General features: G+C 40.7%; 36 protein-coding genes and 5 pseudogenes (1 of these 41 running past the window's edge). 19 read left to right on the top strand and 22 right to left on the bottom strand.

Annotation, left to right across the window (positions count from 1 at the left end; translation table 11 throughout):
- The 6 genes from HMPREF9144_RS09770 to HMPREF9144_RS09740 all read left to right on the top strand — a co-directional run.
- Positions 1–1,831 carry the 3' portion of a TonB-dependent receptor gene (locus HMPREF9144_RS09770; protein WP_006045850.1) on the top strand. It extends 392 nt beyond the left edge of the window, so the window shows 1,831 of its 2,223 coding nt (coding positions 393–2,223); its start codon lies beyond the left edge, outside the window; the stop codon is at positions 1,829–1,831.
- 290 nt (positions 1,832–2,121) lie between these two features.
- Complete coding sequence (locus tag HMPREF9144_RS09765) at positions 2,122–6,531, top strand: cobaltochelatase subunit CobN (RefSeq protein ID WP_006045849.1); 4,410 nt, start codon at positions 2,122–2,124, stop codon at positions 6,529–6,531.
- 7 nt (positions 6,532–6,538) lie between these two features.
- Positions 6,539–7,237, top strand: a complete 699-nt coding sequence (locus HMPREF9144_RS09760) for a hypothetical protein (protein WP_006045848.1) — start codon at positions 6,539–6,541, stop codon at positions 7,235–7,237.
- A 71-nt stretch (positions 7,238–7,308) separates the two neighbouring features.
- On the top strand, positions 7,309–7,911 hold the full coding sequence (locus tag HMPREF9144_RS09755) for a MotA/TolQ/ExbB proton channel family protein (protein WP_006045847.1): 603 nt from the start codon (positions 7,309–7,311) through the stop codon (positions 7,909–7,911).
- A complete protein-coding gene (locus HMPREF9144_RS09750; RefSeq protein WP_006045846.1) occupies positions 7,908–8,243 on the top strand; it encodes a DUF2149 domain-containing protein in 336 nt (111 codons plus the stop codon). The genes HMPREF9144_RS09755 and HMPREF9144_RS09750 overlap by 4 nt, the downstream gene beginning before the upstream one ends.
- A 670-nt stretch (positions 8,244–8,913) precedes the next feature.
- Positions 8,914–10,164 carry a hypothetical protein gene (locus tag HMPREF9144_RS09740; protein ID WP_040595752.1) on the top strand — a complete coding sequence of 417 codons (1,251 nt, stop codon included), beginning with the start codon at positions 8,914–8,916 and terminating at the stop codon, positions 10,162–10,164.
- Between the two features lie 825 nt (positions 10,165–10,989).
- Here HMPREF9144_RS09740 and proS read toward each other — a convergent pair.
- Entirely contained in the window at positions 10,990–12,471 is a 1,482-nt protein-coding gene (proS, locus tag HMPREF9144_RS09730; RefSeq protein WP_006045840.1) for a proline--tRNA ligase, read from the bottom strand.
- A 336-nt stretch (positions 12,472–12,807) separates the two neighbouring features.
- Here proS and HMPREF9144_RS09725 point away from each other — a divergent pair, with 336 nt between their 5' ends.
- A complete protein-coding gene (locus HMPREF9144_RS09725; protein WP_006045838.1) occupies positions 12,808–13,488 on the top strand; it encodes a YiaD family glycine zipper/OmpA-like lipoprotein in 681 nt (226 codons plus the stop codon).
- 891 nt (positions 13,489–14,379) lie between these two features.
- The gene (locus HMPREF9144_RS09720) at positions 14,380–17,478 is read left to right on the top strand and encodes a leucine-rich repeat domain-containing protein (protein WP_006045836.1); all 3,099 of its coding nucleotides are present in this window, start codon (positions 14,380–14,382) and stop codon (positions 17,476–17,478) included.
- Between the two features lie 481 nt (positions 17,479–17,959).
- On the opposite strand, the gene HMPREF9144_RS09715 is transcribed toward HMPREF9144_RS09720, so the two are convergent.
- The 7 genes from HMPREF9144_RS09715 to HMPREF9144_RS09685 all read right to left on the bottom strand — a co-directional run bounded on the left by HMPREF9144_RS09715 (position 17,960) and on the right by HMPREF9144_RS09685 (position 29,325).
- Positions 17,960–20,782, bottom strand: coding sequence for a M16 family metallopeptidase (locus HMPREF9144_RS09715; RefSeq protein WP_040595853.1), 2,823 nt, complete (start codon positions 20,780–20,782; stop codon positions 17,960–17,962).
- A gap of 75 nt (positions 20,783–20,857) precedes the next feature.
- Complete coding sequence (locus HMPREF9144_RS09710; RefSeq protein WP_006045832.1) at positions 20,858–22,114, bottom strand: DUF4876 domain-containing protein; 1,257 nt, start codon at positions 22,112–22,114, stop codon at positions 20,858–20,860.
- A 32-nt stretch (positions 22,115–22,146) separates the two neighbouring features.
- Entirely contained in the window at positions 22,147–23,679 is a 1,533-nt protein-coding gene (locus HMPREF9144_RS09705) for a DUF6850 family outer membrane beta-barrel protein (RefSeq protein WP_040595748.1), read from the bottom strand.
- Positions 23,680–23,840: 161 nt separating this feature from the next.
- Positions 23,841–24,218: a hypothetical protein gene (locus HMPREF9144_RS09700; protein WP_040595746.1), complete on the bottom strand. Its 378-nt coding sequence runs from the start codon at positions 24,216–24,218 to the stop codon at positions 23,841–23,843.
- Positions 24,219–24,275: 57 nt separating this feature from the next.
- The gene (locus HMPREF9144_RS09695) at positions 24,276–26,939 is read right to left on the bottom strand and encodes a TonB-dependent receptor (RefSeq protein ID WP_112316966.1); all 2,664 of its coding nucleotides are present in this window, start codon (positions 26,937–26,939) and stop codon (positions 24,276–24,278) included.
- Positions 26,940–27,225: 286 nt separating this feature from the next.
- Positions 27,226–28,356, bottom strand: coding sequence for a leucine-rich repeat domain-containing protein (locus HMPREF9144_RS09690; protein WP_006045825.1), 1,131 nt, complete (start codon positions 28,354–28,356; stop codon positions 27,226–27,228).
- Positions 28,357–28,788: 432 nt separating this feature from the next.
- Positions 28,789–29,325 (bottom strand): cob(I)yrinic acid a,c-diamide adenosyltransferase, encoded by a 537-nt coding sequence (locus tag HMPREF9144_RS09685; protein ID WP_006045823.1) that lies wholly within the window; start codon positions 29,323–29,325, stop codon positions 28,789–28,791.
- 436 nt (positions 29,326–29,761) lie between these two features.
- Between HMPREF9144_RS09685 and htpG the strand changes: the two genes are divergently transcribed.
- From htpG to HMPREF9144_RS12995, 7 genes are all read left to right on the top strand, one after another.
- Entirely contained in the window at positions 29,762–31,819 is a 2,058-nt protein-coding gene (gene htpG / locus HMPREF9144_RS09680) for a molecular chaperone HtpG (protein ID WP_006045822.1), read from the top strand.
- 180 nt (positions 31,820–31,999) lie between these two features.
- The gene (locus tag HMPREF9144_RS09675) at positions 32,000–32,191 is read left to right on the top strand and encodes a DUF6722 family protein (protein ID WP_006045821.1); all 192 of its coding nucleotides are present in this window, start codon (positions 32,000–32,002) and stop codon (positions 32,189–32,191) included.
- A gap of 817 nt (positions 32,192–33,008) precedes the next feature.
- Entirely contained in the window at positions 33,009–34,352 is a 1,344-nt protein-coding gene (locus HMPREF9144_RS09670; protein ID WP_006045820.1) for a YihY/virulence factor BrkB family protein, read from the top strand.
- Between the two features lie 1,578 nt (positions 34,353–35,930).
- Positions 35,931–36,791 carry a type I methionyl aminopeptidase gene (gene map, locus HMPREF9144_RS09660; RefSeq protein ID WP_006045817.1) on the top strand — a complete coding sequence of 287 codons (861 nt, stop codon included), beginning with the start codon at positions 35,931–35,933 and terminating at the stop codon, positions 36,789–36,791.
- 72 nt (positions 36,792–36,863) lie between these two features.
- On the top strand, positions 36,864–37,898 hold the full coding sequence (gene tsaD, locus HMPREF9144_RS09655) for a tRNA (adenosine(37)-N6)-threonylcarbamoyltransferase complex transferase subunit TsaD (protein WP_040595847.1): 1,035 nt from the start codon (positions 36,864–36,866) through the stop codon (positions 37,896–37,898).
- A 12-nt stretch (positions 37,899–37,910) separates the two neighbouring features.
- Positions 37,911–38,459, top strand: coding sequence for a CinA family protein (locus HMPREF9144_RS09650; RefSeq protein WP_006045815.1), 549 nt, complete (start codon positions 37,911–37,913; stop codon positions 38,457–38,459).
- Positions 38,460–39,314: 855 nt separating this feature from the next.
- Positions 39,315–39,494, top strand: a complete 180-nt coding sequence (locus HMPREF9144_RS12995) for a hypothetical protein (RefSeq protein ID WP_083818166.1) — start codon at positions 39,315–39,317, stop codon at positions 39,492–39,494.
- 135 nt (positions 39,495–39,629) lie between these two features.
- Here the strand turns inward: HMPREF9144_RS12995 and rd are convergent, their stop codons facing one another.
- Together rd and HMPREF9144_RS09635 are read right to left on the bottom strand one after the other, a co-directional pair.
- Positions 39,630–39,794: a rubredoxin gene (gene rd / locus HMPREF9144_RS09640; RefSeq protein WP_006045814.1), complete on the bottom strand. Its 165-nt coding sequence runs from the start codon at positions 39,792–39,794 to the stop codon at positions 39,630–39,632.
- Between the two features lie 108 nt (positions 39,795–39,902).
- Entirely contained in the window at positions 39,903–42,290 is a 2,388-nt protein-coding gene (locus HMPREF9144_RS09635; RefSeq protein WP_040595845.1) for a TonB-dependent receptor, read from the bottom strand.
- 1,475 nt (positions 42,291–43,765) lie between these two features.
- Here HMPREF9144_RS09635 and HMPREF9144_RS09625 point away from each other — a divergent pair.
- From HMPREF9144_RS09625 to HMPREF9144_RS09610, 4 genes and pseudogenes are all read left to right on the top strand, one after another.
- Entirely contained in the window at positions 43,766–46,792 is a 3,027-nt protein-coding gene (locus HMPREF9144_RS09625; protein ID WP_006045811.1) for a C10 family peptidase, read from the top strand.
- Positions 46,793–46,925: 133 nt separating this feature from the next.
- Positions 46,926–47,235: pseudogene (locus HMPREF9144_RS09620) on the top strand (helix-turn-helix domain-containing protein).
- Between the two features lie 96 nt (positions 47,236–47,331).
- Positions 47,332–48,042, top strand: coding sequence for a DUF6577 family protein (locus HMPREF9144_RS09615; RefSeq protein ID WP_006045808.1), 711 nt, complete (start codon positions 47,332–47,334; stop codon positions 48,040–48,042).
- Positions 48,039–49,106, top strand: a complete 1,068-nt coding sequence (locus tag HMPREF9144_RS09610) for a nucleotidyl transferase AbiEii/AbiGii toxin family protein (protein ID WP_006045807.1) — start codon at positions 48,039–48,041, stop codon at positions 49,104–49,106. Before HMPREF9144_RS09615 ends, HMPREF9144_RS09610 begins: the two co-directional genes overlap by 4 nt.
- A 78-nt stretch (positions 49,107–49,184) precedes the next feature.
- Here HMPREF9144_RS09610 and HMPREF9144_RS14015 read toward each other — a convergent pair.
- The 12 genes and pseudogenes from HMPREF9144_RS14015 to HMPREF9144_RS13350 form a co-directional block, all read right to left on the bottom strand.
- A pseudogene (locus HMPREF9144_RS14015) lies at positions 49,185–49,481 on the bottom strand (hypothetical protein); the annotation flags it as partial.
- 792 nt (positions 49,482–50,273) lie between these two features.
- Complete coding sequence (locus tag HMPREF9144_RS09600) at positions 50,274–50,918, bottom strand: hypothetical protein (protein ID WP_006045804.1); 645 nt, start codon at positions 50,916–50,918, stop codon at positions 50,274–50,276.
- A 134-nt stretch (positions 50,919–51,052) separates the two neighbouring features.
- A pseudogene (locus HMPREF9144_RS09595) lies at positions 51,053–51,916 on the bottom strand (RHS repeat domain-containing protein).
- Between the two features lie 213 nt (positions 51,917–52,129).
- A complete protein-coding gene (locus tag HMPREF9144_RS09590; RefSeq protein WP_006045801.1) occupies positions 52,130–52,492 on the bottom strand; it encodes a hypothetical protein in 363 nt (120 codons plus the stop codon).
- A 272-nt stretch (positions 52,493–52,764) separates the two neighbouring features.
- Positions 52,765–52,977: pseudogene (locus tag HMPREF9144_RS13840) on the bottom strand (RHS repeat-associated core domain-containing protein); the annotation flags it as partial.
- 452 nt (positions 52,978–53,429) lie between these two features.
- The gene (locus tag HMPREF9144_RS09575; protein ID WP_006045798.1) at positions 53,430–53,897 is read right to left on the bottom strand and encodes a hypothetical protein; all 468 of its coding nucleotides are present in this window, start codon (positions 53,895–53,897) and stop codon (positions 53,430–53,432) included.
- Positions 53,887–54,117: a hypothetical protein gene (locus HMPREF9144_RS13355; RefSeq protein WP_146739263.1), complete on the bottom strand. Its 231-nt coding sequence runs from the start codon at positions 54,115–54,117 to the stop codon at positions 53,887–53,889. Before HMPREF9144_RS13355 ends, HMPREF9144_RS09575 begins: the two co-directional genes overlap by 11 nt.
- Entirely contained in the window at positions 54,114–54,512 is a 399-nt protein-coding gene (locus tag HMPREF9144_RS09570; RefSeq protein ID WP_006045796.1) for a hypothetical protein, read from the bottom strand. The genes HMPREF9144_RS13355 and HMPREF9144_RS09570 overlap by 4 nt, the downstream gene beginning before the upstream one ends.
- A gap of 87 nt (positions 54,513–54,599) precedes the next feature.
- The gene (locus tag HMPREF9144_RS09565) at positions 54,600–55,091 is read right to left on the bottom strand and encodes a hypothetical protein (protein ID WP_006045795.1); all 492 of its coding nucleotides are present in this window, start codon (positions 55,089–55,091) and stop codon (positions 54,600–54,602) included.
- A 194-nt stretch (positions 55,092–55,285) separates the two neighbouring features.
- Positions 55,286–55,912: pseudogene (locus HMPREF9144_RS09560) on the bottom strand (RHS repeat domain-containing protein); the annotation flags it as partial.
- Positions 55,913–55,943: 31 nt separating this feature from the next.
- A complete protein-coding gene (locus HMPREF9144_RS09555; RefSeq protein WP_249031147.1) occupies positions 55,944–56,429 on the bottom strand; it encodes a hypothetical protein in 486 nt (161 codons plus the stop codon).
- On the bottom strand, positions 56,416–57,671 hold a 1,256-nt coding region (locus HMPREF9144_RS13350), incomplete at its 5' end, for an RHS repeat-associated core domain-containing protein (protein WP_006045792.1). The genes HMPREF9144_RS09555 and HMPREF9144_RS13350, both read right to left, overlap by 14 nt.

Below are 57,671 nucleotides of genomic sequence, written 5' to 3'. Positions count from 1 at the left end.
TACACGTGTCATTTCGCAAGACGAAATAAAAACAGTAAACCCAGTAGACCTAAACACTCTCTTGGAATATACATTGCCGGGTATACAGTTTTACTACAACAGTATGAGCCAAACCACAAGCATTAACTACCAGGGCATGGACAGCAAATCGGTGCTTTTCTTGGTAGATGGGGAACGAATAAGTGGCGAAGGCTCCGATCATAACATCGATTTCAGCCGTATCAACGTCGATAACATAGAGCGAATAGAAGTGGTAAGGGGGGCAGCATCTACCCTTTACGATAGTCGTGCCATCGGCGGAGTAATAAATATCATCACAAAAAAGAGTTCTCGCCCACTAAATGTACAGCTAAGCTCGCGCTATGCAGGCGTTAACGGACAGAACTATGGTGTTCAGGTGGGTATAAACCGTAGCCGACTAAATTCGCAAACATCGTTCGGGTTCCGCAATCGTAGCACTTATTGGGTGAAAGATAAGGAAGGAAAAACCGTAGAACGTATTGCACCAGATGGTAAAGCCATTGAAGAAAGAAGCGAACCACGCGATTTGCCCGTGTACGGATATAAAATTTGGGACGTAGGACAACGCTTTAGCTATAGATTTACCGACCAGTTTACAGCCGAACTCTTTGGTTCTTTCTATGCAAACATACGTCCAACCTATCAAGGACGCCGCTATCATCAACGCTACGAAGACCTTGTTCTGGGTGCAAAAGGCAACTGGCAAATGAATAAAAACAACGGTTTCGCATTCTCGTACACCTTCGATAACTACGCAAAAAAAGACGATTACAACCTTGTTAAGCTGGTAGAAAAAGTGTACAACAACATTAACCACAGCGCACGCCTATACTATACGGGCACATTCGGACAGCATACATTCAACGCCGGAGTGGAAGCCGTACACGAAAGTCTACGCCATTATATGATGAAAGATACTGGTATGGTGAGCAGAACACAGTTCTCGCTCTGCGTTCAGGAGGATTGGAAAATCAATAATGCACTAAACATAGTGGTAGGACTACGTGGCGACAAAAGTCCAAACTATTCTTTCCACATCACACCTAAGGTTTCGGCTCTCTACAGACCACTTTCGTTCTTAACATTTCGTGCTGGCTATTCGCAAGGATACCGCATTCCCACCCTCAAAGAGCTGTATCAGGAGTTCAATATGGCAGGTATGATTACTATATATGGTAATAAAGACCTGAAACCAGAGTATGGAAGCCAACTCTCTGCATCGGTAGAATACGACCGTAACGGACTTAACCTGTCGCTATCGGCATACCACAACCGTTTCAAAAACAAAATAACATACGAGTATTTGGCACCCGGTGTAAACTACGATATGCATTATATCAACTCCGATAACGTTAAAACAACAGGCATAGAGGCTACAGTTAATTACAGAATGCTATGCGGCTTGAGCTTTATGGGGGCTTATACGTATATAAACGACTACAATGTAAAAGACGGATACAACCGTTCGTGGATACGTCCACACTCTGCTAAGTTCAACGTAACCTATAAACGGAAGTTCGGAAAAACCACCGAATCTATTGCACTCAATAGCCAATGGATGTCGCGAATAACACGTTACGCTTACGATTCGGACGCAAAGGCATACGTTCGCTACGTTTACGACCCACGAACAATATGTTCGCTCAACCTGCGGTCTGAACTTCCACGTGGTATAAACCTTGGTTTTATGATAGACAACCTATTTAATTATCACGATAAAGCGTCCGACTCTGATGTGCAACTACCACTCAACGGCATTAGCTACGTGCTTACAGTAGGCATAAACCTGTCCGACTTGTTCGGGAAATAATATCTTTCACATTATTATATATACTGTGCTACACAACTATAATGTATTGCTTACACAGCAACAACACCCTCTCACTATGGCGACAACCTTTTATCGCATAGTGATAATGCGTTATATCCATAGATGTAATGTGTTGTATCCATAGATGTAATGCGTTATATCCATAGATATAACATACTTACACCATAGTGTTAGAACTGTAAAGCCATAACAACAAAGATAGTTTTGCACACAGCAAACAAACAATATTAAACAGCTAAACCATTCATAAAGAAATAAAAACGAACAGAATGAAGAAACAAAAAATAATAATCGGCGCCGTTATAGCACTGCTACTGCTTATTGGTTTCGGCGTTTGGAACAAGTGGATGTCCACTACTCGGATAGCATTCATAAACTATCAAACCATAACACTGGGGCAAATTGGTCGTGCAAACGATAATCCGCTCATCAAAATAGAGAGTCTTGATGCCGACGACATAGCCAAAGCCGATGGCTACGATATGGTTTTTGTGCAGGCAATGGGCTTACGGCTAACCGAAGAACAACGTGCTGAGCTTGAAAAAGCTATGAAAAACGGAACGCCAGTGGTGAGTACGCTCATCACAAATCCCGATAACGATTTCTGTTCGGTAGACACTGCCAATGCCAATCGTATGAAAGCGTATATCGACAACGGCGGTCGCGAAAACTATCACAACCTTCTTAGCTATGTAAGAAAGTACATAGACAAAAAAATTATCTATGCTTCTGAACCCGGAAAGGTGGTAGAACGTGTTTACGGACTACTCTATCACGCCGACCCAAACCGTCCCGACGACGAGGATAAACAGTTTAATTCGTTGGCAGAATATAACAAATTCCTAAAAGAAAAAGGACTTTGGAAAGCCAATGCACCCGCTATCATCATAACAGGAAGTATGGGCGAGCCTAAAGAACTAATAGCAGAGTTAGAGAAAACTGGCAATATGGTGTATCCAGTGAACTCTATTCAGCAGTTTGTAGAGGCACATCACGCCGACAGCATTAAGGTTTCAGCCATCATTAATATGGCGCACGGACGCTTAGGCGATGCTTTCGTAGACTATTTGAAGCGTGTTGATGTTCCATTATTCGCTCCGCTGAACGTAAATCAGCAGGAAAAGAAGTGGGAAAACGACAAGATGGGTATGAGCGGAGGCTTCCTTTCGCAGAGCATAGTTACTCCAGAGATTGACGGAGCCATACGTCCGTATGCCCTTTTCGCACATTATGTAGGCAAAGACGACCTTGAATACGTTGCTGCAATGCCCGAACGGCTCGGCTCTTTCGTGCAAACTGTAAACAACTACATAGCTTTAAAGCACAAGCCAAATAGCCAAAAGCGAGTTGCCATATACTATTATAAAGGTCCAGGACAGAACGCTTTAACCGCAGGAGGTATGGAAGTGGGACCTTCGCTCTACAATTTGCTGGTGCGTTTAAAGCACGAAGGCTACAACGTAGCGGGCTTACCAGATTCGCCAGAGGGCTTAATGCAAGCCATACAAAGGCAAGGTGCAGTGTTCAACCTATATGCTAAAGGAGCGTTCGACGACTTTATGAAGAACGGAAAACCAGCTCTTGTAACCAAAAACCAATACGAAAGTTGGGTGAAAAAGACACTCCGACCAGAGAAATACCAAGAAGTGGTGAAGGCAAACGGCGAGTTTCCAGGCGAATATATGTCTACTCCCGATGGAAAACTAGCTGTTGCACGTGTTCAGTTCGGCAATATTGTGTTGCTTCCACAGAACGCTGCAGGCTCAGGAACCAATGCTTTCCAAATTGTTCACGGCACTAACGCAGCTCCACCACATACATATATTGCTTCGTATTTGTGGACACAATATGCCTTTAAAGCCGATGTGCTGATACATTTTGGCACACACGGCAGTCTCGAATTTACTCCAAAGAAGCAAGTTGCCCTAAGTAATCTCGACTGGCCAGACCGTTTAGTGGGCACACTACCACACTTCTACCTTTACACTATCGGCAATGTTGGCGAAGGACTAATAGCCAAACGCCGTTCGTATGCCGGACTACAGTCGTATCTTACACCACCTTTTATGGAGAGCGGAATGCACGGAGCATACGCAGAACTATCGTCTAAAATAAAGCTTTACAACCAAAACATTGGCAAAAACAAGGCTTTATTGCAACAAACATCGCTTGCAATAAAAGCCATTGTGGTGCGTTTGGGCTTCCATCGCGACCTTGGTTTAGACAGTATACTTACCCGTCCGTACACAGAAGAGGAGATAACGCGCATCGATAACTTTGCAGAGGAACTCTCAAACGAGAAAATTACAGGACAACTTTATACTTTAGGCGTACCTTACGAGACCGCACGCATCAACAGTAGTGTACTTGAAATGTGCACAGATCCCGTAGCTTACTCGCTGTTTACACTCGATAAGGTACGCAAAAAAGCCACCGAAGCCTTGCTAAAACACCGTTCAGAGTTCAACAGTCGCTACCTTTACCCTGCCAAAGCATTGGTTCAGTCGCTCATAAATAGTTCGGCTGAAGTGTCAGATGCCTTTGTTTGCAAAGTAGGACATCTATCTCCAGACGACATTAAGCGTGCCCACAAGATATACGATGACCTTAATGCACCATCGGATATGATGAGTATGATGATGCGAATGGGCTCTATGAGCAAGAAAAACAAAGGCGGAAAGGGTATGCCAATGGGTATGGGAATGGCTAAAGGTATGGGCAAAATGCCACCAGAAATGGCAAAAGCTATGTCGAAAGGCAAACCAATGCACGCCAAACAAGGAGGTATGCCACCAATGGGACACCCCGGAAAGATGCCAAAAGGTATGGGAAAGAAACCTGAAAATATGGGCGGACACCCCACAACAAAGGGCAAACAAATGCCACAAATGGGCAAACCAATGGGTGGAAAGGCTATGCAAGGAATGCCTAAGAAGGGTATGGCTGGCATGGCAGCTATGATGAAAGACAAGAAAAAATCGTATTCTAAAGAAGAAAAAGACTTTGCTTTTGCGGTAAGAGAACTGGAACGAACGCTCAAAAACATAGCAAAGTATAAGCAATACCTTCTTATTAGTCCGCAAAACGAGCTCGAAAGCATCATCAATGCTATGAATGGAGGCTACACTGCCCCCTCTCCTGGCGGCGACCCTATAGTTAATCCGAACACATTGCCTACCGGACGCAACCTGTTTGGCATAAATGCAGAGTCTACACCAAGCGAAGCTGCATGGGAAAAAGGTAAACAATTGGCACAAAACACCATCGATTTGTATAAGCAACGCCACAATGGCGCAATGCCACACAAGGTTAGTTACACACTATGGAGTGGCGAATTTATAGAAACAGAAGGGGCTACCATCGCTCAAGTGCTATATATGCTGGGCGTAGAACCCGTGCGCGACTCGTTCGGAAGGGTAAGCGACCTACGCCTAATCCCATCTAAAGAGTTGGGACGAAAGCGTATTGACGTTGTAGTACAGACCTCTGGACAGCTCAGAGACCTTGCTGCATCGCGTCTTTTCCTAATTAATAAGGCGGTGGAGATGGCTGCTAACGCCAAAGACGATGTGTTTGAGAACGAAGTTTCTATTGGTGTGAAAACTGCAGAACGCCATCTTACAGAGAAAGGAGTATCGCCTAAGGAGGCACGAAAGCTAGCTTCGCAACGCATTTTCGGTGGAATGAACGGCAATTATGGCACTGGCATACAAGCAATGGTTATGAGTGGCGACCGCTGGGAGAAGCAAGAGGACATTGCAAACACCTATATTAACAACATGGGAACCTTCTATGGCAGCGAGAAAGACTGGGAACAGTATAACAAATATGCCTTCGAGGCAGCCCTAACGCGTACCGATGTGGTGGTGCAACCCCGCCAAAGCAACACGTGGGGGGCATTAAGCTTAGACCATGTATATGAGTTTATGGGTGGATTGAACCTCGCTGTACGACAAGTAACGGGCAAAGACCCCGATGCTTACCTAAGCGATTATCGCAATACACATAACGTTCGCATGCAAGAAGTGAAGGAAGCCATAGGCGTAGAGAGCCGTACCACCATTCTAAACCCTGTATATATAAAGGAAAAAATGAAGGGTGGAGCAAGCGCAGCCGGTGGTTTTGCAGAGATTGTAGAGAATACTTACGGCTGGAATGTTATGAAACCGAAGGCGATAGACAAAGAATTGTGGGACGATATATACCGTGTGTACGTGCAAGACAAGTACAAACTGGGCACAAAAACATTCTTTGAACAGAAAAATCCAGCAGCTTTGCAACAGATTACAGCCGTTATGCTCGAAACTGTACGTAAAGGAATGTGGAAAGCAACGCCTCAGCAGGTGGCTGATATTGCAAAATTGCATGTAGAATTGGTTAAGAAATACAAGCCGTCGGGCTCTTCTTTCGTTACCGATAATGCCAAACTACGCAAGTTTATAGCATCTAAGGTTTCGCCAGAACAGGGCAAAGACTATCAACAACAGATAGAACAGGTGCGCAATTCGGCTGCAAATGCCAACAAGGGTACTGTTATGAAACGCGAAGATATGTCGCAAAAGGTTGAAAAACATTCTCCGCTGCTTAGCAAAGGTCTTGTTATTGGTGGTGCTGTGTTACTATTTGTCATACTAATAGCATTCGTTGTGCGCCGCCGTCGTAATACAAATGCAGAATAAATGAATAATGGAAACCATAGTATATATACTATTTATGCTTGTTTGTTTCAGCTTTTTGCTGAAACAAACTTTCGTAAATACTTTGCAACTTAGTATTACTGCGGTGGCAGCAATGGTGTTTACAGGCTTCGCTTGGCACGTTGCCATCTTGCAATCGTCCACAGAAATAGCTGCATGGTTGGCAAATACAAACTTGGTTCGCGATATTTCTGTGGTGCTAAACATAGACGTTCTCTTGTCTATGGCATTCTGCTTGCTGGCTGCAAACATCAAAATTGGAGAACACGTAGGGCGCAAAGCTCGCTGGCTATATGCCTTTTTACGGTTCTTTCCTGGCATTATGATTGTGCCAACTCTATTTGCTTTGCTTGTTGAAACCATATTTATGTTTCCGGGCGAAGACTTCTCGCTCATTGCTTGGACGCTTGGCGGTGTGTTCTGTGGGGCTATTTTGTTGCTCACATACACCATAAAGCGGTTGCTTCCCGAAACTTTCTTACGCTTAGAACTGCTTTTTCTCTGCAATTTGCTCATTGCTTTGGTGGGCATAGTGGCTACAGTGAATGGCAAAACTGCCGTTGTGGGAACCGACAGCACAAACTTTGGTGCCCTCGCAGGTACACTTGCTTTGGTTGTTGTGGTTGGCATTGTGGGAATGTTGTGGCAACGTTGGCACACCAAACGACAAATGAAACAGTTAGAATAACACACACACGTTATACAAAAAACATTTAGGCGCAACACATAATAAATAAGAATATAAAACAATAATACATTATGAACTACATTACAGACATACTCTACTGGATTTCTTCAGGACTTCTTGTACCCGTAGTCCTACTTCTCATTTTCTTCTTTTTGCGGTCGTTGTTGCTCTTGGGCGGCTTCTTCAGTCAGTATCTCACTATGCGCAAGAGTGGCATAATGCTACAAAAAGAGGTGAAACAGCTCACTGCCAACAACCTTTCTACACTTGCAGAACGACTACCAAAAGGCAAATTGCCCGTTGTAACCTGCATTTCTAAAATGTTAGAAAACCGTAACAGTCCTGCAAAAGTTACCTTTTTGCTCGACGAATACGAGTGTATGGTGGAGCGAGAGCTTGAAACGCCAAAGATGTTTACTAAAATGGGACCAATGTTAGGACTTATGGGCACACTCATTCCTATGGGTCCGGCTCTCGTTGGCTTATCTTCTGGCGACATTGCATCTATGGCTTACAACATGCAAGTGGCATTTGCAACCACCGTAATAGGCTTGTTTGCTGGCGGAATAGGCTTTGTAGTAAAGGCAGTTAAGCAGCGTTGGTATCGCAGAGATATGGGAATGCTTAACTATATTGCCGATATGTTAGACGAAAACCGCGACAAACAACTATGAGAAGACGACAAATTAAATTTGAACACGACGAGGACGACGACCCAATGAGTGTTGTTAGCAACCTCTTCGATGCTGCAATGGTGTTTGCGGTGGCACTTATGGTGGCGCTTGTTACCCACTATAAGATGACAGAAATGTTTAGTACGGAAAACTTTACCGTGGTAAAGAATCCGGGAAAGCAGAATATGGAGATTATTTCGAAGAAAGGAAAGCAGATAGAACGCTACACTCCATCGAAAAATCAGGACGCTAAATCGAGCAATAAAGGTAAGCGTGTGGGCACAGCCTACCAGCTTGAGAATGGCGAAATTATATATATTCCAGACGAATAACCACACTGGCAACACACACAACAATATTGTTGTTTTTTAAAAACCCCCTTTTTGCAATGCAAAAGTATGGTTTTTGGCGTTCAAAAACCACCTTTTTGTAATGCAAAAAGGGGGTTTTTACGTATAGTAAAATATCCAGCATACACCGCACAAACCATTTATCGTGTGCAAAATGTATATCAGCGAACACACCGCAATATCCATTTTTTGCGCAAATATATGGCAGCGTGCACTCCGCAAGGCGTAGGGGTGGATTCATCGCGCCCGTTTTACAATCCAAACCAAATGGTTTTGATGTGCCGAAATGATGCGAAACGCAACGCCATTTCGTGATTATTCGAGCACACAGCCACCATAAATAGGCAAAAACATCTACGAAACAAAGCTATCAAAAAGAGGAAACGAATATAGCTAAGTTATTGTTTTTTAACTAATCGGATTTGCAATTACAAGAAAAAAATAGTTTCTTTGCCATTCAATAAAGTATTTTTTTAACAATACAGAAACAGCACTCGACACACTAAGTGCACGTTGGTTGAAAACAAACACCAAACGAAGGTATATTGAAAAGACATTCCAAGCAAAGCCAATAAGCCGAGCAAAAACTGCAAAAGCAGTAATAAAACAAAGGAATATAACAGCTGAAGAATTTTAAAAGAACTATAACTTTATGAGAAAATTTCTACTTTTGATGATTGCAACATGCTGTTTAACAACAACAATGTATGCACAAGACAATTGGAAAATGAGGGTAACAATGAAGTCGGGAGAGGTTAAAGACTTCCCTTGCAACGATGTTAAAGACGTAACCTTCAGCAATACGAATAGCAATAGCTACCATGCCGATGTGGCTGTAACTAACACTTACAACATATATTACGGCTCTGTGTCCGACGAATTGGCAGCTTACACCCTACACCTTTGCGATGGAAAGCTGTCGAAAGGTGGCTTACCAACCGAGATTAATAAGCACGATATAAGGGTAACTATACTTGCTAAGCCTTCGTTAAACCCAAATAGCGCAGCCTTAACAAGCGGAAACTATACGCTTGTAGATAATACTGACGAGGCTGGAGTGTACCACAAACAAAGCGTTTACATAGAAACTAATAAGATGAATGCCAACGGACAGGTGGACGGTTTCCTAGATTCGCTTACGGTTTGCAACCTTAAGGTGGAACAACGACCTAACGGAACATACAACTTGCTACTGGAAGGCGAACTAAAAGAACACGGAAAAATACGCTTTACATACGATGGCAAGCTCGATTTTGTAAACAAAGACCCTGACACAGGCTACCAAAGCATTACAGAAAATGTAGACTTTAAACCAAAAAGTATGTCGGGACGATATGTAAGAGCTACCGATTCGTATTGCGATTACTCCATTACTTTCTTGAATTGTGAGACCGATGCAGAGGGATTTATAGTAGGAGCAGGCGAGTATTTGAACCTTGTGTTGCTCACAGAATATAAAGTTCCAATGGACATAAACACCATTGTGGGCACCTACAGCGTAGTTATGCCAGTTACAGGAGCTGTTTACGAACAAGGAAAATTCATTGGAGGCACTATGTTTAAGCGTGGAAACACCACCTATCCAGTGGGTTCGTACTACAAAGAGTTTGACGGACAGGGCGGCGAAGCATTCGGATTGTTCAACGGAGGCACTATAACCGTTACACAAAACAATGGCGATATCACTTTCAAAGGCAACTGGACTACACCCGAAGGCAAGAATGTGAAGATGGACTACACGGCAAATGTTAGCAACATTATAGACCAATCACAACAGCAAACAAGTGCTAACGCCAACCAGAAAACAAACATTGGTAAAGCCAACAATACCAAAACAACACTGCGCACCAACATTAACGATGTGCAAAATGCTGGCAACAGTATATTGATGATTAAGAATTAAACCTAACTTCGAGCTTCTGCTATCTCACACAACCATAAGGAAGGCGAGGTAGCAAGCTCTCTTTTCGCTATCGCCTTAGGCATTAAGACTTTAGAGAACAAACCAAACACCAATATAAAAAGCGCATTTTTGCATTGTAAAAATACAATTTTTAGTTCGCAAAAATTGCGCTATTGATGAAAAGAAAGTACACATACGCTTAGAAAAATATACGTTTTTGATTAAAGAAGAATGTACGAGTGTTCATAAAAAGAGTACATTATTCCAAAAAGAAATGCTAAAGCCGTTTGGTCTTAGCATTTTCTTTTATAGAACAAAAGCCATTTTAAGCACAAAATATATTAGAATATATACCCATGAATATGCAACAAGCATATCGCAAAACACCCATATTTGTTTCGCCAAATATTCACATTCAAACACGAAATATATTGCTACCAATTTGCAACAACATAACATTCAAAAAACAAAAACCATACTTTTGCAATGCAAAAACCTACTTTTTGCACGCCAAAAAGGGGGTTTTTACACGCCAAAAAACCCCTTTTTGTTTTTCGTTAGTATAACAAACACGTTGTTAATGTGTTACGAATATTCCGTGAAATGGTTGCGAACATTCCACAAAATGCCCACGAAACATTCCACAACAACGCAACGCACACACTGCTATTTTGGGGTAAATATAAAAAAGGGACCCCATAAATGGAATCCCTTTAACTGCAAACCGTCTGCCATAACCATTGCAAACAGATTGCAACAATGCCACAAACGCCCTCGTTCTATTGTTTTTTTACAAAGCACAAGAGCCTCAGGCGCACTGTGGTTTTAGTAAGAACGTGCTATAATAACACGGTGTTTAGCTGGCTTTCCACTCACCATGTCCACGCCTTCGGTCTGTTCGAACATAAAAGGAACACACCGAATGGTAGCCTGAGTGTCTTCTTTTATCTTTGCTTCCGTCTCTTCTGTGCCGTCCCAATGGCATAAGAAGAAGCCACCATCCTTAATTCGCTCTTTAAATTCATCGTAGTTATCACACTCGTATATATGTTCGTTGCGGAAGTTGAGTGCCTTTTGATAGATGTTAGTCTGAATATCGTCAAGCAATTTCTCTATTCTTTCAACAATTCCATCGAACGAAACGTTTTCTTTTTCTAAGGTATCGCGGCGCATTATCTCTACCGTGTTGTTCTCTAAGTCGCGTCCTCCCATTGCCAAACGCACAGGAACGCCCTTAAGTTCGTAGTCGGCAAACTTAAATCCTGGTCGTTTGTTGTCGGCATCGTCATACTTTACGCTAATGCCAAGCTGTCTAAGCTGTTCAACAACAGGCTTTAGCTTTGCCGAAATGGCAGCTAATTGTTCGTCGCCCTTAAATATTGGCACAATAACAACCTGTATTGGAGCAATCTTTGGAGGGAGAACCAACCCGTTATCGTCGGAGTGTGCCATAATAAGAGCCCCTATAAGGCGTGTGCTTACCCCCCACGATGTAGCCCAAACATATTCTGGTTTGTTATCTTTATTTAGGAAAGTAACATCGAACGACTTAGCAAAGTTCTGTCCAAGGAAGTGCGATGTACCACTCTGCAGTGCCTTTCCGTCTTGCATCATAGCCTCTATGGTGTATGTATCTAATGCTCCTGCAAACCTTTCGGTAGCACTTTTCACTCCCTGCACCACAGGAACGGCGAGCCAATGTTCGGCAAAGTCGGCATAAACTTTAAGCATTCGTCTTGCTTCTTCCTCTGCTTCCTCTCGTGTTGCGTGGGCTGTGTGTCCTTCTTGCCATAGAAATTCGGAGGTACGAAGGAATGGTCGGGTGCGCATTTCCCACCTCATTACGTTGCACCACTGGTTGCACATTAATGGAAGATCCCTATATGAGTGTATCCAATTGCGGTAGGTGTTCCATATAATGGTCTCGCTTGTTGGTCGAATAATAAGTTCTTCGTCTAGTTTTGCTGCAGGGTCTACCTCTACTCCACCCTCTTTTTCGTTAGCACGGAGCCGATAGTGGGTAACCACAGCACATTCTTTGGCAAATCCTTCTACGTGTTCGGCTTCGCGAGAAAGGAAACTTTTTGGAATAAGAAGTGGGAAATAGGCATTTTGTGCGCCTGTTTCTTTAAACATTTTGTCTAACTGTGCCTGCATCTTTTCCCATATAGCGTAGCCGTAAGGCTTTATTACCATACAGCCTCTAACGGGCGATTGCTCTGCTAAATCGGCCTTTACAACAAGGTCGTTGTACCATTGCGAATAGTTTTCTGCCCGTTTGGTAAGGTGTTTTAATTCTTTTGCCATAATATATACTATCTTTTTCTATGTCGTCTTTATAGGCAAATTCCCTAACTAAATAGGCAATTCCCCATTGTTTGAATAACTTTATCAGCGTAATTTTGTGCAAAATTACAAAAAAAATGTTGGCAAACGGCACTTCAAAATAAAAATAGTTGTATCTTTGTTGCGGTGCCAGTGCATTAAGAAGGCATTGGTTTTGCAGGATAACAATTATGTGTTGTTTCGCTTAAAAAGAATGTAATGTGCTATTAAACCGTATGTATGATGTGCGCATACATATTGTGCAATATGCTAGAACATATATATTAGAATTTTAAAACATATAAAATTATACGCATTATGAAGAGTTTAAAAACAATAACAGCCGCACTTTGTGTAGCTACACTCGTGTCTAGTTGTGCAACAAATCAAGGAACTTATAGTGCCGGAGGTGCCGGAGCAGGTGCCGTTCTCGGGGGTATCGTGGGCAACATTATAGGTAAAAACACCAAAGGAACTGCTATTGGTGCTGCCATTGGTGCCGCTGTAGGTGCTGGAACTGGTGCTTTAATTGGTAGACACATGGACAAAGTAAAGCAACAAACCCAAGCACAGGTAGACAATGCTAAGGTTGAAACTGTGAAAGATGCCAATGGTTTAAGTTGCGTAAAGGTTACTTTCGACTCTGGTATCTTGTTTGCTACCAACAGTTCAGACCTTAATGTATCGGCAAAACACGACCTTACGAAGTTTGCTGGTGTACTTAGACAGAACAGCGACTGCGATGTTGCCATTCAAGGATATACCGATGCATCGGGCAACGACAATATTAACATTCCGCTTTCAGAGCGTCGTGCCAAAGCCGTTTCAAGCTATTTGCGTTCGCAAGGTGTGTCTTCTGGACAAATTCGCACAGTAGAAGGTCTTGGAAGTTCTAACCCTATAGAGAACAAACGCGTTAGTCAGGCTAACCGAAGAGTAGAGGTTTACTTGTATGCATCTAAAGAAATGATTAATAAAGCCAATAATGGCACCTTATAAAAAGATGCCTTATTTTTGATTAAACTTAACTACCGCTAAGACGTGTTCCGTAAATGGAGCACGTCTTTTTGTGTATATAACATTCTAATAGCCACACATTTACAACCTGAATATACCACAAACACACACGAAATGCGTGGCGAACATTCCGTCAGGTGTAGGAAACCGATTCATCGTGCCCGTATTTTCACATTATCAAATATGCGTTTTCGTTCCCCATTTTGTGGGTGTACACGTATATGCAAACACCATAAAATTGTACACCAACGTACACTTGCAACTCGCTATAACACAACAACATACACAGAATGCCTACTTTCGCAATGCAAAAACCATACTTTTGCAATGTAAAAACCCCCTTTTTGCACGCTAAAAACCATACTTTTGCAACGCAAAAACCCCCTTTTTGATTGATGTCTATATTGCTCTTATAAAACACTAAACATTCGGCTATAAAACATTCCTACCAAAACCACAAAACACTGCTCACAATATGGCTACACACACTACACATTACGGCATATACACAACCACCGTTTGGCACAACTTTATTATACCCTCCCATTGCACACAACCACAAAACGCATAATGAATTGCACCACTATTATGCACACTTTTTGTAGCATTTATTATATTTCTATCCTATTTTCTTTGACATTAAAATTATTTATAGTATCTTTGCCGAACCTAAATACCGATTCATATAAGTCGAATTTAAACAATGTAGCCCTACATATAATAAGGTGTAAATTCTATTACGGAACAACAAAAAGAGAGAACGCAAACGGTGCAAAAGGCACCACAGCAAAACATATCCGTAGGAAAAACGGTTTATAAAGGCTACCAGAACGCTCATAAAGTATATACATTAATTTCAAACAATAAGCAAAAATGAGAAAAATCTACTTACTGATGTTTGCCCTAATGCTGTGTTTTAGCATGGCAAATGCGCAAGTTATCGAGGGCACGGTACTAAAATCGTGGGACGGAGCCAGTGGTTCTATCGAGATTCCTGCCAATGTTACCGAGATAGCAGATAACTGTTTCTACTCGCCAGCCGAGGAAGATCCAGACACTTGGGAGGTTATTGGCGAAGAAAAGAGTAACACCAACATTACAAACATTAAGCTAAACAATGTAAAAAAAATAGGCAAGAATGCCTTTAAAGGGTGTTCTAACATTGAAAGTATAGATGCACCCAATGTAGAAATAGTGGGCGACGAAGCCTTTGCACGGTGCGAAAAACTTGCAACATTGGCTCTTCCAAACATTAAAAATGTGGGAGTAGATGCCTTTCAAGGCTGCGAACAACTAAAAGAAATAGCGTTAGGAAAAAGCCTTACTACCATTTCGGGTAACTCGTTTAAGAACTGTAAGTCGCTAACAACCATATCTATAGACAATGGCGGAGGCTATAAAGCTTTGCAAAATGCCATTATCAGTCCAAACAAAACATTGGTTTATATTGCCGGACAAGCCAAAGAAATAAAGCTAACTGCCGACGAATGTACTGCCATTGGCGACTATGCAATGTACAACAACACAAATATTGCAAAAATAAACCTACCCGGCGTTAAAACCATAGGTAAGGCTTGCTTTACGGGTTGCAGTGCTTTGGCAGAACTGTTAGTACCCAATTTGGTAAGCGTAGACACCAATAGCTACATTACATGGAGTGGTGTGGCATCGCTAAACGTGGTAGACATTCACCTAAGCAACAACTTTGTGTCGTTCGGAACTACCGAATTTGCCGATAAAAGCTCCACAACCATTTACGTAGCTAACGAAAACGTAAAGGAAAAACTACAGCAAAAGTTTAAGAAATGCCAAATAGTAATAGGCGAACCACAGTCTACCGAGAAGTTTAAAGTAAACTATAGCATCACAAATATAGAGATTGATGGTAAGAAAATAGGCGAAATTGAAGCGTGGACAAACGGTGCACGCAACTTCGAAACTGGTACAGACATACCCAAAGGCAATAGCGTTTCGGTAATGGTAACACCATACGGCGGCTACAAAATAGACAAATGGGAAGTGAATGGCAAGTTGGCTGCACCCGAAAATCTACGTCCCTCATCGTCAATAAATGGCGAAATATGGTCGGTTTATCACATTTCAGAAGCATTAAACATAGTAGTTACACTTACAAAAGAGGCAGAAGGAGACATTATTTTCTTTAAAAGTAAAGAGCCAAACTTTGGAAGTGTTACCTGCACAGTGGTAGAAACAGAACAGAAAATAAATAGTGCCGAAAAGGTAAAGAAGGGTACTAAGCTCCGTTTCGAGGCATTTCCAAACGAAGGATACCACGTTACACAGTGGTATAAGCTTGGCAAAGAAACCGTAACAGATGCTGAAGGACATACAAAAACCATCGATCAGTATCTGCCTATCGCAGGTTTCGACAACGCTACAATATACGAATGCAACGCAGAAGATGCCTTAGACATACTCGTAGACTTCGATCGCGAACAAGGAAAGCATATTGTTAGCTTCAAATCGCTTAACAATGAAACTGGCGAACTCACAGCTTCGGTAGACGGAACTGCTATTTCTACAGGCGCAGTAGTGGCACATGGCGCAACAGTAGTGTTCACAGCGCACCCAAAAGAGGGCTATGTTGTAGACAGTTGGCTACTTAACGAAAGCGAAATAAAGGGCGAAAAGGGACTTACTTACACCATTCCCGACCTGAAAGAAGACGTTACTGTGTGGCTGGTTTGTAGCAAACAAACAGAAGAAACCGAACATAAAGCCGAAATAAAAGACGGTCATCTCATCTCGTGGAAGCCAAAAGGCAAGGCTATAACCCCAGAAGGAGTAGAGTATATAGATAACAACGCATTGCAAGCTGCCACAGAACTCGAATCGTTTCATATAACAAAAGACGTTAAAAGCATAGGCGAACTGGTGTTTTTGTTCTGTACTCAGCTCACCGAAATCACGGTAGACCCTGCCAACAACTACTTTACATCGGTAGACGGAGTATTGTATAGCAAAGACAAAACACGCTTAATGGCTTATCCTCCGGGCCGTTCGGGTGCGTCATACGAGATTATTCAGAGCGCAACAAGCATAAAACCGGGCGCATTTGCATTGGTTCCATCGCTTCTTGGCGTTACTGTGGCTAAGGGAAACACGGCTCTACGTGCCAACAAAGGCGCACTCTACACGCGCAATATGCTCACTTTACTCTATCAACCTACCATTCCACAAACTGCACCGGGTACAGATAAGCTCGCATTAAACGAGGGATTGGAAACCATTGCCCGCTATGCTTTGGCATACAACCATACTGTTACAGAGATAACACTACCTGGTTCGCTTAAAACTATCGAGGCTAATGCACTCTCAAACAATCCTAACTTGAATGGAATAAAGTGGGAAGAGGGTGTTGAACCTGAACTTGAAACCATTGGAGATTCGGCTTTTTACCACAACGGACAGTTGGCAATGCTACAGCATATCCCATCTTTAAAAACACTGGGAGCAGGTGCTTTCATTAAAAATGCTAACCTTGTGGAGGTTCATATACCTGCAAACTGCACCATAGGAGATAGAGCTTTCTTTGAATGTTTGGCACTTCAGAACGTCTATTCGTATAGTATGACACCGCCAGCTGTAGCCGACGATGCTTTCAAATCTATATATTATCTTGACGATGCTGTGCTACACGTAGACCAAAATGCGGTAGAAGCCTACAAAAAAGCCGATGGCTGGCGACACTTTAAGCACTTTGCCACCGATATTGTTACTGCAATTAGCTCTACAAAGGTTGCTACAAACAGTGCCGTTCGGGTTATAGCACAAAGCAATGGCTACACCATCGAGGGGCTGAATGCCGGACAACGCTACACGCTTTGCACTGTTTCGGGTGTGCAAATAGCTACTGGCGTAGCCAACGAAGGTAGTTTGTTTATACCTGTTAAGCGCAATCAGGTGTACATTCTGCACATTTCGGGCGATAAAACCTACAAACTGTTCTAACAAAAGTATTCAGTTTAGCACATAAAACACAAGAGAGAAGCAAACATCATGGGTTTACTTCTCTCTTTTTTCTATCTGTCTTGATGTACGAAATATTACGAATTGCAACGCCATTTTGTGCAATTACGTGGGTACGGTATGATGTATTGCAATGCCAACGGTGGGAATATGCAACGCCATTTGGTGGGTGTTCGTGGGTACGGGCACGATAAATCGGACCCCTACAGCTGCTGACGGTCTGCCATTTTGTGGGTGTTTACGGATATGCAAATACCAAAAAATTGTGCACCAACGTACACTTGCAACTCGCTATAACACAACAATATACACAGAATGCCTACTTTCGCAATGCAAAAACCATACTTTTGCAATGTAAAAACCCCCTTTTTGCACGCCAAAAACCATACTTTTGCACGGCAAAAAGGGGGTTTTTGTTTTTCGCTATAATGGTAGACGTTTTTGCAGATGCTAGAAAATGGTTTTACTTTGCAGGGGTTGTGGGTTGCGTCATTGTAACTTCTATGCAATTGTTCTGGTTTAGCAGATTGCGAAGAGTGGTACGAATGTCGTCGCAAGTCATATTTTCTACAATGTAACGGAAGTCTGTATCTACGTCTATTCCATTGTATAGGTCGGTGTAGAGCACATATTCCCAATAGTTATTCATACGCAACACTTGGTTATACACCTTTAGTTCGTATGCTTTTACCTTATCGAGGTCTTGCTGCGATGGTCCTTCGGTAGCCATTTTTTCCAATTCTTTGTATACAATAGGTATTAGGTCGTTATATTTTTGTGGGTCTGTTTGGAATGCAATTCGTAGCAAAGCCTCATCGTTGGGGTGGTGTTGCAAGTTGCCCGATACCTGTACGCTATACGTTCCTCCCTTATCTTCGCGCACCTTTTCGGTGTAAACAATGCGCAACAGTTGTCCTATGGCGTCCATTAGTAATTCGTTTCGGTTGTTGTATTCCATTTTTCCTTTTATCACAATGGTAGTAATGGCAGTAGGAGTAGTTTGTTTTTTATGGAAAACGTATGTTTTTTTGCCATCAACAAGCTTTGGTTCATACGTACCAATGGTTTCTTTTGTGTTGTTAGATGGCAGTGTTGCAATGTATTGACATAGCAATGGTTTCAGTTTGTTTATGTTTATGTTTCCCGTAAGAATAAGTTTGAAGTTGGCAGCATTAGCAAACAGTTCTTTATAAATGTGCATAATGCGGTTGTAGTTCACCCTTTTCAGTTGTTCTTTGTCCATCGATGCCATTCTGTTGGTAGCGTATGCCACTTTGTGTAGTGTGTCGTTGTATGCCAACATTGGGTTTACGTGTGCGTTAGTAAGGAACTCTTGTTGTTGTTCCATTAGGTTTTTAAACGCTTGTGGGTCTTTTCTGGGCTGTGTAAAGTATAGGTACACCAGTTCGAGAAGCGTTTTTGTGTCTTTCACATTCGATGTTCCTGCCATGCCTCGAGTATCGTTATCAATGAAAGGAGTTACGGTTGCGGTTTTCCCAGCCAGCATTTTTTCTAAGGTAAGGTCGTTGTATTGTGCCACCCCTCCTATGGTAGCTCCAGCCATAAGATAGGTTAAGTTTGGCATTTCGCTATCTGGATATATGTTTTTTCCTCCTAAACTAAATAGCTTTAGGTTCACTTCGTCGGGTTCAAAGTTGGTTGGTCGCACATAAACTTTCAGTCCGTTAGATAGTGTAAATTCGGTATATCCATATTTGTAGGTACGTTCCGATATTATGCTACCAGGTTTTGGCAGTTTTGTTATAAGCCTTTCTGTTAGTGTGTTTTGTGTTTTATATGGTGTGTAGTGTTGTTTTTGAGCTTTTAAAATAGCATTTTCTATGCTACTGTTAGTAGGCATTTTAAAGGTATTTTTGTCTGGTCCGAACATTGTTACCACCTGATTTTGGTTTGTAATAATAGTTTTTGCCAGTGCGTTTACATCGTCTATGGTAACCGTTTTGTCGAGTTTTCGCACTATTTCGAGTTCTTTTTCAGGTTCTATAATGGGTGTTTCTTCGAGGAAGTTCTGCACACATTGTTCCACAAATTCGCCATTTCGCCTGTTAGAACGGTCGTTATAGTCGTTCTCTGCATACGATAGCATTTCGGCTTTTCCCCTTTTCAGTTCATCTATAGTTATGCCGTTGGCACGTGCACGTTCCACTTCTCCCACCAGAAGTTGTATTGCTTCGATGGCTTTTCCCTCTTTTAGTACGCCCGAAAGCTCGAAAGCATCTTTTGTAGATGCCAGAAAGAAGTTGCCACTTCGTACCGATGCCGATATAAAAGGAGCGTTTTTTGTTCTGCTCAACTCTTCTAATCGGTCGTTAATAGCCATTCTCAGAATGTTAGTTTTGTAGTCGTCGGCATAGTTTTGTATGGTGTTTCGTTCTTGTTTTGGTGTTACATCGCGTTTCATGTATAGTGTAAAATTCACGGTAGGCTGTTCTTTGTCGGTAGCCGTGTATAGTATCATCTTCTCGTTGTTACCTATTGGGTAGTAAATGCGGTGTGCGGGATTTTGTGGAAGTGGTATTTTAGCAAACAGTTTTTTTATTTTTTCTTCTATTTTATCCTCGTTTATGTCTCCCACAACTATAATAGCTTGCAAGTCTGGACGGTACCATTTGCTGTAATAGTCGCGTAAATCGTTGTAAGGAAATGTTCTAACAATGTCTATATTGCCTATTGGCATGCAGTCAGAATACTTTGTTCCGGCATAAATAACGGGCATAGCTTGTTCTGAAAGTCGTTGCATAGCCATACCAGAGCGGCGTGTTCGCCATTCTTCTTCTATCACTCCCCGTTCTTTGTCTATCTCTTTGTCGGTTAAAAGTAGTTCGTGGCTCCAGTCGTTTAGTATTAATAGGCACGAATCAATTACGCCTTCGCGTGTTACAGGTGCCGCCGATATGTTGTAAACAGTTTGGTCTACGCTGGTATAAGCATTAAGATTGGCACCAAACTTAATGCCTACGCTTTCGCACCAAGCTACTATTCCGGGTTGCAAAGTGTTGCCTGGGAAGTGTTTTGTGCCGTTAAATGCCATGTGTTCTAGGAAGTGTGCCAGTCCGCGTTGGCGTTTTTCCTCGAGAATAGAGCCAACTTTCTGTGCAATATAGAAGTCTGCTACGCCTTTAGTTTGTGCATTATGGCGTATATAATAGGTCATTCCGTTCGGCAAAATGCCCTTTCTTATGGTGTTATCGTTATCTATTTTTCCTTGTTGTGCATATATATTGCATGCAAAGAAAAGTGCTACAATGGTTAGAAAGTGTTTCATTTTGTTTTGCATATTTTGCTTTTTATGTTTTGTTTATATTGTTATTGTGGTTTGTTTTGCCAGCTTTTATGTTGTTTAAGGCATCTTTGAGCACGATGGAACAGCGTTTGGCGTGAAGTCGTTGGTAGAGTTATTGGTATCAATCCACCCATTTTCGTTTCTTTTTCTTACCACAGCTTTGTTGTAACGAGCCTCATCAAAGTCTACATTTCCACAGTAAGTGAAGCCCTTATCTAGCCTTGCCGATATTATATTCCACTCGTATACGGTGGGAACGGCAAGGTTTACGGCATCTATTATCCACGCATTTGGCATAAAATATTCGTTTTCGTTCATTGGCACCACTATGTCTCCTTGTTTAAAAATGTAGCCAAATTTGTATCTATATTGCTTTGTATATGTGCTTTGGTCTACCATTGGGCGAGCCAATGCGTAGCTTTTTACTCCACGAGTGTGCATTACAAACGTTCCATTAAAGTTAGCATACCAGTTTAAAAGGTTGGGTACTTTGGGGTTATCTTGGTCTCCTTCGGGGTGCGAAGACTTGTCGTAGATTTCAAAATCTGCCTTTCTCAGGTCGAAAGAGTTAGGGTTTATGGGACGATGGTCTATGGCGGTGAGAGCTATAAGTAGTTCTTTTCCGGGCAGAACTGGTACATCGTGTCCGGTGCCGGGTATGACATAGATGGCAGAAATGGTCATTGCTTCGTTCCTAATATCGGGTTGATAGTCGTGTTTATCGTCGCTTGTGAAGAACGATTCTATGAAAGCTATGCCGTCAGCATACATTGTTGTGTCGCTATTATTGCCTATTTTGATGTACTGATCGTCGGTATACATAAACCCATCGGGGGTTGTTGTGCCGGTAAAGAATATTTCTGATATTACAAATCCCTCTTGTGCAGAATACACATTTAGGGCTATTTGGGTTGTTTTTTGGGGTTCGGCTGCGCTAATGGCTATGTTTTGGCATTCGGCTTTTACCTTTGCGGCTATGTTTTGGTTGTTTAATTTATAGTTTATAGTGCCTTTTACGGCTATGTTATAGTTGCCTTCGGGTATAGAAACTGTGGTTTCGAACCTCTTTCCAGCGGGTTTAAAGTTGGTAGCGGTATATTGTTTGCCGGTTTCTACATTGGTTAGCACGGCTGTTGCTTGGGTTAGTGTTGCGCCATTTATATTGAGTGGTATGGTGAGCGCAAGGCTATGGTTTGCTATTTGGGGTTCTATGCCGTTGTCGTTATAGTTTGTGCACGATGCGAAAGCTATGCAAAGCATTGCAAATAGTGCTAATATTGGGTTTTGCTTTTGGCTGTTTTTGTTTATATTCATTGTTATATTGTGTTGTTATAATGGGTTTTTTGTTAGAAGGTTACGCCCATTGCAACGTTTGTTTCTACCTGATGTAGCAAGGCAGAATGGCTATAAGCGAAGGCTGTTTTTAGGAAAACGCCTACCCCTTTCCACTGTTTGGGCTGATGATAGACGGTGCATTGTGTTGCTAAAGTCCAGAGATGCGCTGTTTTGGTGGCATATATGTTGTTTACAAGTTGTGTTATTTGCTTATCCATAATGGCGTATGGCATAACAATTCGTTTAGAGTTGTTGTGGAAATAGGCAGCATTTGTGTTCCATTCTATTTGCCATTGTGCTGTGTTTTGGTGTTTTTGTTGTGTTTTGTTGCACCATAACCACTGCCAACCGAGCCGTCCGTAGGTTTTTGCAAATGCCATTTCGCGTCGCAAATCTATGTATTCCGAATAGTCGTTTAGCCACCCTAACTGTGCGTTAAGCATTATTTTCGATTGGTTGCCTGTGCTTAATGCTCCGCCCAAATGGTAGTCGGCTTTGTTGTTTTGGTACATTGAGAGTGTTATAAGCGACTTATATTCGGTGCTCGACGAGCTTCCTGCTATGTGTTCTTTACCTCGCCGGTGTTCCGTACGGTATCCTGCGAAGAGTGCCCACCGCCATTTTCCTTCGTGTTTCCAGCCTGCTTGTGCTGCCATAGTGGTAACTTCGAGTTTGCTAATGGGTAGTGCGTTAAGTTCGGTAAGTATGTTGTTGTAAGGCATATATGTTCCTTCGACTGACAAATATGCGCCACTGGTGTTTAATGGAGTTAGCTGTAGGTCGGCAATGGTGCCTGTTCCTTTATAGTACGACGAGCGTATTGCACCTGCAAAGCGCACATAGTTGGTTCCAAGTCCCGTCATGTGGTATTCTGGAACTACGCCCAAAGGGTTGTAAAAGTCTACATTGTTGGTTTGTTTATAGGTGTGCATACCCACTCCTGCCCCTATATTGTAGTTTCCATAAGCACGAGCCAGTCCCACACGTAGGGTCAAATCGGTTGCTATTCCTCGTGGTCTGGGGTCGATGGTTCGGTATTCGTGTTCGGCTCTAAAGTTTATTTTTGCTCCAAAGGTCCATTGTTTCAGCTTCACGGCATAGCCTCCGTAAAAGGCATATTGCTCGTTTTGCAGGTCTCCTCCAATGGTATCTGCCATTACGTATGGGTATAGTTGTTCGTAGTCGGAGGTGGAATTGAAACGTATATTGCGTATTTTTCCTGTTTTGTAAGATGCTCCTCCCCATACGGTAGTGGTAGCATTGAGATGCAAATAAGAGCTTACGGTTGCATTGCCCAGTGTGTGTGCATTGCCCAATTGTGGTTGTTGTGGAATGTTGGCATGTTTATAGTTCAGGTTCAGATACATTTCCGATAGCGATGTGGTGTACACGTTGTGCATAAAAGCTGGGTTGTGCAGGGCGTTGTCTAACACTTTTGTCCACTGGTTTTGGTGTTCGGCAATTGCTATAGTGTCTTTTTCGTGTGCTCTTATGGGCGAAAACAGCAAACAACAACAAAGGGTTATAAATAGGTATCTTCTCATTTCGTATTTACATAAGTAGGTGGTTGAATTTCAAAAGTATGGTTTTTGCATTGCAAAAAGGTAGTTTTTGGCGTGCAAAAAGGTAGTTTTTGTTTTGCAAAAAGGGGGTTTTTGTTTTTGCAGGAATTATATAGTTTATACATACCAATAGTTTATTGTTTTTACATAAATAGTATATTGGTGCGTATTTGTGTGGGGTGAGCAACAATTTCTATATAGTTTTCCGATGCTCTATAGTATTTTACGCCTTCTGTTCCGTCTGCCATTCGGTATCGTATGGTACCTTCGGCGTCCATCATATATGCTCCTCGCAACACGTTAATGGTGGCAGTGTTTTCTTGAAATGTGGAAACGGTGTAGCTTCTGCCATTCGATAGGTTTTTAAGCACCACAGTTCCTTGCATTTCTATGGGTGTTATAGTGTCGGGAACTTGCAGTGTTACCATTGCTTGCGTATAGTAGTCGTCGTCTTTTTGTGTACACCTTATTGCCAGTAAGGGTAGCATAAGCACAACCATAATATAGAATAAGCATTTCATTGTAGGGTTTGTTTTTATGTGTTTGGATAGGCACACGGTGTGCGTTTCCGTATTTTTCTATAGTTTTACGTTCATTTCCAGTCCGAAATATGGTGTTACATATCGTCTTATAACAAAGTTGTTGCGTTTGTAATCGGGGTGTATGTCCCACAGTTTGTTTACAAATAGTGCCACCATAAGCTTGTTGTTGAAGAGTTTTTTGGTAGCCTTCAGGTTCAAATCCATACTAAATGGAACGGTTTGTCGGGTAAACATTCCATCGGTATAGGTTCTAACGAGATATTGTAAGTAGGTATCGTGTGTGTCGGTTTCGGTGTATGGGTGTATGTTTCCGTTGGTATCCATATATTTCAACGGCATATTTTCTTTCCGCATAGACTGTTCTGCGGTGAGCCAAACACATTGTGCCGATAGCGAGAAGCCCAATTTGAGTTTTGGAATGGTGGTATCGAAGGTGAAATTGGTATTTACCATTTCTCTTATAAAGCCATCGTCGTCTTTGTATATGCCCACTATTTCGAGTGGTTCGCCACCCACCATCTTAGCAGGTTTGTACATTATGGGTTGCGAATTGTGGTATTCGGTGCGAAACCAAGCCCCTGTTATGGTGAGCCTAGTATTGATAACAGGAAAGCGAACTGTGGATAGCACCCACTCTAAACCTTGTTTATAGGTTCTACTACCATTAGAAGCGTGGTCGTAAGCCCGCATTACGCGCTTTGTTTGGTAGGGCAATGTGCTAATATCGGGACGGTTTGTAAGTGCATCGGGGTCTATTCCAGAGGCATCAAACTCCTTATAAGCGTATGGAGCATATACTTCCATAGTGCGAAAACCCGATTTCATGTCTTCCACAAAATAGGTTAGTGTGAGCCTGTTTCCACCCCATTCCACATCTGTTTTGGCTTCCCACTTTAGGTTTCGTGCCGCTTTCAGTGCCGTGTTAGTAGGGTCTACCACGTAGGTTTGTAGGTACATACGCCTGTATTGTGGGTTTTCGTGATAGTAGTTCAGCTCTACTATGTCCATATAGGTGGGTTCTGGATAGAGCAAATCTATGGTTGGAAACATACTTTGCCAGCCTATTCCGCTCGAAAGGCTCACTGTTATGGGGCGTTGGCACAGGTTAAACGATGGAAAAGTCCACCCTGCATTCAGTCGTGGGTCTATATTCACCTTATTATATATGGCAAAACGTTTACTTATACCCAGCATTGTTTCGGCTCGCACGCCCATTTCTATGTCTAATTTGTGGTTTCCTATGCCTTTACTAAGGGTTTCTTCTATGTAAGCAGCCAATGTTTGCGAGGCTGGAATGTCGGCATATCGGCGCGGACGATACGATGCTCCGGTGTAAACGGGGTGCAAACGGTCGAACATTTGACCCTCTCCAAGGTTGCGATCCATCTGGTAATCGGTTCCCACAAGCATAGTGTTAGAGAGTCCTTTTATGGGTAGTGTAAAGTTGGCATTGGCTTTTAGATACACGCTAATGGGTTTTCCGTCTACCGTATGTGTGGCGGTATATTTGTAAGGAGATATTAACACGGCATCGCTTTCGCCGTTTGTCATGGTTGTTGCTGCGGGTGTGTCGCCGTCTAACTGTACAAGTTTGGTGCGTTCTAAGCGGTTTCGTTCGTACGAAAACGATGCCGACAGCTCGCCATTGGTAAAGAAAGTTTTATTGTTTTTGCTATTTATGGCAAACAAAAAACTGGTTGCATAGCGGTTGTAGGTAGACTTATACTTGTCTATTCCCCCATGGTTGAACTCTGGATCTACCTTATCGTTGTCGAACGAACCACCATAATCTACATTCAACGAGGCGTTATAGCGCATTGTTTCTGTGTTCCATTGTTTGTTAAGACGTGCCGAAAGGGTGATGCGTTGGTAGGTTTCGAGCAGGTTTCGTGGCTCTGCTTTGTTGTCAAGATAGTCGGCACTGAGGTTGAGCGATAGTTTTTTAGATTGCCACTCAAAGGCTTTTGCCAAATAAAACAGCTTCGAATCCATATCGGCTTTGAACCTTGCGGAGAGGAAATTGCCACCTTTTGTTCGCTTAACCTTTACTAAACCGCTGGTAAGATCGCCATATTGCACCGACGGAATGCCTCGCACAATGGTTACTTCTTGTATATCGTCGGTAGAAATAGTACGCATATCTACTCCTGCATTTGTGTAGTTTCGTTTGCCAGATGTGCGGTCTACTGCTCCCGAAAGGTATTGCATGTTTCCATTTACGCTAACTGGTGCACCGTCAATAATAAAGCGTGTGCCCAGAGAAGAGGTGTTATACTGGTTGCTTGCTATGGGCACTTCGCGCAGATTTATGGTGTTTGGCACATTAAGATGTGGGTCGTGTGCTCGTCCTCCCGGTAAAAGTTCCAGCAAATCGGTAAAGCTTGAGGGCTGCAAATGCTCCATTGCTTGCTTGCTAATGGTGGAAACGCTCGACAAGCCACGCCCTTCTTGTGCGGTAACAACCACTTCTTGCAAACTGTTTACGTCTAAATTTAGATGGTAAACTGCCCCTTGTTTGGGCACCACTTGTAGGGGTTTGTAGCCTATATAGGATATTTTTACCTGCTGATTGAAGCTTGTTGATAGTAGGAAACAACCGTTTTGGTCGGTTACGGCTACTATTTTTTTTGTGTTAAGTGCCATAACTGTTGCGCCTATAATGGGTTGCTGTGTGCCTGCTTCTAACACTTTGCAACGCATTTGGGCTTGTATCTGACTACAAAATAGGCTTACAAGGAGTGTAAATAAGAGTTTTTTCACCTTATATTAAATATTTTTTTGTTGCTATTTACAATGTTTGTGGGGTTTAATTGTAGGGAGCACGGTTTGTTGCCTGTACATTTTTTATATGCCAATGCATCACATTCGCAATTCTACAATAGCAGAATTGTGTTTCGCAAATGGTTGTTATGCATTTAAAAGTACCAAAGTTTCCATGCAAAAAGCGCACGGAAACTCTGGTTTTTTACTGTATACGAAAGTGTTGTTACCTGACTACTATTTTCTTACCTCCATGTATATAGATGCCCTTTTGTACGGGTTGAGCTATGCGTCTGCCGTTTAAGTCGTACCAAGCACCATTATCTTTGCTATTCATAGTGGCGTTGCTGATGCCAGTAGCATCGTCGCCGTCAAACTCTTTCCACGTAAATAGGTCCATAGAACCTGTTGCTTGCTTTGGTGTCCACCCACGTTCTTTCACCGCTGTGGCTTGTTTTACGGTTAAAGAATTGTGTTCTTTGTCGTAAAGTTTGTTGTAAACGCAGAACTCTCTCTCGTTTCCTTCGGTTTCTTTTACCAGAGATGCTATAAGTTTATCCATTGATTCGCCAGCCAACTTGTTGCCCCAGCACGACAAGAACTCTATTCTTGGATTGTGTGAAACGTCTAATTTGGTAAGACTATTCTGGCTACATTCTAACCTTTCGAGGTTCGGATTCTCAGAAACATCTAAGTTTTCAATGCCGTTTCCATTCACCCATAGCTCCTCAAGAAATAGAAGTTTTGTTACGTCAATGGTTCTTAGGTTTTGGTTTTCGCCTACATTAAGAGTTCTAATGTTAGGACTATTGCTCAAATTAAGTGCCGTAATTTGTGTTCCTTGCAACGATATTGCTGTAAGGTTTTGGGTGTTTTCTAAATTAACAGTGGTGAGTTCTTTGCAATAGCTTGCCCAAACCACGCTTAAGTTTGTTGCTTTAGAAAGATCGATACTGGTAATTGGATTTTCGTTTACCCGTAGTTCGCGCAGTTCGTTAGCCTTACTTAGGTCTATAGAAGTTACACCTTGTGCTGGCATAGATAGGTAGTCTGCATCGCCATGAATGGTTATTTCGGGTGCATTTACTGTGAAAAACACTTTCATTCCTGCCACGCTTATGTTGCTTGCACCGTCTATAGAGAAGTTATCGCCTATGTTAGGGTCTTTATCTTTTGTGTCTCCGTCTTCGTCTAAACCGTCGAAAATAAGCATTTCTATCGTCATTTTCTGTCCTATTGGTGTGTTTGTTTTAAATTTAATTACACCATTTCCCACCGCAGCCATAGCATTGGTGAACGAAAAAAGTAGTCCGCACACGAACAACAAAAAGTAGTTTTTTCTCATAATAATTATCATTTAGAATTTGTTTTATAATATTTTTATTTTGCAAATGCAAAGTTAGTAAGATATAAAAAGGTGGGCAATACCCAAAAATAGGTAAATATTATATAGCCAAATAGCACCAACGCAACGCCATTTTGGGGGTGTTCGGGGGCGTGGTACGATGTATTGCAATGCCATTTGTGGGTGTTCGTGGGTGCGGTATGATGTATTGCAAAACAAAAAACACTCTCTTAAAAAACAAAAACCATACTTTTGCAATGCAAAAACCTACTTTTTACACGCCAAAAACCATACTTTTGCAACGCAAAAAGGGGGTTTTTGAAACCCCCTCTATATAGTGCTGTGTTTCAGTATGATAGGCTGTGTTAGGCTAAAGGGCGTAAGCACACACCAAAAGCTATTTTTGGAATGTGTAAAACAAGTGGTAAGCTGCTTTTTAAACACCTATCTGTCTATGCCATTACGCGACAACACTCCTTTGGTGGTGTAGTAATGCTTCACCTCTTGCATATCTGTTACAAGGTCGGCATAGGCAATTAGTTGTTTCGGAGCATAACGACCAGTAAGCACAACTTCGGTTTTTGGGTCTCTGTTTTCTAATGCTTGTATAAGTTCGTCTATGCTAATAAGTTCCATGTGTAGTGCTATTGTTATTTCATCGAATATCACTACGTCCCATTCTCCCGAACTAAGAAGTTCTGCACACCGTGCTAATCCGTCTTGAGCGTGCTGTTTATCTATTGCCGAAGGGGCGCGCGTAAGTAGGCAACCATTACCAAATTGCTCTATAGAAAGGTTGTCTATGAACTTGGCAATACGTGTTTCGTTGTATTGTATCGACTTCATAAATTGTCCAATAAACACTTTTTTGCCTGCCATACATGCACGTATGGCTAGTCCAAAGGCTGCTGTGGTCTTCCCTTTTCCGTTGCCCGTGTACACTTGGACCTGTCCCCGAGCTGCTGTTCTCTTTACATTCATATAGCCAATAAATGGATATGCGGTGTGGAAATTTTGGTTTTCGCACCCTATTTTGTCCGACAGTTAATTATTGTTACACCATTTTTAGTCTCTCTAATCTATTATGTTTGTCTAAGTTTTTAGCTCTTCGAAGCATAGAGAATAACTGTATTTCAATGAGTCTGCCACGATATAGACATTTAAAACAATGCCCATTTTTTGTTGTTATTTAGTTTTGGCAAGACCATTTACCGCTACAAAAATAGGAAAATAAATAGAAAATATGGCATAATAAGGGTTATAATTAGAATAATGTTAGATATTTTCACATAATGAAAGTATAGATATTAAAAGCAAAACAAAACATTTTTGCGGTGCAAAGGCACATCTACGGCATTTTGGCACACCATTTGTATTGATACAAGCAGATAGAAATTAACAAATAAAAATATATAATATGCAAAAAGGAAAAATAGGTGTAACAACAGAGAATATATTCCCTGTTATTAAGAAATTCCTCTATTCAGACCACGATATCTTCCTTCGCGAGTTGGTATCTAACGCTGTAGACGCTACACAAAAGCTACGTACGCTTGCCGCAACAGGCGAGTTTAAAGGCGAAACCACCGATTTGAAGGTTCGTGTAAGCCTCGACGAGAAGGCAGGAACACTCACCGTGAGCGATAATGGTATAGGTATGACGGCAGAAGAGATAGACAAATACATTAACCAAATAGCTTTTTCGGGTGTTACAGACTTCTTAGACAAGTACAAAGATAAGGCTGAAGCCATTATAGGACACTTTGGTTTGGGCTTCTACTCTGCCTTTATGGTGTCTAAAAAGGTTGAAATAGTAACTAAAAGCTATCGCGACGGCGCACAAGCAGTACGTTGGAGCTGCGACGGAAGTCCTGAATTTTCGATAGAAGACACCGAAAAGGCAACCCATGGCACCGATGTTGTGCTCTATATAGACGACGATTGCAAGGAGTTTTTGCAGAAACAGAAAATAGAAAGCCTACTAAACAAGTACTGTAAGTTTATGGCTGTGCCTGTAGTTTTTGGCAAAAAGACAGAATGGAAAGACGGTAAAAGCGTGGAAACAGACGAGGATAACGTTATAAACAACGTGGAACCGCTATGGACAAAAGCACCCGCTGAACTGAAAGACGACGACTATAAGCAGTTCTATCGTACACTCTTCCCAATGAACGACGAGCCTTTGTTCTGGATTCACCTAAATGTTGACTATCCATTCCACCTTACTGGTATTCTGTATTTCCCACGTGTGAAGAACAATATAGAGCTTCAGCGTAACAAAATACAGCTATATTGCAACCAAGTATTCGTTACAGACCAGGTAGAAGGTATTGTTCCGGAGTTTCTTACCCTACTTCATGGTGTGATAGACTCACCAGATATTCCACTGAATGTAAGCCGAAGCTATTTGCAAAGCGATGCTAACGTAAAGAAAATATCTACTTACATTACCAAGAAAGTGGCAGATAGGCTCAACGGAATATTCAAAGAAAACCGCAAAGAGTACGAAGAAAAGTGGCAAGACCTTAAGCTTTTCGTGAACTATGGTATGCTTTCGCAACCCGATTTCTACGATCGTGCAAAAGATTTCTCGCTCTTTACCGATGTAGATGGCAAGAACTTCACCTTCGAAGAGTATAAAACGCTTATTAAAGACAACCAAACCGATAAGGACGGAACGCTTGTTTATCTCTACGCAACCAACAAAGAGGAACAGTATTCGTACATTGAAACAGCACGCGCAAAGGGATATTCGGTGCTGTTAGCCGATGGACAGCTAGACGTTCCTATGCTTTCTATGTTGGAACAAAAGCTCGAAAAGTCGCGTTTTGTACGGGTAGACTCTGACATTATAGACCATATTATTGCGAAAAACGATGAAACAAAGGGCGAAAAACTTGGCGAAAACGATGCCGATACACTAACACAGGCGTTCCAATCGCAGATGCCTAAGGTGGAAAAAGCAGAATTTATGGTGAACGTAGAACCACTTGGCGAAACCGCTCAGCCTATTGTGGCTACACAAAACGAGTATATGCGCCGTATGAAAGAGATGAGCCAATACCAACAAGGTATGGGTTTCTATGCACAAATGCCCGACACTTACACCATTGTACTGAACTCTGACCATGCCATTATTAAGCAAATTCTGAACGAAAGCAATGCTTCTACTGCCGAAAAACTGCAGCCTATACGTAGCGAAATTAAGGGCTTGCAGGCGCGCGAAGCTGCCTTACGACAGGAACAGGGTAAGAAAAAGCCAGAAGAAGTTACCCAAAACGAGAAGGACGAACTTAAGAATACAGAGGACGAACTTACAAAACAGCGTAACGAAAAGAACTCTGTGATAGCCGATTATGCCAAGAACAACAATGCCATACATCAGCTAATAGACCTTGCTCTCTTGCAAAACGGATTGCTAAAGGGTGCTGCGCTCGACAAGTTTATTAAGCGTTCGGTAGACTTAATTAAGTAAACCGACAACGATAACACATAGTTTTAAACCTCGTTATATGGAATTTTCCTTTATAACGAGGCTTTTTTTATATTGCAATAAAACACCAATAGCGATAGAAAGAAGGGCAAAATAAAAGATATTAGCTATTTTTTCTAAGAATAAGAACCGTAATACAAGAATTATTTATATATTTGCATTATGAAAAAAGAGTTAGGAAAATGGTTTATGGATATAGCAAAGTATATGGTAACAGCTTTGCTATTATCAACAGCTTTTGGTAGTATGGATCGCCTATGGGTGCTTGTTTGCGTTGTAATTGGCGTAATATTGACCTTAGGTTGGGGACTTATTTTAATACAACAAGACGAAAAACAAAAGAAAGGAGAATAGTATGGGAGCAATAGTAGCATCGATTTTAGTTTCGTTATTAGCAACAATTAGTGGTCTTTACTTTATATATCAAGACAAAAAGAACCGTAAACCCTAACGGAAAAGGATAGTAATTAGAAGTTAGGAGAATAGTATGGGAGCAATAGTAGCATCGATTTTTGTTTCGCTGGTAGCGACAATTGGAGGTCTTTACTTTATGTATCAAGACAAAAAAGACCGTAAGTCCTAACGGAAAAGGATAGTAATTAGAAGTTAGGAGAATAGTATGGGAGCAATAGTAGCATCGATTTTAGTTTCGTTATTAGCAACAATTAGTGGTCTTTACTTTATGTATCAAGACAGAAAGAACCGTAAGTCCTAACGGAAAAGGATAGTAATTAGAAGTTAGGAGAATAGTATGGGAACATTAGCAGTAGCAATTTTGCTCTTTGTGGGCGCAGTAATTGGACGTCTTTACTTTATGTATCAAGACAAAAAAGACCGTAAGTCCTAACGGAAAAGGATAGTAATTAGAAGTTAGGAGAATAGTATGGGCGCAGTAATAGTATCGATTTTTGTTTCGTTAATAGCAACAATTGGAGGTCTTTACTTTATGTATCAAGACAAAAAGAACCGCTGAATCTATGCCAATTCGCTGCTATCTTTAAGGCAAATGGCATACAACAACTTACTGAAACCCTATCGGCAAGTTGCAACATACATAGATATAAAAAGGTGAAATCGTTGTTAATTTCACCTTTTTTTATTAAGTTTGCACTGTGTTCTTTGCACTTTTGTAAAGAAGACACACCCTTTGAGAAACAAAAAAGGAACGAGAATGAAGATGGATATAACCAAAATAAAGAACTTTTTTACCACAGAAATGTGGCAAAAAACAGAGTATATGTCTAAACGTAAAGGTATTGCTATTAGACTGTTGCAGAAGTTTTACCTTACAATAAAGTTCTTTATAGAGCGCGAACACATAACTTTCGCTGCTCAGCTGTCGTTCTCTACCATTATGGCAATAGTGCCAATTGCAGCCATGATATTTGCTATTGCCAACGGTTTTGGCTTCGGTAAGTTCATAGAATCGCAGTTTAGAGATATGCTTTCGGCACAACCCGAAGTGGCAAACTGGTTGCTAACACTCACACAATCGTATCTTACGCATGCCAAAACAGGCATTTTTATTGGCATCGGACTACTTATTATGCTCTACAGTGTGTTCTCTTTGATAAACACAGTAGAGCGTGTTTTCGACAGTATATGGCAGGTTAAGGGTACACGACCCATCAGTAGGGTGCTCATAGACTACACCGCTATGATGTTTCTGGTGCCAATCAGCATCATCATAATGTCTGGACTGAGCATATATCTCTACAGTTTCGTAGAAAATTTAAACGGTTTTTTATTTCTCGGAACCATTGCACGCTTCTCGCTACGCTATCTTCTGCCGTGGACAATACTAACTTTTATGTTTGTAGTGCTATATGTTTTTATGCCAAATGCAAAGGTTCAGCTTAGCAAAACAATAGGACCCGCTGTGCTAGCCAGCCTTTTAATGCTCGCCTTACAAGGTTTCTACATTCACGGACAAGTGTTTCTAACAAGCTATAATGCCGTGTATGGATCGTTTGCAGCACTTCCTTTGTTTATGTTATGGATGCTTATGTCGTGGTATATATGCCTCTTTTGTGCCGAACTCTGCTATATAAACCAGAATTTAGACTACTACCAATGCACTATAGAACCAAAAAAGGTTTGCTATAACCACTTTCTTGCAATGAGCGCCACCGTGTTAAGCTACATTTGCCAACGCTTTGCCAACGACGAAGAACCATACACGGCTTTAGAACTGGAGGAAAAAACGGGCATTCCTATACGTGTTACAATGGCTATATTGGACAGATTGAAAACCATTGAACTGATTACCGAAAACCATTTGCCTACAACTAACCGAGTTACATACACTCCTACGCACGACACTAACAACATTAGCGTGGGCGAACTGGTGGACCGTATGGGAACAGAACCTACACAAAGCACCGAACTTAACCACCATTTGCCTGAATATGCATGGCAAAAAGATGCGTACAAAAAGGTGGAAACTATTCACAAAAACTATCTTAACGCTCTGAAAAACATAAATATTAAAGAACTTGTAAACACACAAACATAATACAACAACACGTCTGCAACGAATTATTCACCCACCAAATGGGGAGTGTTCGTTGCGCATTTCGTGGGTGTTCGTTGCGTATTTCGTGGGTGTTCGTTGCATTTTCGCAATCCGTTGGGACACATTTGGCAATCCGTTAGCAGCGTTACGGCAAACCGTTAGCAGCCGTAGGGGTCCGATTCATCGTGCCCACATATACGTATTCGCAACGCATTCGCAATCCGTTGGGACACATTTGGCAATCCGTTAGCAGCATTATCGCAAACCACAAGCAGCCGTAGGGGTCCGATTCATCGTGCCCGCATATACGTATTCGCAACAACATTGCACACCATTTGAAATGCCTTCACGGAACGTTCGCAACGTGTTCATTCTCCGTATGTTACATATTCACCATGCAAAAGTATGGTTTTTGCGCCACAAAAGTATGGTTTTTGGCGTGCAAAAACCCCCTTTTTACATTGCAAAAACCCCCTTTTTGAAATACCAAAATGGGGTTCTGAATTTAGAGCATATACGGCAATACTAAAACACAGAATGTTTTTTGCTGCCACACAAATGGGCGGTGGATATGTAAAAAAAATGATTCGATAATGGCTGAATGTATCTTTACAAATTAAAAAAGCGGACTTCGCAGCCCGCAGATATTATATAAATTAGGGTATTAGCTAGTAAGGTATATAAGATTGTTTCAGGATAACGAATGTAAATGTACACTATTTTCATTTAAAAACAAAATGTTTGTCGGCAAAAAACACCTCTTTAACTAATTTTAAAATAGTGTGCGATAACAATCAGTATAGTCTGCCCTTTTCAACAAATATACCATAAAATTAGAGTTACATAAGTTTTACATTTTAGCCACATATAAATGGCATTTAGAAAGCATAATAATGGAAACAGAAAACAAAAGTTATGGTAAAACAAAAACCAACAAAACAAAACGACACATTATATATATAGCAAAAATGTAAGCTATATACAACAAAAATATAAGCCATATTCAGCACGAGAATACAACCCAAGATGACGAAGAAAAAAGTGGATATGGTGAAGTTAAAAGCATAAAAAGGCAATGGAAAAGAACCAAAATGGCGAAGAAAAAAGTGGCTAATAACAGAAAAGTTATCCTGAATCAATCGTCTTCTACCTAATCTATAACTTTAACTGAAGAAAACTTTAATAAACTTAAATATAAACATTTGAAGAGCATCACTGCCCCTGAGAAAAATCGTATACAGTGTTTTTAAAACACAATTTATAACAACTTACTTATTAGAAGTAACGTTTTTTCTACTTTTAAGATGGTAGCAAAGATAGTAATAAATACTTAAAACCACAAATAATTCACTGTTTTTATTCATTTATTTGCATTTAATTGATTTAAATCAAGTATTATATTGCAAAACAATACATATTTTTCCATAAAACTATACACCGAGAAAGCAAAAAGCCTTCTATAATTTCAACAAAACAAGTAGTTGGCTATCAAGATGCAGAAGAGATAAAAATGAGTTAATTCCTTTGCCATTTACATTTATTATAGTACTTTTGCAATGAAGTTTAAAAACGGTAACAATGATGTTTAAGAAGAGAAGGTGGCACTGTCTACCCGGGCAAGAGCCAACCGAAATGGATAAAAAAATAATGGAATTCGAGAAGAAAGGAAAGCTTGTACCTACTCGAAACCTTATAAAAACTCCCGAACAAATAGAAGGAATACGCCGTGCTGGCGTTGTAAACACAGGTTGCTTAGACGCTGTGGCAGACGCTATTCACGCCGGAATGAATACACAAGAGATAGACGATATATGTATGGCGTTTTGCAAAGAACACAATGCCACACCTGCATGCCTTAACTACGAAGGCTATCCAAAGAGTGTTTGCACCAGCATAAACGAGGTGGTATGCCACGGAATACCCAAAAAAGAAGACGTTTTACAGGAAGGCGACATTATAAATGTGGATATGACGTGCATTGTTGATGGCTATTTTGCAGATGCAAGTCGTATGTTTATTATTGGAAAAACTACTCCAGAGAAAGAACAATTGGTGCGTGTTGCAAAAGAATGCTTAGACATTGGAGCTGCAGCAGCTAAGCCTTACTCGTTCGTTGGAGACATTGGACACGCCATAGAAAAGCACGCCGAGAAGTACGGATATGGGGTTGTGCGCGACCTTTGTGGGCATGGCGTGGGCTTAAAGTTCCACGAAGAGCCCGAAGTTCTACACTATGGACACAAAGGAACAGGTATGCTGCTGGTGCCAGGAATGGTTTTCACCATTGAACCAATGATAAATCAAGGCACATGGAAAGTGTTTATAGATGCCGACGACCCATACGGCTGGGAAGTAATAACGGGCGATGAACTACCATCGGCACAGTGGGAACACACCTTTGTTATGACCGATAACGGGGTAGAAATACTTACACACTAAGCCAAAAACACAAAACAGCAACATAAAAAGGCTACACAGACGGTGCGCAAACAGCACAAGAAGAAAACAATAATGAAGAAAAACGAGGATATTTATATACTTGGCATAGAGAGTAGCTGCGACGATACCAGTGCAGCAGTACTGAGAAATGGTGTGATTCTTAGTAATGTTACAGCCTCACAAGACGTGCATAAGGCGTACGGAGGCGTTGTTCCAGAGCTGGCTTCACGGGCACACCAACAAAATATAGTGCCTGTTGTAGACCAAGCTCTTAAGCGTGCCGGCATAACAAAGGAACAATTGTCTGCCATTGCCTTTACACGCGGACCGGGCTTAATGGGAAGTTTGCTCGTGGGTGTTAGCTTTGCCAAAGGCTTTGCAAGGGCTTTGGGCATACCACTAATAGACGTAAACCACTTGCAAGGACACGTTTTGGCTCACTTTATTAAGGAAAACGACGACGATAATAGCCAACCTCCATTCCCATTTATATGCCTTTTGGTATCGGGAGGCAACTCGCAAATAGTTAAAGTTAATGCTTATAACGATATGGAAGTACTGGGACAGACCATAGACGATGCCGCTGGCGAAGCCATAGACAAGTGTTCTAAGGTGATGGGATTAGGATATCCCGGCGGACCAATCATAGATAAGCTCGCCAGAAACGGCAATCCTAAAGCATATAAGTTTGCCGAACCAAACGTTCCAGGCTACAATTACTCGTTCTCGGGCCTAAAAACGTCGTTCCTTTACAACCTTCGCGAGTGGATAAAAGACGATCCTGACTTCATAGAACACCACAAAAACGACCTCGCAGCCAGTTTAGAGTTTACCATTGTAGACATTTTAATGAAGAAATTGCGTAAAGCTGTTAAAGACACAGGCATTAAACACGTTGCCGTAGCAGGCGGAGTGTCTGCCAATAATGGGTTGCGCAACGCCTTTCACGACCACGCTGCACGCTTCGGATGGACTATATACATACCCAAATTTAGCTATACCACCGACAATGCGGCTATGATTGCCAGTGTGGGAACATTTAAATTTAAAGACGGAAAGTTTGCTTCTATAGACCTTCCTGCCTTTAGTAAAGTTACATTTGAATAGATATTAACGACTATGGAATTTGAAAGTAAGATATTATCGCGCCAAATTGGCGACCTTATTTATGCCTCTGGCTATTCGCTTGGTACGGCAGAAAGCTGCACAGGCGGACGCATTAGCGAAACCATTATTGCTATTCCAGGTGCCTCTAACTATTTTAAAGGGGGCATTGTGGCATATACCGACGAGGTGAAAATGCACCTATTGGGTGTTTCTGCCGACACTTTGCAAGAACATACTGCCGTTAGCGAAGAGGTAGCAAAGCAGATGGTGAGTGGCGCTATTGATGCTTTACAGGTAGATTTTGCCATCGCCGTAACTGGAGTTGCAGGACCTGGAGGTGGTTCTGCCGATATTCCTGTGGGCACAATATGGATTGGATATGGATCGAAAGACGACATTCGGACTTTCAAAATTACCGAAAACTTCGGACGAGACATTAATCTTGCCATCGCAACCAATAGGGCAATACGCCTAATGCTCGACTTCTTAAAAGAGAAACTCGACGATAAAAAAACAGAAGAAGATAACAACGAACACGCTGTTCCTGATATGAAGGCGTAAAAAAACATTGCCGTTGCAACCATCGTAATATGCCATAAAAAAGCATTACAGATAGTTGCACACACCAAACAACAACAGATTGCTATGCTGTACACACAGTTCAAGCAATCTGTTTTTTAGTTTCTACCCACATATACCCTATTCACCGCAATCTAAAACAATATTTGGCAAAATTACAAAAACACACGTGTGCGAACACACTATATAATTGACGCACGTCAAGAAACCAGTTTTTATTTAAAAAAATACGCCAAAACATTTTTCAGTATCGCCAAACCTGCGTACCTTTGCATCGTCATTAAGACAAAAAGGTTATTAGATTGTTTAGGTTAATAGTAATAGATTTAGGTTTTTAGTTGTTTTATTTAAGGAGAACAAAAGAGATTGTTCAAAGTAATAGGATTAGTTTAAGGTAATAAAAAATTAGATTGAATAAAGGATAACATACGATGCGAGATTTTGAGGGGAACGCCGAGAGGCGCGAACCTATAAATCAAGCTGAGTTAAAAATGGGCATCTTGCCTGTTTAAACTAACGAAAGCGCAAGACTGTGATGGTCTGGCGCTTTTGCGTTATACCCCATTATGCAAAGTGTTTGCCATATCTAAAAACCAAAATGCACACCAAACCAAAATGCCGTTGCACCTTGTTTCCGCCAAATTCAGCATCAGAATGCGATGGCAGTACACCTTATATATAATACCACACTTCGTTGTTCCGTGCTCTTTGTTTAGTATATTGCATTTCAAAAAGGGGGTTTTTGCAATGTAAAAAGGGGGTTTTTGCACGCCAAAAACCATACTTTTGCAACGCAAAAACCATACTTTTACACGGCGAATATGTAACATACAGAGAATGAACACGTTGCGAACATTCCGTGAAGGCATTTCAAACGGATTGCGAATGCGTTGCGAATACGTATATGCGGGCACGATAAATCGGTCCCCTACAGCTGCTTGTGGTTTGCCATTACATTGCGAACAAATTGCCAAAACATTGCGAACAATTGCCAAAATGTTGCGAACAGATTGCTAAAACAATTCAAACGGATTACGATAACAATTCTAACGGGCTGCTGTAACGTTGCAGATGCCTATAAAAAACAAAAAAGGCACGTGGCAAAAAACCACGTACCTCCCATAAATTTATTAACTTTAAAATTTTTAGAAATTACTCTTCAACTACTGAGAAGTCTTCTTTTGAAACTCCGCATAGTGGGCATACCCAATCGTCTGGGATATCTTCGAAGGCTGTTCCTGGTGCTATGCCACCGTCTGGATCGCCTACTGCTGGGTCGTAAACATACCCGCAGGTATTGCATTCATATTTTTTCATAACGTCTTTGTCTTTATATTCGTTGTTAAATAACGCTACAAAGTTAGTAGTTTTATGTAATTCTTACAAGTTATAACGGTTAAATTATGTTATTGTTTCTATGTTTTTTTAGAATTCCACCGATAGTTTTGCGTTTATTTGTCTACCTGTTAGATAGTTAGGTACGGCATATTGCTGTCCCGAAATATCTGTAATCCAGTAGTAAGAGTTTACGTTGCTAATGCCAAAAAGGTTCAAGCAGTCTACGCCTACCCACACATTGCGGAATATAGAGTGGTGCGAACCATCGTTATTATCAAATATTCGGTAGCTCATACCTATGTCGGCGCGTTTGTAAGCAGGTGCTCTAAACGAGTTAGAACTTAGTTCTTGGTGTGGTGCAGAGAATGGAAGACCGTCTGCATACGCCAGTTTCAGCGACATTCTCCACCGTGTTGAGCCTGGAAAATAGTCGGTAAAGAAGAGGTTAAGGGCAAAACGCTGGTCGGTTGGTAGGGGTACGTTCTTGCCATTTAGCTTCATTGCGGTGTTCATAACACTTAAAGTGAGCCACGAATCGGCGCCTGGTACAAACTCGCCGAATAGTTTTAGGTCGAGTCCGGTGGCGTGTCCGGTGGTTTGTTTGTCGCCAAAATAGGTTACTTTAACGTTGTCTACCGTGTAAGGAACCAGTCGTGATATGGCTTTATAGTATGCTTCGGCAGTGAATTTAAATGGTCTGTTCATCATTGTAAAGCGGTAGCTCATAGACGCTAATGCGTGTATAGACCGTTGCGAACGTGTTTTTTTGTTCAGCGAGGCATATATTACGCCATTCACGGTGGCAGTATCGCGCAGTTCTTTATAGAATGGTGCCTGATAGTATAGTCCTGCTGCCACACGGAACGATAGGTTTCTGTTCCAGCCGGGTGTGATATTGAGCGATGCTCTTGGCGAAACTATACTCTCTCCGTTAAAGTTCCAGTAGGCGTAACGCACACCATAGTTCAGCCTAAACAGTGTTGGTATAGAGTCGTTGGTTTTAAAATTCCATGTATCTTGCACGTATGTTTCAATGCGTTTTGCGTTTAACGTGTTGCGAGCGCGTAGCGAATAAATCATATCGAGTGTTTCTCCGTTGTGCGGAATGTTGTATCCGGCAGAGTCGCGATACTCATATTCGGCAGAATTTTCCTTTATTTTCTCCATCTTATAGGTGAAAGCGCCTTCTATTTTGTGGTTTCCTGCACGGTGCAACAGCATTAATTTAAGACTTTTAACGTCTGCTTTCAGATAGTCGCGTGAGTGTTGCATGTAGGTTCCCACCCCTAAGTTCTCCGAAGTTTCGGTTTGTGTGAGCCAATATTGCCCCTGAATGTCGTATCGTTGTTGTTCTTTGGTAGAGAAAGCCGATGCTATTAGCGACACGTCTGTGTGTTTGGAGAGGTGTCGGGTAATGTTTAGCGAGCCGAAGAAGGTGCGGAAGAGGTCTTTTTCCTTACCATCGAAGTATACTTTAAACGACTTTACATTCTTTAGTGTACCAAATTTGGTTTCTCTGTCTTCGGGTTCGAAGTTGTAGTTGTTATCCGATATGTTCCCAATAAAGTCTATTTGCCACCGTTTAGATGGTTGCCACGACATATAAGTTTGGTAGTCTAAGAACGAAGGGTTATACTCTCCCTTTGTTTCTAACGTACCCAAGAGGTATCTATTTGTTTTATATCGAAGTCCGTTAGTCCATGTAAGCTTCTTCGATGATAGTCCAAAATATGCGCTTGCGCCCAACATCGATGCTGTAATAGAGCCTTCTGTGCGTTTAGGACGCTTATAAGTGATGTCTAAAGCCGAGCTCATTTTGTCGCCATACTTAGCTTCGAAGCCTCCCGTAGAGAAGCCAACACGGTCTACAAGGTCGGCATTTATAACAGAAAGACCCTCCTGTTGTCCGCTCCGAACCAAGAAGGGGCGATACACTTCCACATTATTTATATATACAGAGTTCTCATCGAACGTTCCACCTCGCACATTATACTGCGACGAAAGTTCGGAATGGGTAGACACTCCTGCCTGTGTTTGCAATATTTCTTCCACTGCATTGCCCGAAACAGACGGGTTTCGCTTAGTAGCTTCAACCTTTATTTCTTCGGTAGTTCCATGTTGTGGTGCGTGCGCTTCTACCACAACCTCTTCCAATTGGTTGTCGTTTGCAAGCTGAATTTGTAGAGTTTGCTTTCCTTGTGGCTTGTGCAACACCTTCACTTTGCTCTTATAGCCCAGCATAGAGAAGCGTATTTTAACCGAATCTTCACTCTGTAGCTGCATATTAAACTCGCCTTTAAGGTTGCTCATCGTAATTTTTCCTTGCGAAGCAACAATCACCGATGCCAGCTCTATGGGGTTTCCATCTTGGTCGGAAACCTTTCCTTGCAGCGTAAACGACTGTCCCATAGCGTTTCCTGCATATAGCAGGCACACAAACAACAGCACAATGGATAGAAATTTTGCCTTATTCATACTATGAATAACGTCTGTTTCTAACATTTATTGTATTGCTACATCTACCCGAAACACAAAAACAATGCAACCACCTACTAATTAAGGCTTTGCAAAAACCCACTTCTTGCACGCCAAAAAGGGGGTTTTTGCAATGTAAAAAGGGGGTTTTTGCACGCCAAAAACCATACTTTTGTGGCGCAAAAACCATACTTTTGCACGGCGAATATGTAACACACAGATAACGAACACGTTGTGAACGTTCCGTGAAGGCATTCTGAACGGATTGCGAATGCGTGGCGAATACGTATATGCGGGCACGATAAATCGGCTCCCTACGGCTGCGAACGGTTTGCGATAATGCTGCTGACGGATTGTTAATAATGTTGCGTTCACCCACGAAATTGGGTGCGAACACTCCGCCAGGCGTAGGGGCCGATTCATCGCGCCCGTATCCTGACATAATCAAATATACATATTCGCATTACCAAATACGTGTATCCGTTTCACCGCACATGCATTTCCGTCTCCTATTTCGTGGGTGTATACGTATATGCGGGCACGATAAATCGACTCCCTACGGCTGCTGACAGATTGCCAAAACATTGCTTACGGATTGCCAAAATGCTCACAACAGATTGCCAAAACATTGCTGACAGATTGCAAAAATGCCCACAACAGATTGTCAAAACACAAACAACACAAACACAAAAACACTACCATTGTGCACCACCCTACTGTTACCTATTTTATAAAACACACATACAGCCTCACACTAATACACATTATATATAACATTATGCACATTTTTAACTGTTTGCGAGAACATTTAGACAACACAAAAACAGCCGAAACTTATTTAAATATTAATTTATTAAAGATATGTAAACGTTTAATCTTTTTCACGTTATAAAGTTGTTTGTTTCAACAAAACATTCTATTTTTGCCATTGTTTAGTGGAACTCTTACGCTAATTAAAAACCAATCGCCTAAGAAAAGAGTCCACAACAAACTGAAAACAAGAGAGAACATAGAGAGAATAACATTAACTTAACATGTAAAAAATGAACAGAGAGAACAACACTTTACACAGCTTGTCCGAACATAGGACACCTGAAAAAAGCGAACCCGTCTGACTTTCATTCAAGACAGATACTGCAAAAAGCCACTGCAACAACTATAATGCAAAAGGGGCTACCACTACTATGCAAAAGCAGAAAGGCTTTTTAGCAACACAAAAAAAGCGTTCTCGAAAAAAAAGTACGTACAAAAACAACTTCGAAGACTAAACAAAAACTAGAGAACGCCATTCCAAATACATAAAGAAAAGGTTCCCTTTTACTGCAGAAAAGGACTAACCTGTATGTTAATATTAAGCATATTCCACTGGCTTAACAACAAGCAACACGGACTATGTAGGGGGTGTTGTATGCCCATTGCATAACAAACAAAAGGTGGAATGTGGAGTTACTAACAATTATTCAACTAATTTTTTTATGAAAAAGCATTTTCCGCTACTAACGCTATTACTAGGATTAAGCGTTACAACAGTAGCCAGCCCTATTCAACCACAACGGGCTAAGCAGCTAGCAGAGAACTTTTTTGGAGGCATTAAAGCACGAAAGGCTCCGCTAAAAATTACTTATCAGGCACAAAACAACGCCAACACAGGAAACAGTCTCTACTACATCATCAACAGAGACAACAATCAAGGCTTTGTAGTTGTATCGGGAGACACCAGAACAAGAGCCATTTTGGCTTACGCTGATAAGGGTAATCTGGACGAGGAAACTCTTAGAGACAACCCAACAGTGGCTGGAATGTTTCAAGAATATGCCGATCAAATAGAATGGGCACAGCAAAATGTGAAGGACGTTCCATCGCAATCGTACAAGCGTTTGGCGGCTCGTGGAGACTATAATGAACCTAAACACATTATAGAACCACTATTGGCGGTAGACAAAAATAACAGAGAAATGTTGCTGCCTACACCTATTAGCTGGGGACAACGATGGCCTTTCAACGCTTATAGCCCAAGCATTTTGTACAACGGAGTATCGTATAAAACAGTGTCGGGCTGTGTTGCTACTGGTATTTCTACCGTTTTAAGATGGCACAAATGGCCAGCTCGTCCAACAGGTTCTACATCGTATACATGGGAAAGAACTAGAAAGCAAATGCGAATAGACTACGATGCACAACCAGCATACGACTGGAACAATATGCCAGAAGGGGTTACAGGCAACGGATACGACCGAGCTACCAACAGAAAACTGAACAATACGCAAGCCGACAACATTGGTAGACTGCTAAGAGATGTGGGATATGGTGTGCGAATGAACTTTGGTCCACCCGAAATAGGAGGTAGTGGCGCATTGCTAACTGCTGCTACTTCTACACTTGTTGATAACTTTGGATACGACGGAAGACTATCGTGCCTTATGCGTTACAACTATTCTGACAACGAATGGTGGGCAGGAATACAAGACGAACTTACCAATTATGGACCTATTGTATATGCTGGTTTCTCGCAAGCTGGAGGACATTGCTTTGTTATAGACGGATTGGCAGAAGACCGATATGTACACGTTGATTGGGGCTGGAACGGCATGTCTAACTGCTGGACCTCTATTGATGTGCTGGAACCAGATACTCATGGCGATGGCGGAGGTGTAGGAGCGTTCTCTAAGGGACACCAAATGCTACGCTATTTAATGCCTGGAAACGGAAGTTTTGAAGCTATTACGGTTTCAAAAGGACCAAAACAAACTACATTTGCACGCGAAAACAACCAGTCTATTGAGGTTACTTTCAAGAATAATAAGGTTCAATACTTCTATGGAACATTCCGTTTGCTTATTAGCAAGGCTGGTATGAACTCGTTCCAAACACTTGCGCAATCGTATAAAGTTATGGTAAACGGAGACGCAGAACGCTCTTACACATTCAGCGCTAACCTTTCGAGATTCCAAGATGGACAATACGACTTACGCATAAGCTATTCGGCTGACGACGCTACATGGACTGATATTAAAGAAAACATTGCTACTATTACAATAGGAAACGGTAAACCTGACCCTAAACCAGAACCTAATCCTGTTGTTAAAAACCAATTTAGCATTGCACAAAAGTGCCAAACTACACAGGTGAAGCAACAAAACAACCAACAAATTCAGGTGGCTTTGAAGAACAATAGCACCGATGCATACTACGGATACTTTAAACTTGTTGCGAAAAAAGCTGGTCAGCAAAACGAAATACAATTGGCTACAACATCAAGTAAGGCGTATATGATGGCTGGAGACACTAAAAATATTTCATTCAATGCCGACTTTAGAAACGTTGAAAAGGGTGCTTACGACCTCAGAATTGCATACGTTGCAAACCAAAAATGGACCGAAATTGACGAAAGTGCAGGATACATTAACGTAAATGCTAACGCTATGGGAGCTAAAATTGTAGCTACTACTATGCTGCCAACACTTTCTACAAACGAAGGAGAACCTATTAAGGTGGAAGTTCCTGTAATGAATCAGGGCGACGAAGACTATAATGGCAAGGTGCAACTGCTGGCTAACGGAAACGTTATTTCAGAAGGTAACGCTACAATAACTGTTGAAGAAAAGGTGGTTTTGGCGTTCAGCACAAACAATGCTGCCTTTAACAACCTAAAACAAGGCACCTACAAACTATCGGTTGCATACAACAACGGAAACAAAGTAATGTATGGCACCACCGAAAACATAGGTACACTGGTTATAAAAACTAAGAATAATTCGGACCCAGCCAAAGGCGATGTTCGTCTAAACTCTGCCTTCTTCTATCAAAATGGTAAATATGTGGGAAGCAAATACTGCACCGTTGCAAAAGATGCCGACCTAGTTATAAAGGCAAATCTATACTCTTCTAACGGCTTTAACGGCCCAGTTAGAGTGTTTATTACCGACCAATATGGTAGCAAAGTGGCTAGTAGCAACGCATTGCAGACGGTTCAGAACATAACAATAGGTCAATATGGAAGCGGATACATAGAAGTTAAATTCAACAAAAACGAACTAACAAGCAACCACTACTACGTTTACATTGCATACAACGATGGAACTAAAGAAGTGTTTAGGTCGTGGGACGGTGTAGCTTTCTATGTTAGCAAAGGCAGTTCTTACCGTGGCAGAACCTATTATGGACTATACGACATGGGCATGACCGTATGCACAGACAACATGCCAACGGGTATTACATACATACCAGTAGGCATTGACAACGTGAATGTGGCTGCAGGATCTACCAACGGCATAGAAAACATTAACGTACAGAACGTTAAACTATACCCAAGTATAGCAAACGAAACTGTAACAATAGTAGCCGACGCTGCTGCTACTGCCTATATATACAATGCAACAGGCACAAAAATGGCAACCATAGCACTGGCTCAAGGCAACAACACTGTAGACGTTTCGCAGTTTACACCAGGTATATACCTCGTGAAAGTAAACAAAAACACACTGAAATTTATTAAGAAATAACATCTCTAAAGGGCTATATTGCAACCAACAAACGGCTGCTTTATAGCCCAAAACTCTATCGTCAGCATCTAAAAGTCATACTTTTGCAATACAACCCCTTTTGCTGTACGTTTGTTTGACAACGTACAAAACTATGTCGTACTTAGAACACCATACAGAAGATATATGGCAGAAACGATTGTTTGATAAACTGATGCGTGTCGAGGACAAACTCAACCGCCTGCTGATCCTGCAAGAGCAATCTGTTGATACAACTGTCCATCTACCCCTGAAACCGGAATATCTGGATATCATTGATGTATCCAAGATTCTCAAAGTGGAGCAAAAGATCATCTATAATTGGGTGTGGGCAGGAAAAATTCCCTATCTCAAAGCTAATGGCAGGTTACTTTTCCTTCGGGAAAGAGATAGATGAACTGATACGGAAGCGAGATGGTTGGTAACGAAAGACAGTATAATAATAAGTTAGATTTTGGCAATATATTTGTTTTATTGCCAAAATCTAACTATCTTTGCACCGAACCATTAATGCTAGCAGAATGAATGTCAGTAATATAATTGTAGATTTTGCAAACGCCAACAAGGAATTCAGAACGAATGACTTGTCTGAGTATCTTTCTGGGAAGATTGAACTTTCCAAGAAGATGTTGTCTTGGCATTTACGCAAGTTGTTGGACGAAAAAAAAATATTCAGAATAAGCAAAGGAGTATATACAACAATCCCAAAAAACATTTTCCGTCCTGTTCCTAATGCTCACTCCATTCGGTTATATAAGAAATTAAAAGCGGTATATCCCTTATTGGACTTTTGCGTCTATAACGGTGAAATACTGTCTGACTTGCAGCATCACCTGTCGTATAACAACAATATCTATATAGAAACGGAGCGTGATGCCACTGAAACCATTTTCCACTTTGTACAGGATATGCACGAACGCAGTTTCCTTTCGCCAAAGGAGGATATTATGTCCGATTATATCCGGTTGGACAAAAAATCCTTTATTGTGAAGCCTCTTGTTTCAGAATCGCCCATACAGGAAGTAAACGGCATAAATGTACCAAGAATTGAGAAGCTCTTGGTTGATATCCAATGTGACAGGGATTTCTTCTACCTGCAAGGGCAAGAGTCCTTGTACATGATGCAGAATGCCTTTGCCAACTATAATGTGAATATTGGCATGTTACTGCGATATGCCTCACGGCGCAATATTAAAGCGCAAATAGAAAAATATATCAAGGAATTTGTATGATCAAGAAGGAATGTATGACCACCGAGTGGATAAAGGCTATATCTGTTCGTAACAAATATAAAGACCTGAATCTGATAGAGAAAGTTATTAGGGCAATGTCTCTGCTGGAGATGCTGAAATTGTCTGGTTGCCCTTTCTGTTTCAAGGGCGGTTCGGCTCTGATGCTTATTTTGGGAGAATCTGCCCATCGACTATCCATCGACATTGATATTATCTGCCCACCTGGGACGGATATTGAGCCGTATTTGAAAGATATAGAAAAGTTCGGCTTCATATCCAAAACCCTTGAAGAACGGCAGCAGAGAGACACGAATATTCCAAAGAGTCACTCGAAATTCTTTTATCACATAGCTTATAAGAACGATGATAAACCTGCATATATACTGCTTGATGTCCTGTACGAGGATTTACAATATCATGCTACTGAAGAAGTCGAGATTAAAGGTCCTTTTATAGAATTGGACAATGAGCCGTTGAAGGTAACCGTGCCCTCTGCTGATGATATTCTCGGTGATAAACTTACAGCATTTGCCCCCAATACCTCAGGCATTCCTTATATCAAGGGAGACAGGGATTGCTCACTGGAAATCATTAAGCAGCTGTATGATGTAGGCAGGCTGTTTGAACATTCCGGTAACTTTCAGCACACTAAGGATACTTTCACCCAAATAGGGAAAATAGAATTGCAATATCGGGGCTTACCCGCTGAACTGTCACTCATTTATAAGGATATTAGGGAGACCGCCTTGTGTCTGGCTACCAGAGGGCAAATGGGTAAAGGTGATTTCAATATGCTGCAAAGTGGCATTAAGAAAATAGACGGCTACATCTATAAGGGGAAATATCACATAGAAGAAGCTATCGTAGATTCGGCTCGTGCGGCTTACCTTGCTACCTCAATAGAAAAATCAAGCACAAGAATTGAGAAATACGATGGAAATCCAAACACCATACTTGCCATGGAATTATCTTCTTCCGTCAATAATAAACTCAACAAATTGAAGAAAATACTACCTGAAGCTTTCTTCTATTGGGTCAAGACAAGCGAACTATTACAAAAATAACCAGTTAAATTTTGGCAACAAACAAGTATTATTGCCAAAATCTAACCGGTTCGACAAACAATTATAAATATACTTCCATTAGTGTCTCCACTTGGGTTTGAAACTCTGCAAACGGCAATCCTCTTCTTTATTTTGGATAGGGTTATTCTCATTTTTCATTTCGACAGAATAATTATTGTTGGGTAAATTCTCTTCTTGCTCCTTTTCTTCCGTTTCCTCATCTGGCGGTGCAAGTGTAAGTGCAATCTTTCTGTCCAATTCAGCAGCTTCACTTTTAAGTGAGCGAAGCCCATCCTCTTTCTTCCAAGAACTGTTGGCAATGTTGGTGTAAACGTCTTTATTGGCTACAACCTTTGCTATTTCCTTCTCATGCGACTATTTATCAAACTATCGGACAATCGCTATGTAAAATTGTCGAACTCTCGAGAGTTACCTGCTTTCATTTTCGTTGATATGAAACGAACCGGCACCTCTTCTCATTACCGCAATCATACCATTCTTATACAGAACATAAGAGTTTTTCTGCGACATCTCCAAATCTGATAGAGAAAGCTACTAGCCTTTGGGTTTAAAACTTATGAGCTTTCTATAAAAAGCTTATAAGCAATCTATAAAAAGCTTATAAGTAATCTGACAAAAGCTTATAAGCTTTTTGGCGAAAGCTTAGGAACTTTTCTGACTGACAGACTAACTTCTCTTCTCTTCCTTCAATATCCTTGCTTTTCTGTGTTGCTTTGTTCAATAAGTTAGCTGGTCAGTAAGTTAGTTTTAACTCATGTCAAAATTGACTCACTGACCAAACTACAGACTTAACTCAGTCGACAAGTCAAGAAGTCGATAAGTCTGAACTTTGGTCAAGAAATATCGGGAGGTAATATCAACAGCAAAAGTATCATTTCTTTATACTGGCAAGGTGTGTCTTTGTACCACAAATTGCCATTTGTACCACAAAGACCCTTGCCCCGAAAGGGGGATTAAATCACTCCAAAGTCGTGATTAGAAAGCAATGAAAAAGCAGAAACAAAAGAATCCAGACGGCAGACGAGGATGTATCGAAATAGACACATCCTCTTATACCTAATCTTCACAAAACTCATTGATAATCATATGATTATTTTAATAACTACTGATTTGAAACATTACTATACCACCACTATATTAAAAAAATCATTGTATAATTGACTGAATTTTTTTTATGACTTCCTCACTAATATCTTCAGGTATCTTCATATCTCCAAATGTGACTCTTCTGTTTTTAGGATACTTATCTCCCCATATAACCGATTCAAGAGCATTGTAAAGAGCCTCTATACTTGGTATCTGAAGTTCATCATTGCTATGTTTACTTAGTGCGTTGTTGAATAATGAAAATAGCAAGGATATATATAACTTATTCTTTGTAGTATGACAATAAGTCCCCATACAACTAATAGCTGTATGGATAGTATCTTCATAAGATTCATCATCTAAATTGATGAACTTGCAAAGTACATCTTCATATTTTTCCGCTAAATTCCAATAACTACTACTACATAACACTTTCAAAGCAACGGCTGTGATTGAATCACAAAATGCTTCTGTATTAATGAATTTCTCAACTATAGCTATGTTTCCTTTAGTTGGTTTCGTACATAGACCAAAAGCTGCAATACCATTGTGAATTCCATAGGAAAAATCCTCCTGCCAAGAACATGTTTCAATCTTATTTAACAAATTCTTCAGGTATAGAAATTCTTCCTCTGTCAATGAAAATGTCCATTTTGCTTTATTGAACAACGAAGACATTTCTTTTTTATTAATCTGCAATTTCATGAGCTTTATTTAAAATCTTATTTATTCTGTTTAAGTGTGAATCTATCTCTTTCAAAGTTTTGTTAATTTGTTTGTTTTCTGCAGATGTTAGTCCTCCTTTTCTTAGTGTAGTTTAACGTTATCTATTAAATTCATCATATCATATTCAAGACCTTTTTGTTGACAGAGAGGATACTTGCAAGATAAAGCGTGAAGTTATCCGTCTCGTGGAACGTGATTCCCTGCGGAGCACCGTTGATGTACACACTCTCCATCGTGCCGTAACTCTTCATGATGCGTTCACCATCAGCATTATAAGTGTAACGACTTGTCTTGCCATTATCAGAGAGTACCATCAGTCGGTTGTCCTCGTCCCAGTACATCTCACGAGTAGTATTCGTAGAGTCGTTTGTTACCAGCGTAGGATTACCGTTGGCATCATAGGTGTAATGGTCATGACCAATCTGCGTTGGAGCCGTCGGGTGGTTACTGTCCTCATACTTATAAGCAAAGTTATAAGACTTCGCAGTTGTCGTTGAGTCCACCTTCTGTACCTTAGTCAGCGGTTCACTCATCCGTCCGAACGACATCACCATGTCATACGATGCACGCTTTGCCTTACCACTGGCATGAACAAGGCGGTTCAGCTCGTCATACTCATACGTATGCATACTCCTTCCTCCCAGCTTCGCCTTGTTGAGTTTCATCAGCGACGTTGGGTTGGCAGCATTCGTAATACCGAGGATATTATCCACGGCATCGTAACGATACCTGTTTTCCATCACAGTCTGACCATCCGCTGTAAGGTTCATCACCTGCAGACGTTCACGCTGCTTATCGTAGGTATAGGTTGTCTCCGTGCCGTTACCGAGCTTCGTATAGACCGTATGACCCTCCTTGTCGTAACCTATCCTATCAACAATAACGCTCTGACGTCCCTATTTATTGCTCGTCATACGCTCAACCTGTCCGGCAGCATTGTAGTGATAAGCCACCACTTCACCGTCAGGATAAGTCATCGTCTGCACACGGTTCCAGCTGTCGTAGGCGGCACCATAGACATAAGTCCTGATGTCCGCCACGCTCGCCATAAATGGTTTGGTAACTCTCTTAGTGTAGATAGAAACCGCCATTGTTTGGGTATATTCTTTTTATCTCATATAAACAGCCTTTAATGTCTACATATCTTCCATAATCCCCTCTGTAGTCATACTCTGTGTCTTTTTTAATTTCTATGAATTTTGAACAGTCATTTTTGTCAGGAATCGTATTTGTTCGATAGTAGCTGTTAAAGAAGCTGGGAATATCGAAAATACATTTTTTTGTAAAGTAAAAGTGTATTTTACCCCTTTCTTTAAATGACAATTATATAGAAGCCCTCGATCAATAACATTGTGATGAATACTGTCATAAGGTAATCTAAGGTTCATTCTTATAGTATCTCCATCTGTTTTTAATATTAGCTCTTTATTTAGGAAGCTTCTATTTTGAGTTCCCTTGTATTGATAACCAATATAAGTTAATGATAGTTCTTCTTGTGCTTTGCAATGACAAAGAACAAGTGACATTATTACATAAAACATTATAGTTTTCATACTTAAAGTACTTTATTTGCAGACTTCAACTTTCCAGTAGACGACACTGTCGTTTTTTTGTTTCCTACCAGACTAAGAGTATAAGTTTCTTTGGCATCTATACCAGACTGAATGACATTTATTAATGTCTGAGACCTGTTTCCCTTGAAATCTATATCAGTGCCTTTGTATATAAGTTTATCGTTTTCGATAGCATAATTGTTTCCAGTGGATGCATATAACATCTTGATATATTCTTCTTGAGCTTTTTTGTTTCCAAGCAGGAAGATCTCTCTCCCATCAGTATCTATCAAATTTACAGGATTCCCTGCGCAATACACATAGCTTCCAATATTTAGATATTTTTCTGCCAACACATCCACCCCATACCAAATACTTGACACAGGATTCATATACCTTGCACCGTAATAGTACAGACCAGTCTCCTCATCAAACTGTTTACCATTGAACTTATATGGAAGGTCTTCACTTGATGAGTATTCCTCCTTTTGGCTCCCTATCTGGCTCATGAGCTTAATATATATCAATATGAATAACTATCATTATATCCATTCACTGATGCAATTTCTTGACAGAATTTTTCTTATATAAAAAACACAAGAAAATCATTTCGGTTATGAATATTAAGAATCCAAATACTATATAGAACGGAGCCTCATATGGCATGTAATTTATGCAATCAATCCATATACATAGATACCAAACAATGAAGACAACACCTATGAATGAAGATATCCATTTTCGTATTATCGGAGTTCCGTATATAAGAAAGGTAATTATGAAACCTAACGTATATAATGTGTTGCTGTAAAAATAAAGGATACCTTCCCCTATATCAAAACTATTTTTGTATCTATATTGAACAAAGGTGGTCACTAAAATATACACCAAAGATAACATAACAATAGATAATATTTTCTTAACTTCGATCTTCATTTTACTTTAAAATATAAACACCCATATTATTTGCTGGATAATCATTCTTTTTCATTACCCAATTCGGAAAATCTATGCCGAGAAAATACGTATGTTCAACGCTCTTATAATATCTATGCTTAGCCCAATCAATAGCTCTTTTTATCATAGCATTATCATACGTATTACTATAGTCATAAGACGGAAATATTAAATTCCACAAACTGCCATTAGCGAACTGTGCACCATCCGCAATAGTGTTTCTCGCTGCAAACTCCGAATCAAAACTGTTCTTATAATAATTCCTATAATCATTAAGTGCAAACGGGATTTGTCCGATGGCATCTGCCCAATAAGGAATGCCTTCAATTTCCACAAGAAGATAGCCATTGGCTGGTTTTCCTTCTGCTTTCCAATCCCCTGAGCCGCGGGAGCTATAAGACAACATATTTTTATCGCCATATTTGCAAGAATGAGAATTACTGGTCATTAATGATTTTCTTTATACATATCCAAATAGTGAAGGCATAAGTTGCTAGACTTACAAAATCTGGTAAGAAGTTTTCTAAAAAATAAAGTCTTCTATCTATATATATGCTTAATGTTCCCAGTGAGAAAAGCATGGATAAGCTTCTAGCTAATATACACCAAGATAAAATAATAACTGCCAGCACAATTGGCAAATGCTTAGATATGTTTTTTTTATTCATGTCTTTTGATTTGGATTCCATTTATTTGTCCTAGTATGATTAGGCAATCGTATGGGAGAATCTACCAAAGAAGAACTTTTCTTCTTTCTAATTCTTTTCCAGAAATTACCTCCTTGTGAATCTATGGGGCTTCTATGTCGAGTGAAAATATTAGAATCATTTGATTTTTCTCTAATTCGATGATCTGCATTTCGAATATCTCCTGGAGAACTTACAAGTGGTATCTGATTTATGACAATATCATCTGTATTCTGATAGTCTAATGTTTTTACATTAGGATCTGCATTGGTAGTTATGTCTGCTGCTTGAAATGGATTGATATGCACAATTTCCTCTACACGATACCCATGCCCGATAAGATAGCTCGCTATACCTTCTGCAAAAGCAGCTCCCATACAATGCGTATAATCAGAGTTTGATATATATTTAATCTCTTAATCCATACGCATAGCGTCTCATCAAATTTATTTTATTGCTTCTAATTAATCCATCTTCATTCGAAATACCTTTTTAATTTTCTGCTCTTGATTCAGTACAAACATATAATAGTATTGCTGAAGCGCAGTATTTATTACAGATTCATAATTAACCGATTTACCATATTCTTGTAACCGATAAACTTGAGCAAGGAAAAAGCCATCTTTTATCCTAGAGAAAAAGATACTATACTCTGTCTGTGGGGAGAGCTTATTAAAATTCCTATCCAATATCGAAGAATAAACATCTGGGGTTGGCTTATCTTGCTTTTCATGAAGAATCTCTTCTAATGAACTATTCTTTACTGAATCAATAAACATAAAACAATCTAAGTCATAGGCGATACCTGAGACTGCAACTTCTTTTTGTAAGATATCTAAATCTGCAGAGATAAAGGTAATAGCACTCTGATACAAAGACAGACTATCTACTGACTGTGAATTTGCACACAGCGGGAACAGCAACACAATGATATTCAGACAGAGATTCTTTTTCATTTCCTTACGTTTATTTCTATATATTGTGAAAAGGGAGAAGGGTTCATTCCCATCTTTATACTATTTAAAGAACTTCTATCAAAAGGAAGGAAACTGCTTATAGTCTTTTCATTTGGAATAATACTTTTATAGTTAAGCCGTTGACCAAAATTCTTCCATTGCATATTGAGTTCTTGCCTAATTACATTCATTGCATCAACATATTTAATTGGATTCCCTGCACAATAAGAAAATGAAGATAACTGTGAATATTTCTCGGCTAATCTATCCACACCATACCACAGACTTGCAACGGGATTCATATACCTTGCACCATAATAGTACAAGCCAGTTTCCTCATCAAACTGCTTACCGTTGAACTTATACGGTAGTTCTTCACTGCTGCTGTGCTCATCAACTAACAGTTCACCATGCGGCAAGTAAGCGTCATACTGCGTGATGTTGGCTTTATCATCTGTAATGTAGGACGTACTGCCAAGGTGATCACTGTGATAGAAGAAGGTTTCTTCTTTCGTAGTATCGTTTGGGATATAACCATAACCAGCCTGTGGGTCATCAGGGTTGCTTGGGTCATTCCAGCTTACAGGTGGACCGGGGCTGGTATTCGGTGTGGTGTTAGGACGTGGAGTCTGAATCCAACCTTGTGGCACATCATGGTTGCCAAGTGTGTCAATGATAGAGTTATATCCTCGTTTTGTGTTCTCCGGGTCACCATACGCACCCTTCATTGTAGGTACACCAGGCGCAATGCCCTGCTGCTTGTAGTATGCCTCTTTCTGCTTCTGTATCTGATTCATACGCTCCGCATAGTCCTGCTGACCAGTATGATACTATCTTACAGCTAATTCTTTTTCAGTCAATTATACTTTGCACACTACTATAAAAGAGAGTTCCATCATTCAGATAAAAATATATTTCTCCATGATTTACCTTATAATAATATCTTACTTTCTTATTTGACTTACTATTATAGATCAGTACTTTATGTTTTATTAATAAGTCTGGAAGAATATCTACCAATGTTACATAAAACAAAGCCTCCTTTTCTTTTAACCCATTTGGAATCGATATTGGAATCCTTGGAGGGATATACAAATAGCTAAAATTATATCTATTAGAATCCAAAAGCGAGCATATATCTTGATATGATTCTACTTTCTTACTTTTAGCAACTTTCAAAAAATCATCTTTTTTGATATACAAATCTTCTGTATGTGTATAAGCTTTTATATAACTTGGCGAGGTTGTATCCAAGAGATTTGTACATCCCGAGATGTAATTTAATATTACTCCGAGAATTAAAAGTTTTAAACCAGAGTATAAGCTATCTATTTTCATAATTATAATTAAAAAATAAGTCACCTTTATCATCATATGTGTATACAATACGCAAAGGATACCCCAGTTCATACCTTATCATATTTTCAAAGTGCATAGCGTTATAATCTTCTCTATGGATTCTATTTAATGGCGGCATAACTTTTGGAGAAAAATAGTTATAATCTGCTTTTCCTTTTAGTGCAGCATATGCATGCCCCATTTCATGTGCCAAACCGATAAAGGCTGGTCTTTCTGTATTGCGAAATTCATCTGGACCACCCTCTGTATTATATGGATCCCAATAAATGTCTCCACCAGACCCTGCTATACTAGAATACTTTGAATTAGAAGGAACCATCAATAGTGAAGCACGTGCTCCCAAAGGGGTAAAATGATTTTCCTTATAAAATTTATGAATGTATATATTCTTTTTACTCTTCTGGAATTCTTCTAAAACATTAGAACCACTATCAGTGCCTGATATTATGTCTATCGCCTCCTTAGCTTCTTTCACAAAACCTTCTACCTTACCTGAATAAAGAGAACCATCTTTATTGTAAAGTCTATGATCTTCGTATAGAATATTAGTTTGCTTATTAACGATCCATAGACTATCTCCATTTAAGTCCCTAAATAATAAAGGATTAGAAGCACAAGCATTAAAACCAGAAAGGTGGGGATATTTTTCTTTAAATCTATCTACCCCATACCACAAACTCGTGATTGGATTCATATACCTTGCACCATAATAGTACAACCCTGTCTCTTCATCGAACTGTTTGCCGTTGAATTTATACGGTAGGTCTTCACTGCTGCTATGTTCATCAACCAACAGTTCACCATACGGTAGATATGCATCATATTGCGTGATGTTAGCGTGGTCATCTGTGATGTAAGACGTGCTGCCGAGGTGATCACTGTGATAGAAGAATGTTTCCTCTTTCGTAGTGTCGTTGGCAATGTAACCATAACCAGCCTGTGGATCATCAGGGTTACTTGGGTCGTTCCAGCTTACAGGTGGACCGGGGTTAGTATTCGGTGTGGTGTTGGGGCGTGGTGTCTGAATCCAAATCACCATATCATACGATGCACACTTAGCCTTACCGCTTGCATGAATAAGGCGGTTCAGCTCATCATACTCATACGTATGCATACTCCTTCCTCCCAGCTTCGCCTTGTTGAGTTTCGTCAGCGACGTTGGGTTGGCAGCATTCGTGATACCGAGGATATTGTCCACGGCATCATAGCGATACCTGTTTT

The sequence above is a fragment of the Prevotella pallens ATCC 700821 genome, assembly GCF_000220255.1.
In the GTDB taxonomy this organism is placed as follows: Bacteria; Bacteroidota; Bacteroidia; order Bacteroidales; family Bacteroidaceae; genus Prevotella; species Prevotella pallens.
This window is presented reverse-complemented; position numbering and strand designations above follow the sequence as displayed.

Coding starts and splice junctions, on each gene's coding strand:
- HMPREF9144_RS09565 (WP_006045795.1), bottom strand. CDS start 55,091: ATGAAAAAGAATCTCTGTCTGAATATCATTGTGTTGCTGTTCCCGCTG.
- HMPREF9144_RS09720 (WP_006045836.1), top strand. CDS start 14,380: ATGAGAAAAATCTACTTACTGATGTTTGCCCTAATGCTGTGTTTTAGC.
- rd (WP_006045814.1), bottom strand. CDS start 39,794: ATGAAAAAATATGAATGCAATACCTGCGGGTATGTTTACGACCCAGCA.
- HMPREF9144_RS13355 (WP_146739263.1), bottom strand. CDS start 54,117: ATGAATAAAAAAAACATATCTAAGCATTTGCCAATTGTGCTGGCAGTT.
- HMPREF9144_RS09695 (WP_112316966.1), bottom strand. CDS start 26,939: ATGCGTTGCAAAGTGTTAGAAGCAGGCACACAGCAACCCATTATAGGC.
- HMPREF9144_RS09575 (WP_006045798.1), bottom strand. CDS start 53,897: ATGACCAGTAATTCTCATTCTTGCAAATATGGCGATAAAAATATGTTG.
- HMPREF9144_RS09590 (WP_006045801.1), bottom strand. CDS start 52,492: ATGAAAACTATAATGTTTTATGTAATAATGTCACTTGTTCTTTGTCAT.
- HMPREF9144_RS09615 (WP_006045808.1), top strand. CDS start 47,332: ATGAATGTCAGTAATATAATTGTAGATTTTGCAAACGCCAACAAGGAA.
- tsaD (WP_040595847.1), top strand. CDS start 36,864: ATGAAGAAAAACGAGGATATTTATATACTTGGCATAGAGAGTAGCTGC.
- HMPREF9144_RS09705 (WP_040595748.1), bottom strand. CDS start 23,679: ATGAGAAGATACCTATTTATAACCCTTTGTTGTTGTTTGCTGTTTTCG.
- HMPREF9144_RS09750 (WP_006045846.1), top strand. CDS start 7,908: ATGAGAAGACGACAAATTAAATTTGAACACGACGAGGACGACGACCCA.
- HMPREF9144_RS09635 (WP_040595845.1), bottom strand. CDS start 42,290: ATGAATAAGGCAAAATTTCTATCCATTGTGCTGTTGTTTGTGTGCCTG.
- HMPREF9144_RS09690 (WP_006045825.1), bottom strand. CDS start 28,356: ATGATAATTATTATGAGAAAAAACTACTTTTTGTTGTTCGTGTGCGGA.
- HMPREF9144_RS09610 (WP_006045807.1), top strand. CDS start 48,039: ATGATCAAGAAGGAATGTATGACCACCGAGTGGATAAAGGCTATATCT.
- map (WP_006045817.1), top strand. CDS start 35,931: ATGATGTTTAAGAAGAGAAGGTGGCACTGTCTACCCGGGCAAGAGCCA.
- HMPREF9144_RS09650 (WP_006045815.1), top strand. CDS start 37,911: ATGGAATTTGAAAGTAAGATATTATCGCGCCAAATTGGCGACCTTATT.
- HMPREF9144_RS09670 (WP_006045820.1), top strand. CDS start 33,009: ATGAAGATGGATATAACCAAAATAAAGAACTTTTTTACCACAGAAATG.
- HMPREF9144_RS09760 (WP_006045848.1), top strand. CDS start 6,539: ATGGAAACCATAGTATATATACTATTTATGCTTGTTTGTTTCAGCTTT.
- htpG (WP_006045822.1), top strand. CDS start 29,762: ATGCAAAAAGGAAAAATAGGTGTAACAACAGAGAATATATTCCCTGTT.
- HMPREF9144_RS09685 (WP_006045823.1), bottom strand. CDS start 29,325: ATGAATGTAAAGAGAACAGCAGCTCGGGGACAGGTCCAAGTGTACACG.
- HMPREF9144_RS09700 (WP_040595746.1), bottom strand. CDS start 24,218: ATGAAATGCTTATTCTATATTATGGTTGTGCTTATGCTACCCTTACTG.
- HMPREF9144_RS09675 (WP_006045821.1), top strand. CDS start 32,000: ATGAAAAAAGAGTTAGGAAAATGGTTTATGGATATAGCAAAGTATATG.
- HMPREF9144_RS09600 (WP_006045804.1), bottom strand. CDS start 50,918: ATGAAATTGCAGATTAATAAAAAAGAAATGTCTTCGTTGTTCAATAAA.
- HMPREF9144_RS12995 (WP_083818166.1), top strand. CDS start 39,315: ATGAACACGTTGCGAACATTCCGTGAAGGCATTTCAAACGGATTGCGA.
- HMPREF9144_RS09725 (WP_006045838.1), top strand. CDS start 12,808: ATGAAGAGTTTAAAAACAATAACAGCCGCACTTTGTGTAGCTACACTC.
- HMPREF9144_RS09765 (WP_006045849.1), top strand. CDS start 2,122: ATGAAGAAACAAAAAATAATAATCGGCGCCGTTATAGCACTGCTACTG.
- HMPREF9144_RS09755 (WP_006045847.1), top strand. CDS start 7,309: ATGAACTACATTACAGACATACTCTACTGGATTTCTTCAGGACTTCTT.
- HMPREF9144_RS09710 (WP_006045832.1), bottom strand. CDS start 22,114: ATGAATATAAACAAAAACAGCCAAAAGCAAAACCCAATATTAGCACTA.
- HMPREF9144_RS09625 (WP_006045811.1), top strand. CDS start 43,766: ATGAAAAAGCATTTTCCGCTACTAACGCTATTACTAGGATTAAGCGTT.
- HMPREF9144_RS09555 (WP_249031147.1), bottom strand. CDS start 56,429: ATGAAAATAGATAGCTTATACTCTGGTTTAAAACTTTTAATTCTCGGA.
- HMPREF9144_RS09570 (WP_006045796.1), bottom strand. CDS start 54,512: ATGGGAGCTGCTTTTGCAGAAGGTATAGCGAGCTATCTTATCGGGCAT.
- HMPREF9144_RS09740 (WP_040595752.1), top strand. CDS start 8,914: ATGAGAAAATTTCTACTTTTGATGATTGCAACATGCTGTTTAACAACA.
- HMPREF9144_RS09715 (WP_040595853.1), bottom strand. CDS start 20,782: ATGAAACACTTTCTAACCATTGTAGCACTTTTCTTTGCATGCAATATA.
- proS (WP_006045840.1), bottom strand. CDS start 12,471: ATGGCAAAAGAATTAAAACACCTTACCAAACGGGCAGAAAACTATTCG.